A 57671-nucleotide genomic window follows, 5' to 3' on the forward strand; every position below is an offset into this window, starting at 1 on the left:
TCAGGCGGCATCACGCCGGAGGAGCCACGACCAGCACCACGATCAGCGACGGTAGTAGGTACGCGTCGCCAGCTTCGTCATGTTGCCCGCCTTGTCGTACGCGCGGACGACGACCTTCATGGTCTTCTTCTGCTTCGACACCTTGAAGGACAGCTTGTAGCCGGCCTTCGTGTCGGTCGCCACAACCTTGTTGTTCACCAGCAGCTGGACCTTGGCGACCTTGTACTTGTCGCTGGCCTTCGCCGTGATGGTGACCGTGCCCTTCACCTTGGCCTTGTTCTTCGGGGCCTTGGTGATGGACAGCTTGGGCTTGGTGTTGTCCGCCACGATCCAGCGGTGCGGCGCCCAGCTGATGTTGCCGGCCTTGTCCGTGAGCCGCAGCTGCACCTTGATCGGGCCGTTCTTGCCCGCGGTGTTGAGCTTCGGCGCGAACGGGGCCACGTAGTCCCAGCTGTGCCACTTACCGTTGAGGTAGAGGTCGACGTTGCGGATACCGGAGCCACCGGTGTCCTTCAGCCCGACCGGGCTGACGGTCCGGCTGCCACGCACCAGCTGGTTGTGCGACAGGTTGCTGCCGCTCGCGCTCGGCTTCGCGGTGTCGTACCCCTTGCTCAAGGCGGCGTTCGCGTCGACCAGGCCGTACTTCACCCAGCCGCCGATGCCCCGGGCCGAGCTGGTGATCGCGTTGGAGAGGCTCCACCCGATGTACTTCGGGTTCTTGGAGTGCACCAGCGCGGCCACACCGGCGACCAGCGGAGCGGCGAACGAGGTGCCCTGGACCTCGTAGTCGTTGTAGTACCAGTCCCAGCAGGCGGCCGTGTTGCCGTCCCAGCAGTACTGGCCGTTGTTGCGCATGCCCGCGGTGATGCCGGGCGCGGCCACGTCGACCCAGCTGGAGCCGTAGCTGGAGAAGTCCGCCCGGGCGGTGCCGCCGGTCCGGGTGTTGGTGGCGCCGACGGCGAGCACGTCGCCGTACGCCGCCGGGTACTGCCGCTGGCTGCTGCCCTCGTTGCCGGCGGCCGCCACCACCAGGGCGCCGCGGCCGTTGGCGTAGGCCACCGCGTCCTTGAGGACGGGCGAATCGCCCGCGCCGCCCAGCGACAGGTTGATGATCTTCGCGCCCTGCTTGGCCGCGTAGATGATGCCCGCCGCGACGTCGGAGTAGCTGCCCGAGCCCGCGGAGTCGAGCACCTTGACCGGCAGGATCTGGCACTGCGTGCAGACGCCGGCCATGCCCGTCGAGTTGTTCGCCTTCGCCGCGATCAGCGACGCCACGACGGTCCCGTGCGGGAAGTCGCCGTCGTCCGAGGCGTTGTTGTCGTTGTTGACGAAGTCGTACCCGCGCAGCACCTTGCCGGAGAGGTCACCGACTCCCGACACACCGGTGTCGACCACGGCGACCTTGACCGCCTTGCCGGTCGTGGTGCTCCACGCGGTCGGCACCTTGATCTGCTTCAGCTCGGGCTGGTGGCCCTGGGCGTAGACCGGGTCGTTCGGCGCCACGTCGAACGCCTTGGCCTTCGGGTCCACCTGGACGTAGGCGACCGAGGGGTCGAGCCGCAGGGCGGCCATCAGGGCGGTCGCCTTCGCGGCGGGCACGTCGAGCGCCTTGGCGCTCACCTCGGCCAGCGCGGCGCGCAGCGCGTTGCCACCCTTGGACTCGTTGCTGCCGATGCCGAACCGGGACAGAGTGGGCTGCGCGGTGGCGCTGTCCACTCCGGACTTGAAGCCCACGACGAGCCGCACGGGTGCGGCCGCGGCCTGGGCGGGCGTGGCCACGCCGGCCACGCTGAGGCCGGCCGCGAGACTCGCGGCGACGATGCCGACGACGGCACGCCGGCTGGAAGAATTCATGCTTGGAGACCTCCCCGTAGCGAACGCCGGAGTCGGCGAATCGCCGAGCTAGCGTACTGGCGATCATGCATTTCGCAATAGGGGGTTGCATTGAACACGATATGTATAGTCGTTGAGCAGTACAACGATGTCCTCTAGGGTGCCGCTATGCGGAACAGCAAGATCACTTGGGCGGTGGTGGCCGGCGCGATCGTCGCGTTGCTCGCCGGCGTCGGCGTCGCGATCGCGATGAATCGGAGCTCCGGCGACACGGCCGCGCCGACGAGTTCCGCGGGCGCCTCGCGGGCCGTGCCCGCCCCCTCCGGCTCCGGGCCCGCCGACTCGGCCGGCGCCGACATCAAAGGCCCGCTCAACCTGCTGCTGATCGGTGTCGACACCCGGGTCAGCATCCCCGGTTACGAGCCGCACGCCGACACGGTCATGATGCTGCACGTCGACGCCGGGCTGAAGTCCGCATACCTCTACTCCCTGCCCCGCGACCTCCGGGTCGACATGCCGGCCTACGCGAAATCCGGCTTCGGCGGCGGTCGCCACAAACTCACCGAGGCAATGAGCCGCGGCTCGCGAATCCCCGGCGAAAAGACCGAAAAGAGCGTTGAGCAAGGGTACGAACTACTGACCACGGTATTGCGGGAATACACCGGGATCAAGAAGTTCCACGCCGGTGCCGTCCTCAACTTCGGTGGCCTGGAGAAGCTCGTCGACGAGCTCGGCGGCATCGACATGACCATCGACCAGAGGGTGAAGTCACGGCACCGCAAACCGGACGGCTCCGCCCGGCCGCTCGCACCCGGCGGCGGCGACCACGTCGGCCCGCAGGCGATCTACCAGCCCGGCGAGCGGCACCTCGTGGGCTGGCAGGCGATCGACTACGCGCGCCAGCGGTACGGCCTGCCCAACGGCGACTACGACCGGCAGCGGCACCAGCGACAGATGGTCAGCGCGATCCTCACCAAGGCGCTCGCCCAGGACATGCGGGACCCGGCGAAACTGGGCGGCGTGATCGAGGCGCTCGGTGACTCCCTCGTCTACGTCGGCGGGCGTACACCTTTCGAGTACGCGTACGCCCTCCGCGATCTCACCCCGGACAAGATCACCCTGGTCGACCTGCCGGGTGACGGCGTCTCCAGCGGTGGCCGGTACGTCGGTGAGCAGCTCAAGCCCGAGGGTGTCGGCTTCATCGAGGCGGTCGCGAAGAACAAGGTCGCCGACTACCTGGCCGACCATCCGAAACTGGTCAACCGGCCGTAGAACGTAGTCTCGTCGGCATGACGCGACGGGTTATCGGCACGCTCGCCGTGCTGGCGCTCCTGGCCGGCTGCTCGACAGGCCCGGAACCGGACCGACCGGAACCGGGCCCGTCGACGGTGCCGCCCAGCTTCTCCCCCGGTGCCGACGGCGCCGGCGACCCGTACTTCCCGAAGTACGGCAACGGCGGGTACGACGTGGCCGGTTACGACCTGGCCCTGCGCTACGACCCCAAGGCCGGCACCCTGAACGGCACCGCGACGATCACCGCGACCGCCACCCAGGACCTGTCCCGGTTCAACCTGGACCTCGCCCACCTGCGGGCCTCCGAGGTCACCGTCGACGGCGCGGCAGCCACCGGCACCGCAGGCGACGGCAACGAGCTGGTGATCACCCCGGCGGCCGGGATCGTTTCCGGGCGGCAGTTCACCGTCGTCGTCCGGTACGGCGGCACCCCCGGGCTGCTGGAGAACAAGGCCCTCGGCAACGGCGGGTGGATGCGTACCGCCGACGGCGGCGTCGCGCTCGGCCAGCCCGAGTCGGCGAGCACCTGGTTCCCGGTCAACGACCACCCGTCCGACAAGGCGACCCTGAAACTGGCGATGACCGTCCCCGACGGTGTCGAGGTGCTCAGCAACGGCGTACCCGGCGAGCGGACCACCGCGGCCGGCTGGACCACCTGGAACTGGGCGGAGAACTCGCCGATGGCGAGCTACCTGGCGACCGTCGTGATCGGGCAGTACCGGATCACCACCGGGCAGCACCGCGGCCGTCCGATGGTGACGGCGATCCCGGAGTCGTTGCCGGCGAACGGTCCGGCGGCCCGATCCCTGGCCCGGACCGGCGAGATCACCGACTTCCTGGAGACACAGTTCGGGCCGTACCCGTTCCAGGCCAACGGCGGCGTGGTCGTCGACGAGGACAAGATCCAGTACGCGCTGGAGACCCAGGCCCGCCCGGTCTACGGCAACACCTTCTTCACCACCGGCGAGAACCTGAGCGTCGTCGCACACGAACTCGCCCACCAGTGGTTCGGCGACAGCGTCGCCCTCACCCGCTGGCAGGACATCTGGCTCAACGAGGGCTTCGCCACGTACGCGGAATGGCTCTGGTCCGAGCACGCCGGCCAGGACACCGCGCAGGAGATGTTCGAGACCGCCTACAACACCTTCAACTGGGCCGAGATCCCCGGCGACCCCACACCGGCCCGCCTTTTCGGCTCAGCCGTCTACCAGCGAGGCGGCATGACAGTGCACGCCCTGCGCAAAACCATGGGCGACAAGGCCTTCTTCACCTTGGTCAAGTCCTGGACAGCCACCCACAAGGACAGGAACGTGACGACGGCCCAGTTCACCGAGGCAGCCTCCAAGGCCGCCGGCAAAGACCTGACCCCGTTCTTCCAATCCTGGCTGTACGGAACCCAAAAACCCCCCACCCCCTAACCCCCAAACAAAAGCCACCGGTCCAGCCCCAGGCGCGGAGCAGAAGTGCAAAAAGCGTCGATGCACGCACCAACCCATGCCCGCGGCCACCGCGCACTCACCACAGCACCCCGCGTCACACCCGTGCCCCGGTTGCCCGTGCCCAGTTGCCCGTGCCCAGTTGTTGATCTGCTAGCGCCACAAAATCGCTGTGACCATGCCCCCGAAACCGCAATTTCGCATCGCTAGCAGATCAACACCCCAAGCAAGGCAAGGCAAGGCAAGACAACGCAAGGCAAGACCGGGCAGGGCAGGGCAGGTCGAGATCAAGCTAGGCCAGGCCGCGCCACCGTCAGGCCGAGGTCGTCAACGCCAGCGCCAGGCCGAGGTCGTCACGCCAGGGTCAAGGCGGGGATCGTCACGCCAGCGCCAGGCCGGGGTAGCGCCAAGGCCAGCAGCCCAGTCACCGCACCAACAAACCAACTCACTCACAGTGAGCAGGCACCCCCAACAAAACAATTTTCCCCGTTACGGCCTAGCCACTCCAGCCCCCTCACCGGGAACAAGGCGTTTTGCCGCGGAGCGAAGCGAAGCCAGCCAGCACAGCAGCCAGACCCACAAAGCCCACCCACCGGGGGTGTGCCAAGGCGTGAAACCGCAAGGTCCCGGGGGTGGACCAAGACGTGAAGGCAAAAGGTCCCGGGGGGGGCGGGCCAAGACCTGACAAGGCGCAAGCCCCAGCCCTCACCCCACCTCAGCTCCGATCAAGCACCAAAGCAACCTTCTGGAACTCTTTGACATCCCGATACCCACACTTGGCCATAGCCCGCCGCAGCCCCCCGAACAGGTTCAGCTGCCCGTCAGGCCGATCCGCAGGCCCGTACAAAACCTGCTCCAGGGTCCCATCAGGCTCCCCCGCCACGCAGAACCCGCCACGAGGCAGATCCGGGTGGCTCGCAGCCGAATGCCACCAAGCCCCGCCGGCCGGCGCCCCCGCGGCAAGCGACAACGGCTCACCCAGCATCACCGCGTCGGCACCGCAGCCGATGGCCTTGGCGATGTCTCCGGACGTGGCGATCCCCCCGTCGGCGATGAGATGCACATACCGACCACCGGTCTCGTCCAGGTAGTCGCGGCGAGCGGCCGCAGCGTCGGCGATGGCGGTGGCCATCGGCACCCGGATGCCGAGCACGGTGTCCGTGGTGGACCATTCGTCGGCGCCGACGCCGACGATCACGCCGGCCGCGCCGGTGCGCATCAGGTGCAGCGCCGTCTTGTAGTCGGTGCAGCCGCCGACGATGACGGGCAGGTCGAGGTCGGCGATGAATTCTTTGAGGTTCAGCGGTTCGTCGGTGGTGGACACGTGCTCGGCGGAGACCAGGGTGCCCTGGATGACGAGCAGGTCGACGCCGGCGTCCAGGACGACCGGGGCCAGCGCCAGGGTGTGCTGCGGCGAGACCCGGACGGCGGTGGTGACACCGGAGGCGCGGATCTGCCGGACCCGCTCCGTGATCAGCTCCGGCTTGATCGGTTCCGCGTACACCTCTTGGAGGCGCTTGGTGGCGTCCGCGTCCTCGCCGAGGGCGGCGAGCTCCTCAAGGATCTTGGTGGGGTCCTCGTAGCGGGTCCAGAGACCTTCGGCGTTGAGCACGCCGAGGCCGCCGAGGCGGCCCAGGGCGATCGCCGAGTCCGGGCTCATGGTGGCGTCGGACGGGTGCGCGACGCAGGGGATCTTGAAGGGGTACGCGTCGAGCTTCCACTCGGTCGACACGTCGTCCACGTCGCGGGTGCGGCGGCTCGGAACGATCGCGATGTCATCCAGGTGGTACCCGCGCTGGGCGGTCTTGCCGAGGCCGATCTCCACGACGTCACGCATGATGAAGCGCCTTAGTCCTTATCGGGGTGGTTGGGCGGGTCAGCGGGAGTGGTAGTTGGGTGCCTCGACGGTCATCTGGATGTCGTGCGGGTGGCTCTCCTTGAGGCCGGCCGCGGTGATCCGGATGAGCTGTCCCCGGTCCTGCAGGTCGGGGATGGTCTCGGCGCCCACGTAGCCCATGGCCGCCCGCAGACCGCCGATGAGCTGGTGCGCGACCCGGGACAGCGGGCCACGGTAGGGAACCTGGCCCTCGACGCCCTCGGGGACCAGCTTGTCCTCGTTGACGTCCTGCTGGAAGTAGCGGTCCTTGGAGTAGGACTTGGCCTGACCGCGCGACTGCATGGCGCCGAGCGAACCCATGCCGCGGTACGACTTGTACTGCTTGCCGTTCATGAAGATCAGCTCGCCGGGGCTCTCCTCCGAGCCGGCCAGCAGGCTGCCGAGCATCACGGTGCTCGCGCCGGCCACGATCGCCTTGGCGATGTCGCCGCTGTACTGGATGCCGCCGTCGCCGATCACCGGGACACCGGCCGGCCGGCAGGCCCGGGCGGCCTCCATGATGGCGGTTATCTGCGGGACGCCGACGCCCGCGACGATCCGGGTGGTGCAGATCGCGCCGGGGCCGACACCGACCTTCACCGCGTCCGCGCCGGCCTCGACGAGTGCCTTGGCGCCCGCGTAGGTCGCCACGTTGCCGCCCACGATGTCGATCGTGGTGTCCTTCTTCAGCCGCGCCACCATTTCGAGCACGGCACGCTGGTGCCCGTGCGCGGTGTCGACGATCACCACGTCGACGCCGGCGTCGATGAGGGCGCGGGCCCGCTTGTAGGAGTCGTCACCGACACCCACCGCGGCGGCCACCCGGAGCCGGCCCTGCGGGTCCTTCGCGGCGTTCGGGTACTGCTCGGACTTGGTGAAGTCCTTGACGGTGATCAGCCCGCGCAGGCGGCCGGCCTCGTCGACGAGCGGAAGCTTCTCCACCTTGTGCTGCCGCAGCAGCTCCAGCGCCTCGTCCTTGGTCACCCCGACCGGGGCGGTGATCAGCGGCGACTTGGTCATCACGTCGCGCACCTTGGCGCTGTGGTCGCTGACGAACCGCATGTCCCGGTTCGTCACGATGCCGACCAGGACGCCTTCCGCGTCCACCACGGGGGCACCGGAGATCCGGTAGCGCCCGCAGAGCGCGTCCACCTGGTTGAGGGTGTCGTCCGGGCTGCACGTGACCGGGTTGGTGATCATGCCGGATTCGGAGCGCTTCACCAGGTCGACCTGCGCGGCCTGGTCCTCGACCGAGAGATTGCGGTGCAGCACGCCGATGCCGCCCTGACGGGCCATCGCGATCGCCATCCGCGCCTCGGTCACGGTGTCCATGCCCGCGGAGAGCAGCGGGATGGTCAGCTCGACGTTGCGCGTCAGGCGCGTCACGGTGTTGACCCGGCTGGGGACGACATCCGACTCACCGGGCTGCAGCAGCACGTCGTCGAAGGTCAAACCGAGCGGAACAGTGCGGGCGCTGTCAGTTTCCACAAATCATCCCTAGAGAAGAGGCGGAGTCCATCATCCTACCCATCCCAGGTCGGCGACCCGGCCGGCGGACAGAACGTGCGGGCCAGCACACCCCGACGGGAGGTGAGTACGGTAAGGGGGTGCAAGAAGAGCCGATCGACCCGTTCAACGGCGATCCCGCCGACCCGGCAGCCGGGCTCGACGACCTCAACGAGGACGCCGAATCCGAACCGCTGACCGAGGAAGAGCGGCAGGACGTCCTGGAAGACCTCTCCGACCTGGAGATCTATCAGGCGCTGCTGAGCCCGACAGGCATCCGCGGGCTGGTCATCGAGTGCGAGGACTGCCACGAACCGCACTATTTCGACTGGGATCTGCTGCGCGGCAACCTGCGGCACCTGCTGGACAGCGGGCGGCCCCGGGTGCACGAGCCTGCTTATGACCCGGACCCGGATCACTATGTGACTTGGGAGTACGCGCGGGGATATGCGGACGGCGTGCATGACACGTTGAGTGAGGGCTCGGAGGACGAAGGGTCCTCTTGATCTTCAGGTGGTAGGCGAGATGTGGCTGAGGCCAAACCGGCTACGCGTCTACAAACGCAGCTGAGCTGGCTGGCTGCGCTTCGCTCCGCTGCAAAACGCTGAGCTGGCTGGCTGCGCTTCGCTCCGCTGCAAAACGCCTTTTAACCGGTGAGGGGGCGGGTGATTCTCCGCCGTCCGCAAACCCCGCGGACGTCGGAGAATCACTCGCCCCCTCACCGGCGGCGTTTTGCGGGGGGCTGGAGTGGCTGGGTGTAACGGGGAAAATGGGGCCGTTGGTGGGAGCTCGGCCTTGGTGGTTGGTTGTTTTAGGCCACTAGGCCTGCTCTGAAGCCTGCTGCTACTGCGTGGGCTCTGTCTCGGGCGCCCAGTTTTCGGAAGAGGCGCCTGGCGTGGGTTTTGACGGTGTCTTCGGAGACGAAGAGTTCTCGGCCGATCTCGGCGTTCGACTTGCCGTCGGCCATGCCCCGGAGGACCTGCAGTTCTCGCTCGGTGAGCGTGAGCCGCCGGCCGGCCGGTGCGGCCTCGCCCATGCCCACCCCGGCCTCGTTGCCGGGCCAGGCCACCATCGGCCGGCCGGTGGCCGGGTCGATCGGGGCGTCGCCGCGCTGCGCCGGGACCATCGGCGCGTTCGGACCGAGCATGGCCGGCACCGCGGCCGCGTTCGGAACGCCCATGCCCGGACCGTTGTGGTACTGACCCCGCGCACCCGGGGAGTTGGTGTTGCGCACCCCGCCGGCCACCGTGGCCGGTTGAGCGTTGGCGCCGTTGATCGGCATGCCCTGCGGGCGAACCGGCAACAGCAGTAGGAGCAGCGCCTTGGCGACGACGCTGACCAGGTCGTGCTCGACGCCGCGGATGACGCCCCGGGCTCCGGCGGCGACCGCTGCCGCCGCCACCCGCGGATCTTCCGCACCGAAGAGCACTAGTTGCGCCTGTGGGGCGCGGGCCAGCACACGCCGGGTGAAGCCGACGCTGTCCGGCCGGGTTACGGCGGTGTCAGCCAGGACCACTTCCGCCGGCCGTTCCGCCAGTCGGATCATGGCCTCGGTCTCGCTGACCGCGGTCCGGACGACACCGGTCATGCCGAGCCGGGCCGCGGTGGACGCGACGGTCTGGGCCGCCAGCGGGGTTCGGACGCACACGAGGACGGTACGCACAGTGATCCTCCTTCTCTCTCAGAGGAGATCACGCGAGGGCCGCAGCATTACGCGCTTTAGATGGAAAAAACGGGAAAGATAGGTATGACTTGCCACCCCTTTGCCATACCGCTCGCGAAGACATCGACATGGTGCGTGTGAGTCGGCGATCGCTGGGGTACACCCGGCGAAGGCCTGGGCACAGGCCCTCATGACAACGCTCCGCGGTGCCGCGCGGGAGGAGGGTGTTGATGTCGAACGTTCGCAGACTGCCCGGGCCCATTGCCGACCTGTGGGATTGGCAACGGCTCGGAATCTGCCGGGGCCGGGACAGTGCACAGTTCTTCCACCCCGACGGCGAGCGCGGGTCGTCCCGCAACCGCCGCGAGGCCAAGGCCAAGACGATGTGTGGCGCGTGCCCGGTCCGGGCCGAGTGCGCCGCGCACGCCTTGGCAGTGCGCGAGCCGTACGGTGTCTGGGGAGGTTTCAGCGAATCGGAGCGGCTGCGGCTGCTCGCGGTCGGCTGGGAGGACCTGGCGGATCGTCACGGACGAGTCGACCTTGCCCGGCTCGAGGCGCGCCTCGGCCGGCCCCACAAGACGGCGGTGCCGTCGCAACGACAGGCCCCGGCGGCCTGACGCCGCCCGGCGCGCGGCATCACCACACGACTGGTGTCTCGGTCCTTCGCGGAGGACCGGGACGGGTGGTTCAGCGGTTCTCCAACCGCATCGGTGGACATGCAAGCCACCGTATGAGCGACTTGCGTTTCCGAGTCGGACCGAAAGTGCGGCTTCCGGCTACTCGACATCAACCTCCACCTGGTGCCACCCGGTAGCGCCGTCCGGCGCGGGCGGCGCCTGGTTCGCAATCTGTGTCACCCCGTCGGTATCGGTCGCCCGGACGCGCAGGGTGTGCCGGCCCGGCGTCGCCGGCCAGGACAGGCTCCACTGCCGCCAGGTGTCCGCCGACGCGGCCGGGGCGAGCGACGCCGGCTGCCATGCACCGTCGTCGACCTGCACCTCGACCCTGTCGATCCCGCGGTGCTGAGCCCAGGCGACCCCGGCGACGGTGACCGGACCGGCCGGCCGGGAGGACCCGTCGCGCGGTGTGTCGATGCGTGACTGCGTCTTCACCGGCGCCTGCGCCGACCAGCCCCGGGGCACCCAGTAGGCGTCGAAGCCGGCGAACGTCGTCAGCTCGATCTCGGTGATCCACTTGCACGCGGAGACGTAGCCGTACAGTCCGGGAACGATCATCCGGGCCGGGAACCCGTGCGCCACCGGCAGCGGTTCGCCGTTCATCCCGACCGCCAGCAGCGCGTCCCGGCCGTCGCGGAGCACGGCGGTCGGCGCGCCACAGGTCCAGCCGTCCGCCGACCGCTGCACCACCTGATCGGCCCCGGGCAGCGGATCCGCCTCGTCGAGCAGCGCCTTGATCGGCGTACCCAACCAGAGCGCGTTGCCGATCAGATCGCCACCCACCTCGTTGGAGACGCACGCGAGAGTCACGTGGCGTTCCACCATCGGGCGCCGCAGCAACTCGTCCCAGGTGATCTCGATCGGGTTCCGGACCATGCCGTGGATGCGTAAACGCCACGTAGCCGGGTCCACCCGAGGCGTGACGAGAGCGGTATCGATCCGGTAGAAATCCCGGTTCGGCGTCACCCACGGGACGGCCCCGGGCACCTGCACCCCGCCCGGGACCACCGGCGTCGGCTCGATCGGCGCGGGCAGCGCGACGGACTGCCGGGCCACGTCCACCGCGCGGCGCGAGCCGATCATCCGCCCGGTCACACCGGCGCCAGCGGCGGCCAGCGCCACGAACCCCGCATCACGGAGAAATCGCCGCCGGTTCCCCACGGCGTACGAGCTGTCGCGCACCCCGGCCACGTCGGAGGGAGTCGCGTCCCGCAGGCAAAGGCATCGCAAATACCGCAGCACGGCTGCCGCCACGGCCGCACCGAGCACCGACGGGAGAACCGCGGCCGGGCCGGCACCCTCCCGGCTCACGGCGGCCGCGGCGCCGAGCAGGCCGAACAGCGCGATCCCGGCGACTGCCGGCACCCATCGGCGGAGGGCGAGCACGCCCAGCCCGTACGCGTAAAGGCCCAGCAGGACAAGAGTGCCGATGATCAAGGCGGTCTTGTCGTGCACTCCGAAGACCCGGATGCCGAAGTCCTTCACCGCCACCGGCACGTGATCGATCACCACGCCGCCGACCGCGACGAGTGGACCGGACGCCGGCCCGGTGCCGGCCGCGACCAGTTCGGCCGCGCCCAGCGCCGCCCCCGCCGCCACCACTCCGGCGAGGCCGGCCCGCATTGTTGTCCGCACGCCGCAATCCTGCCTCGCCGCGCGGCCGTCCGCCCGTGGCCTGGTCAGCGGCCGCGCAGGCGGTTCACTGCCCAGAAGACGGCCCAGCCGGCGACCCCGGCGATCGCCAGGAAGACCACCGAGATGGTGATCTCCACAGCGACGTCCACGTCGTCGCCGAAGGCATAGACTCCCATGATCAGCCCGAGGCCGCCGAAGAAGAGCAGCAACGGCAGGAAGATCACGAGCATGGCGATCGGGCCGGCCTTGCCACCGGTCGGGCCGGCCGGCTTGGCCGGTTCGCGCGGCGCCGGGATCCGTTCCGGATCACGCGACGGCATGGTGGCGCGCAGCTCCGGCCGCACCCGGGCGTCCAGGGCCGGCACCACCGCGTGCCCGTTCGGGAAGAGGGTGGGCTCGAAGTGCACCTGGATGCCGTCGTGCCCGACGAACCGGCGGGCGCCGTCCGGCCAGGCCAGCAGCACGGCGCACTCGTCGTAGCGGACAGTGGCGGCCGATCCGTCGCTGACCAGGCTGACCCCGCGCTCGCCGGCGACGAAGGCGAGGTCCTCGTCGTCCAGCGAGCGGTACCGGGTGCCGTCGACGGCCGAGTCGGACTCCCGCGGCGCCGGGGTGTACCCGGCCCAGTCGGCGCCGGTCCGGCCCGGTGTCATGAGCAGACCGTCGGCGAAGGCCGCCTTGCCGACCTCGGCCACGCCGTCCCGGGTGACCGCGCGCAACTCGGCGAGCAGTTCCTCGGCGCTCTGCACCGGGCGGCCGGCGAGCAGGTTGAAAGCCTGACCGGGCAGGCGCGTCCCGTTCTCCTCGGCCCGGTTCAGCTCCTCGATCCGCTGGTTCACCACCGCTGTCACGTCGGACTGCTCGACCAGGCCGAGCCGCAGCGAGGCGAGCACGTCGACGAACCCGCCGAGCACGGCGCTCTGCTTCTCCGGCAACGCGTCCGCGAACGCGGTGATCACGGCCCGCCCGCCGGAGCGCGGCTCGTAGCCGGCCTGCACGGTGTAGGAGAGGCCGCTCTCCTGCCGCAGCGAGCGGAACAGGGACCGCTCCAGCACCCCGGAGAAGACGCCGGCGGTGGTGGACCTGTCGACCACCGCGTCCCAGGCGACCACGTTGGACGGACCGGGGAAGAACGCCGGGCGTACCGGCAGGGCCGACGACGGTGCCGGCGCGGGCCGGCGCTCACCGTGCGGCAGTTTGAGGTCGAGGCCGGCCGGGACACCCGGGCCGGCGATCCAGAGCGCGGCGTTCTCCACCGTGAAGTAGCGGGCCACCCACGCGCGCAGGTCGTCCGGGGTGATCCCGCCCAGTCCCCACTCGGGATAGGTGGCGACGCCGTAGTCCCGGGCACCGTGCCGCCACAGCGGCATCGCCTCGGTCGGGCCTTCGCCGCGGGTGCTCTCCTCGGTGCGCAGGATCTCCTTCTCGGTGGGCAGCCGGTGCATCGGCAGGTCACCCAGTGCCGCACAGACGCCGTTGAGGAACGCCACGATGTCGTCCTCGGCGCCCTGCATGTGGAAGAACGTGTACTCCACGCCGGTGGCGCCGTTGTAGTGGTAGTCGGCCACCCCGAACGAGTGCAGCGCCAGATGCTCGACGAGGTGGGTGATGCCGCGCCGGGCGAGCGGTTCGTCCGCGAACCCGACCCGGAAAACCAGACCCGCGTGCATCGGTCCGGTGGTCGGCGCGAGCACCGCCGGCACGCCGCCGACCTCGAGCTGAGTTATCACTGCGCTCCTCCCAGCGCCCAGGCGCGCGCCTGCCGGATCTTGGGCAGCGCGGCCTCCTCCGTGTCCGCCCACGGGTCGGCCGTGGCCAGGTTGCCGAGCAGGCCGAACATCCGCGCGGCGGCGGCCTGATCACGCAGCATGCTGAAGTACGCCGCGTAGCTGCTCACCGCGCGGACCCAGCCGTACTCCCGGTTGAACCGCGGGTGCAGCACGCTGTGCTGGGCGATCTGGTAGAGCTCGGCCCGCAGCTGCGGGTCGTGCAGCAGCCGCTGGCGTTCCGCGTCGTCGCTCGCCGCGCCGAACTGCGCGAAGAACGCCTCCACCGCGAGCAGGCCGTGCGGGGTGCCGGGCGGCGCGGCGAGCGCGCAGTCGCGGGCGAACGTGCGCAGCTCGTCCCAGCTGCCGTACCACTTCGGCTCCAGCGAGTACCCGATCTCCACCTGGCCGGGCAGGTGGTGCGGCACCGCGGTGGCGAGCCGGTCGTAGCGGCGGCGGATCTCGGCGATGCCCAGGGACAGCCCGCGCGCCGACAGCAGCCGCGCGGTCCAGACCGCCGGGTCACCCGGGTTGTACGCGCACGCGTCGATCAGCACCAGTTCCGCCTTGCGCAGGTGCTCGCGGAAACCGGCCCACTGCTCCTCGGTGACGTTCTTGGCCCACGCCGCGGTCCGGATCTCCCAGCCCAGGTAGGTGAGGTGAAAACCGAGCAGCGCGGCGGCGGCGCCGTCCCGCGGGTCACCGCGCAGCACGTACCGCAGGAAGTCCTCGAGGTCCCGCACGTCACCGCAGGTGCGGATCAGCGCGGTCCGATCGGCCGGCGTGACGGTGTCGAGCACGGCACGCGCCGCGACCCAGTCCTTGCGGTCCAGCGCGGCCCGCAGCGCCGGGATTCCCGGGTACGCGGCGGCCGGGTCGAACACCACGTCGGAGGGTTGAGACATGGCGGGCAGCATAGAGGCCGATCATCACCGGCGCGACGGTGATCCCAGCCTCATCCGTTCGGCCGGGCCGGGCCCCACACCTCACGCCAGCCGCGCCGGGGCTGCGGAATCCTCTCCGGGTCGCGGGGCGGCATCTCGATCCGGGTCCCGGGTGGGGTCCGCGCGTCGATGTCGGCGACCGCCGCGGCGCCGTCGCGGTAGAGGGTGGGTTCGACCCGGACCGCGATCGCGTCGTCGCCGATCAACCGGCGGCCGCCGTCCGGCCAGGCGTAGACGGCGGCGCAGGCGTCGTACCGGACGGTCCGGATCGCGTCGCCCTCGACGACGCTCACCCCGTCCGCGCCGTGCACCAGCCGCAGCCCGCGGTTGCCCCGGGCCCGATGGGTACGCCCGGTGACCGCAGCCTCGGAGACCCCGGGCGCCGCGGTCCAGCCGTCCGGTCCGGTCGTGGTGCCGGCCGGAGCCATCAGCAGCCCGGCCCGGTACGCGGCCGCCGACACCTCGGCGACATCGTCCACAGTGACCGCGCGCACCTCGGCGACCGCCTCCTCGACTCCCCGCACGCCTCGGCCGGCGAGCACGTTCACCGCCTGTCCCGGCAGCCGGCCGCCACGCTCGTCGGCCTCCCGCAGACCGGCGCAGGTCAAATCCACCACCGTGGACACGTCGGTGTCGCGGATCCGCCCGGCGCGCATCGCGGACAGCACCCCGGTCAGCCCGGCCAGCAGGGCGGGCCGCCGCTCCGGTGGCGCCTCGGCGATCGCGCTGATCCGGGCGGTACGGGACACCCGGGGCTCGTACTCGGTGCGGATCTCCGGCCGGTCGTCGCTGTCGCCGCCCAGCTCGCGCAGCAGCTGCCGTTCCAGCACGTTGGCGAAGACGGCGGCGCGGGCCTCCCGGCGCACGACGGTGTCCCACGCGACACCGTCGCCGTGCGCGGCGAACCACGCCGGTGTGACGGGCAGGGCCGTGGACGGCATCGGCGCCGGTTGCCGTACCCCTTCCGGCAGGTTCAGCCGCAGGCCCGGCGGCACCTCGTCGCCGGCCACCCAGAGGGCGGCGTTCTCCCGGGTGAAGAACTGCGCCACCCAGCCGTGCAGGTCGTCGCCGGTGAGTCCGGGCAGGCCGCGTTCGCCGAAGCTGGGCATGCCGTAGTCGCGGGCGCCGTGCCGCCACATCGATCTCGGCTCCGGCCGCCGGCCGCCGGCCTCGGCGCGCAGCACGTCCTTCTCGGCGTCGATCCGGCCGGCCGGCAGGTCGCGCAGCGCCGCACAGACGCCGTTGAGGAACGCGGCGATGTGCTCGGCGGTGCCCCGCGCGTGGAAGTAGGTGTGCTCGACCCCGGTCGTGCTGTTGGTGTGCGTGCCCACGCCGGCGCGGCCGTGCACCGCCAGGTGCTCGATCAGGTGCGTGATACCGCGCTTGACCAGCGGCTCGTCCGCGACACCGACCCGGAAGACCAGGCCGGCGTGCATCGGTCCGGTGACCGGGGCCAGCACCGCCGGCACGCCGTCCACCTCGAGCTGCTTGGGCATGGCGGGCAGCATAGATCTTCCGCGATGACGCCCCGGCGGCCGGGTGAACCGGTTTTCACGGCAGCAGCGGGTCGTCCAGGAGATGCTCGAACGCCAGTTCGGCCGCGCCGATCAGGGCGGCGTCGGTGCCGAGTTCGGGGGTGCGCAGCCGGACGTGCTCGCGGCAGACCGGCAGGCCGACCGCGTTGAGCCGGCTGCGGATCTGCGCGGCGGCGCCCAGGTAGACGTCGCGGAGCGTACCGCCGAAGATCACCACCTCCGGATTGAAGATGTTGACCAGGTTGCCGACCCCGAAGCCGAGCCAGTCGCCGACCTGGCGCAACGCGTGCTGGGCCTGGCTGTCACCGCGCATCGCGGCGTCCACCACGGCGAGCACCGCGTCCCGGCCGCTGCGTTCGGCGCGGCCGGCGAGACGGAGCAGCGCGTGTTCCCCGATCTCGGTCTCCCAGCACCCCCGGGAACCGCAGGAGCAGGGCCGCCCGTACGGGTTGACCACCATGTGGCCCACCTCGCCGCTGTAACCGCCGTGCCCGGTGACCCGGTGCCCACCGGCCACGATCCCGGCGCCCACCCCGACATCGCCGTAGAGGTAGATGACGTTGTCGCAGCCCACCGCCGCGCCACGGGCGTGCTCGGCGAGCGCGCAGACGTCGGCGTGGTTGCCGAGGGTGAGCCGGCCGGACTCGCCGAGCTCGGCGCGCAGCGTGTCACCCACCGGTTCCTCGACCCAGCCGATCGTCGGGGCGAGCCGGACCATGCCGTCCGCCCGTCGCACCATGCCGGCCACGGCGAGGCCGCTGCCCACACAGCGGGCGTCGTCCGGCACACCGGCCCGCATCTGCCGGATGAACCGGGCCAGCGGCTGAACGGCGTCGTCCGGGGTCATGCCGGGTGGACGCTCGGTCTCGTACTGCTCCAGGATCCGGCCGCCCAGACCGACCCGTGCCGCACGCAGCCGGTCCACCTCGATGCTCAGCGCGTAGGCGTACACCTTGCCCGACTCGGGCCGGACGACCAACGAGGGTCGTCCGGCCCGGCCGGTCTCGCGTGGCACCGCCTCGCTGACCAGTCCGACGCTGGTCAGCTCGGCGGTGAGGGCCCCGATGGTGCTGCGGTTGAGGCCGAGCCGGTTGGTGAGTTCCGCCCGGGAAGTCGCGCCGTGCACATGCACGTAGCGCAACAGCGTCCCGAGGTTGTGCCGGCGTACCTCTTCCTGGCTGGGGCCGGCTCCCATCAGCTTCCCGTTGCGGAGGCTCTGCGCCGGGCCAGAGCGTCGACGCTCGCTGCGGCCAACAGGATCAGGCCGGTGACGATGAACCGGGTGCCCGACTTGTAGCCCATCAGGCCCATGCCGTTGTCGATCACCGCGATCACCGCGCCACCGATCACCGCGTGGATCACCTTGCCCTTGCCGCCGAAGAGGCTGGTGCCGCCGATGACCGCGGCGCCGACCGAGTAGAGCAGGATGTTGCTGCCGCCGGTGTTCGGGTCGACCGAGCTGGCCCGGCTGACCACGAGGATGCCGCCGATCGCGGCCATGAACGACCCGATCACGAAGACCGAGATACGGATCCGGTCGACCGAGATGCCCGCACGCCGGGCCGCCTCGGCGTTGCCGCCGACCGCGTAGACGTGCCGGCCGTAGGTGGTGCGACCGAGCACGAAGGTCCAGAAGACCAGGAAGACCGCGATGATCGGTACGACGATCGGCACGCCCTTGAGCGAGTTGATCACCGGGTTGATCGACCGTTCCTGGGTGAGGATGTACGTGCCCGCGATCAGCAGCACAGCGAGGCCGATGACCCGCGCCAGCACAATGCCGATCGGGTCGGCGATCAGGCCGCGCTTGATCCGTGAGCGGTACCGGTTGAACTGCGCCAAGGCGTAACCCGCGACGGCGACCAGGGTGACGATCCAGCTCCAGGTCACCGACATGTTCGACTTGTTCAGCGCGAGCACGAACTCGTCGGTGATCGAGATGTTCTTGCCGTCGGAAAGCAGCAGGAGCAGTACACCCTGGAAGGCGAGGAACGCGGCAAGGGTCACCACGAACGACGGGATGCCGAGCTTCGCCACCAGCGAGCCCAGCACCAGGCCGATCACCACGCCGGTCAGCAGCGCGGCCGGGATCGCCACGTACCAGGGCAGACCCTCGTTGGTGAGCAGGATCGCCATGACCGCGCCGCAGACGCCGCTGGCGAAGCCGGCGGAGAGGTCGATCTCGCCCAGCAGCAAGACGAAGACCAGGCCCATCGCGATGAAGACGACCTGCGCGCTCTGGTTGAACAGGTTCGCGAAGTTGAACGCGCTCAAGAACGTGTCGCTTCGGGCGATGCCGAAGATGGCGACGAGGACGAGCAGCCCGAGGACCGCCGGCAGCGAGCCCAGGTCGCCGCCGCGGACCTTGCCCCAGTAATCACGGACGTAGCTGCCGACCGTGGGCTTGACGGCCTGGATGCCACCGGCCGTGGTGGTCGTGGTGGTAGTCACTGTCCGTCTCCCGGCGTGATGTCGATGAACTCCGAAGGCTTCTCCGGCGGAAGGCCGAGGTTGCCGCTGCGCCCACCGGTGATCAGCTCGACGACCTGGGAGTGCGTCACATCGGCCGCCTTCACCTGTGCGGCCATCCGGCCCAGGTAGAGCGCCGCGATGCGGTCCGAGACCGCGAACACGTCGTTCATGTTGTGCGAGATCAGCACGACGCCGAGGCCGTTGTCGGCGAGCCGCCGGACCAGCTCCAGCACCTGCGCGGTCTGCGCGACGCCGAGGGCGGCGGTCGGCTCGTCGAGGATGACGACCCGGCTGTTCCAGAGCACCGCCTTGGCGATCGCCACCGTCTGGCGCTGACCCCCGGAGAGGCTGGCGACGAGCTGGCGCAGCGACTTGACGGTACGCACCGACAGGCTGCGCAGAGTCTCGCCGGCCATCTCCTCCATCGTCGCCTCGTCGAGGATGATGCCGGACTTCTTCTCCCGGCCGAGGAACATGTTCTGGACGATGTCCAGGTTGTCGCAGAGCGCGAGGTCCTGGTAGACGACCTCGATACCGAGCGCGGAGGCCTCACGCGGCGAGTGGATCGAGACCTGCTTGCCCTCGAAGGTCACCGTGCCCGAGTCGATCGTGTAGATACCGCTGATGCATTTGACCAGCGTGGACTTACCGGCGCCGTTGTCGCCCACCAGGGCGGTGACCTCGCCCGGGTAGACGTCCAGGCCGACGTCGTGCAGAACTTGGACAGGACCGAAGCTCTTGTCGATCCCGCGCAGTTCCAGAAGGGGTGTCGCGGCCACTGAGGGTTCTCCTTCGTTCGGTGACCGGTTGCGTCGTGGCTCCGCCACCTCATCGTGGCTCCGCCGACCGCGGGGGGCTGTCGAAAACCGAGTCCGGCGCCGCCCACGTCGCGTGGGCGGCGCCGAGAATCAGGCGTTACGACGGGGTGTCAGCGTCAGCTGATGCCCGCGTCGGTGCAGGCCTTGGCGAAGTCCGCGGTGCAGAGCTCCTCCTTGGTGACGAAGCCGTCAGTCACGACGTCCTTGACGTTCGCCTTGGTGATCGACTGCGGCTTGAGCAGCACAGCCTTGACGTCCTTCTTGGACTCCGGGTCGGTGACGGTGGCGGTCGCCGTGGTCGGCGCCTCCTGCTTCGCCAGCGAGATCGCCAGCGCGGCGGCGGCGTCGGCCTCCTGCTTGATGGCCTTGTAGACCGTCATGCACTGGTCGCCGACGAGCACGTTCTGCAGACCCTGAACGGTGGCGTCCTGGCCGGTGACCGGGACCTGGCCGTTCAGCTTGTTCTTCTTCAGCACCTGGATGGCCGCGTTGCCCAGGCCGTCATTGGCGGCGAGGACACCCTTGATGTCCTTGTTCTGGGTGAGCATCTGCTCGAAGAGCGTGCCGCCCTGAACGTTGTCCCAGTCCGGCACGTCCTGGTCCGGGCCCTTGACGAACTCGTTCGAGTCGAACTTCGGCTTGAGAACCGAGTCGTAGCCCTCCTTGAACAGGGTGGCGTTGTTGTCGGTGGGCGAACCGTTGAGGTACGCGACGACCGGCTTGGTGACCTTCTTCTCGGCCAGGCAGTCGATGAGACCCTGCCCCTGAAGCTTGCCGACCTCGACGTTGTCGAAGGACACGTAGTAGTCCGCGCCACCGTTGAGGGTGAGGCGGTCGTAGTCGATGGTCGCGATGCCGGACGTCTTCGCCTGATCCAGCACGGCCTTGCCGGTGCCGGAGTCCAGGTTGACGATCATCAGAACCTTGACGCCGCTGGAGATCATGCCCTCCGCGATCGTCTGGAACCGGGCCTTGTCGCCCTGCGCGTTCTGGATGTCGGCCTCCACACCGGCCGCCTTGAAGGCGTCGGTGAGGTACTTCAGGTCGGCGGTCGCCCAGCGCGCGGAGCTCTTGGTGTCCGGCAGAATCACGCCGACCTTGCCGGCCGACGAGCTCGTGCCGGTACCGCTGCCGCTGCTGCCGCTGTCGCCGCCGTCTTCGCTGCCGCACGCGGCCATGCTTCCGGTGGCCAGCAAGCTGACCGCGGCAAGGGCGAACAGTCCCTTACGCATTCCTTATGTCCTTTCGGGGGGATAAATCCGGGGCCTTGGTTCGGATTTGTCAGGGCTCGCGCGCGCTGCGAGAGGTGACGCAGCCCCTGTGACACTGATGGATGAAGAACCGATTTGTTGTGCCCGGCAACGTATTCCTCCAGTGGCCGAGAACACAAGCGGCAACGACGGTCTATCTCGTAACCAGGGATAACAATCCGGCAACACAGCGGTGCTACCAGCACTGACCTCGGCACACGAAAAATCGCCCCGGCTAAGTGCCGGGTCACGTTGAGTGATATTGATGCCGGATTTCGCCCCTGACAGGGGAACGGGCGATTCCGGCGTACGCCTAAGATGCGGGCGCTCAGCCCCGGATCGGCGCGATGACGGCCCCGGTCAGCCGGATCAGGTCGGCCGGCGCCACGGACACCTGGAGACCACGGCGACCCGCGGAGACGTACATGAGGTCGAGGGTCTCCGCCGTTTCGTCGATCACCGTACGCAGCCGGCGGCGCTGCCCGAGCGGGCTGATGCCGCCGCGGACGTAGCCGCTGGAGCGCTCGGCTGCGGCCCGGTCGGCGAGGACCGCGCGCTTGCCGCCGGCGGCCTGAGCGAGAGCTTTGAGGTCGAGGTCGCCGGTGACCGGGACGACGCCAACCACGAGCGTGCCGTCCACCTCGGCGATCAGCGTCTTGAACAGCCGCTCCGGCGGCACGCCGAGGAACTCCGCGACCAGGGCGCCGTAGTTCGGGGCGTCGGGCGAGACGTCGTACGGGTGCAGGGTGTATGCCACCCGCTCGGCGGCCAGCAGAACGGTGGCCGGCGTCCCGGCCGCTTTCTTCGCCATGCCCGTAACGCTACCCCTTCCCCTCCCAATCAAGATTCGCGAACACCCCACTCTGAAATGGCAGCTCAACCTCGATATCGAGCAGCCCTCTCCACTGGCGGAGCGATAACGCCTTGACTACAGCAAAGATGGATGATAGAGCGCTTTGATTGCCAAGTTCGATCTAGACACGACCACCTTCGGCGGCTAACGTCCACATCAACCGGATGCCAACCATCATCAATGGCTGACATCAGATCACCGCATTAAGAAGGCAGGGAAGTTTTACGTGAAGAAAAGTTGGATCATACGCGCCGCTGTTGTTACCGCGGCGCTTGTCAGCACTGCACTCGCAGGTCCGACCAGCCCCGCTCAAGCAGGCGAATGCACCACACAGGGCTGCGGCGGTGAGGTCCTGAACAGGACGTCGCGCGTCGTTTACGTCACCAACTGCTGGCTCTCCGGCAACCCGGGTATCTGGTATGGATCCATTCCCTCTTGCGCCACCAATGGCTACAACCTCAATAAATTCAAAGCATATTACGGCCTTGGGCCGAATCAGAATACTAGGAACTTCTCGAAGTACTACGACACCGATGCCATCCGCGTTGACAACGGATGCACTTTGACCTTCTCCGAAGGCGGCCTCAACCATACGCATAGCGCTAGGGGCATTGGGAGCCATCTGTGGGTGAAGATCAATAACCACGTCAAGGCCACGGTGACCAACTACAGCTGCTGACGGCATACGCGGGGCTTGCGGCAGATCTGCCGCAAGCCCCGCGTATCGACGTTACGGAAACTCATCGGCACAGGAGCACGGTCGGCGCGTCGGCCACCCGGGTCAGGACCAGGCCGGCGCCGTGCGGGCCGGACAGGCGCAGCTCCTTGCGCAGCTGGTCGGGGACGAGCGCCGAACCGCGCTTGCGGATCTCCAGCCGGCCGATGCCGCGGTCACGCAACAGAGCCCGGAGCCGCTTCAGGGAGAACGGCAGCACGTCGGTCACCTCCAGCCGGCGCGCGAACGGTGTGTCCACCGGCTCGTCGGTGTAGACGTAGGCGATCTGCGGGTCGCCCAGCCACCCACCCACCGACGCGGCGAACTCGGCCACCAGGTGCGACCGGACCACCGCCGGGTCCGGGTCGTAGAGGTAGGCGCCGACCGGCCCCACCGGCGCGGCGACGAACCCGGAGCCGGTCAGCTCGGCGACACCAGCGCCCGCACCCACCACGCCGGCGCCCGCCACACCCGTGCCCGCACCCGTCGTGCCCGCACCCGTCGCGCCCACGCCCGCCCCACCCGCCGCGGCCCCGGAACCCATCCGTGAGCCGAGCAGGGTGGCCCGGCGCGGCGCCCCGGCCAGCGGGCCGCACCAGAACGCCGCCTCGACCAGGTCACCGCCGACACTCACCCATTCACCTTCGGCGCCCGGCGGCAGCAGCCCGTGGTCGATGCCCGGTGCCAGCTTCAGCACCGTCCGCGGCACCCGGCCGGGCAGTGCGGCCACGAAGTCCCACGGCGGTGAGTAGGACTTCGGGTCGAACACCCGGCCCCGGCCGGCCTGCCGGCGCGCCGGATCGGCGAAGACCGCGTCGTAGCGCTCCACCTCGACCGTGGTGGCGTCCGCGCACTCCACGGTGATCAGCTCGCCGAGCCCGAGCGCTTCGGCGTTCGCGGCGGCGAGCGCGGCCGTCAGCGGGTCGGCGTCGACCGCGTGCACCCGGATGCCCTGCCGGGCCGCGGCGAAGGCGTCGCTGCCCAGCCCGCAGCCGAGGTCGGTGAGTGAGCGCACCCCGGCCGCGGCGAGGCGGGCCGCGCGCCGGTCCGCGACCACGGCGCGGGTCGCCTGTTCGAGGCCGGCCCGGGAGAAGAACATCCGGGCCGCGTCCGGGCCGAACTTGCATGCCGCGCGCCCGCGCAAACTAGCCTGGGTCAAGGCGGCCGCGGAGAGCTCCGCGCCGATGCCCCGGGCACGCACGGCCGAGGCGGCGGCAAGTGGCTCGGCGTCACCTACCTCGGCCGCCACGGCCAGGGCTTCGGCGCCTTCCGGGGTCCGCAACAGCGAGAGCAGCTCAGGGGTCACCCAGGCATTCTCCCTGGCGTGACAGGTTGGCACTCTGGTTGACGGAGTGCTAGTTCCGGAATAGTCTCCGGTTAGCACTCTCAACATGAGGGTGCCAACCGTCCGGCCCTGCCGTGCGGTTAGGCACCAGGCGGACCGGCACCCGCGACGACGGCCCCGCCCGGTGGCATGAGGCATGAGACCGGCCTGGTTCATGGCCGGCGAAACCTGTACCCAGGAGGGTATGCCCGTGACTACCGCGACCAAGGTTGCGATCAAGCCGCTCGAGGACCGCATCGTGGTCCAGGCGAACGAGGCTGAGACCACGACTGCTTCCGGCATCGTGATCCCCGACACCGCCAAGGAGAAGCCGCAGGAGGGCACCGTCCTCGCTGTCGGCCCCGGCCGGATCGACGACAAGGGGAACCGGGTTCCGCTCGACGTCAAGGTCGGCGACGTGGTCCTCTACTCGAAGTACGGCGGCACCGAGGTCAAGTACGCCGGCGAGGAGTACCTGGTGCTCTCCGCCCGCGACGTCCTCGCGGTCATCGAGAAGTAAGACCTAACTGATTGCGCTTGCGCCCTGTTCCGATGTCTCGGGGCAGGGCGCTGGTGCGTGAAGGGACCATTAATGGCGAAGATTCTCAGCTTCTCTGACGACGCCCGGCACCTGCTCGAGCACGGGGTCAACACGCTCGCCGACACGGTCAAGGTCACCCTCGGGCCGCGCGGTCGCAACGTCGTCCTGGACAAGAAGTTCGGTGCTCCCACGATCACCAACGATGGTGTGACCATCGCCAAGGAGATCGAGCTCACCGACCCGTACGAGAACCTTGGCGCGCAGCTCGTCAAGGAGGTGGCGACGAAGACCAACGACGTCGCCGGCGACGGGACCACCACCGCGACCGTGCTCGCGCAGGCGCTGGTCCGTGAGGGCCTGCGCAACGTGACCGCGGGCGCCAACCCGATCGGCCTCAAGCGCGGCATGGACCAGGCCTCCGAGGTCGTGTCCAAGGCGCTGCTGGCCAAGGCCGTCGAGGTCGCCGACCACAAGGCGATCGCGAACGTGGCCACCATCTCGGCCCAGGACGCCACCATCGGCGAGCTGATCGCCGAGGCGATGGACCGGGTCGGCCGCGACGGTGTCATCACCGTCGAGGAGGGCTCGGCCATGCTGACCGAGCTCGACATCACCGAGGGTCTGCAGTTCGACAAGGGCTTCATCTCGCCGAACTTCGTGACCGACGCGGAGTCGCAGGAGGTCGTCCTCGAGGACGCGTTCATCCTGCTGACCACGCAGAAGATCTCCAGCATCGAGGAGCTGCTCCCGCTGCTGGAGAAGGTCCTGCAGGCCGGCAAGCCGCTGCTGATCGTCGCCGAGGACGTCGAGGGCCAGGCGCTCTCCACCCTCGTCGTGAACGCGCTCCGCAAGACCATCAAGGTCGCCGCGGTGAAGGCTCCCGGCTTCGGTGACCGCCGCAAGGCGATCCTCCAGGACCTCGCGATCGCGACCGGCGGCGAGCTCATCGCCCCCGAGCTCGGCTACAAGCTCGACCAGGTCGGCATCGAGTCGCTGGGCAGCGCCCGGCGCGTCGTCGTCGACAAGGAGAACACCACGATCATCGACGGTGGCGGCAACAAGGCCGACGTCGTCGACCGGGTCGCCCAGATCCGCAAGGAGATCGAGGCGTCCGACTCCGACTGGGACCGCGAGAAGCTCCAGGAGCGGCTCGCGAAGCTCTCCGGCGGCATCGCGGTGATCAAGGTCGGCGCGGTCACCGAGGTCGAGATGAAGGAGCGCAAGCACCGCATCGAGGACGCCATCGCGGCGACCAAGGCCGCGGTCGAGGAGGGCACCGTCCCGGGTGGCGGCGCCGCTCTGGCGCAGGTCGCCAAGGAGCTCGACGGCGGCCTCGGCCTGACCGGCGAGGAGGCCATCGGCGTCAGCATCGTCCGCAAGGCGCTGGTGGAGCCGCTGCGCTGGATCGCGCAGAACGCCGGCCACGACGGCTACGTCGTGGTGGGCAAGGTCAACGAGCTGGGCTGGGGCCACGGCCTCAACGCGGCCACCGACGAGTACGTGGACCTCGCCGCGGCCGGCATCATCGACCCGGTGAAGGTGACCCGCAACGCGGTCTCCAACGCCGTCTCGATCGCCGGCCTGCTGCTGACCACCGAGAGCCTCGTGGTCGAGAAGCCGGCCGAGCCGGCTCCGGCCGCCGCCGGCGGTGGGCACGGGCACAGCCACGGTGGCCACGGCCACCAGCACGGCCCGGGCTTCTGATCCACGGATCCGAGCAGTGAGGGGAGGGCGCGCCACACGGCGCGCCCTCTTCGCGTCTCTACGAGACCGGTTTCTCGACCCGGCCCTGCCAGGAGCGCCACAGCGCGGCGTACGCGCCGTCGGCCGCCAGCAGGTCGTCGTGCGGACCGATCTCGGCGATCCGGCCGTCCTCCACCACCGCGACCCGGTCGGCGTCGTGCGCGGAGAAGAGCCGGTGCGCGATCGCCACCACGGTCCGGCCGTGCACCACCGCCGCGAGGCTGCGTTCCAGGTCCCGGGCCGCACCGGGGTCGAGCAGCGCGGTCGCCTCGTCGAGCACCAGGGTGTGCGGGTCGGCCAGGACCAGCCGGGCCAGCGCCACCTGTTGCGCCTGTGCCGGTGCGAGCGGGCACCCACCGGCACCGACCAGCGTGTCCAGTCCGTCCGGCAGGGCGTCGGCCCAGTCCAGGGCGTGCACGGCGGCGAGCGCTGCCCGTACCTCCGGGTCCGGAAGGCCGGGCCGCACCATTGCGACGTTCTCCCGCAGCGTCCCGATGAAGATGTGGTGTTCCTGGGTGACCAGGGCGACCTCGGTGCGCAGCCGCTCCGGCGGCAGCGCCTCCAGCGGCACCCCGCCCACGGTGATCGTCCCGGCGGTCGGCCGGTGCACGCCGGCGAGGAGGCGGCCCAGCGTGGACTTGCCGGCACCGGAGACGCCGACCACGGCGAGCCGCTCCCCCGGTTCCAGGGTGAGGTCGACGCCGTGCAGCACCTCGTGGCCGGGACGGTACCCGAACCGCACCCCTCGCAGCTCGATCCGGCTGCCCACCGGTTGCGGCCCGGTGACCGCGGGTGTCGTCTCCGCGGCCACACCGAGCAGCCGGGCCAGTGACGCGGCACCCACCTGGAGTTCGTCGAGCCAGGCGGAGAGCCGGTCCAGCGGGTCGACCAGCTGCTGCACGTAGATCACGGCCGCGGTGAGCTGGCCGAGGGTCACCACGCCGCGCAGGTGGAGCCAGCCACCGGCGAGCAGGGTCAGCACCACCGGCAGCACGTAACCGGTCTCGATCATCGGCCACCAGACAGTCCGCAGACGCAGGGTGTACCGCTCGGCCCGCCAGGCCCGGCGCAGGTCGTCGTCGGTACGCCGGACCCGCTGCCGCCCCCGCCGCAGCGCCTCGACGGTCCGCGCACCCTCCACGGTCTCGGTGAGCCCTTCGGTCACGTCGGAGTAGGCGGCGTTCTGCTCCAGATATCCGGCCGGCGCCCGCCGCAGGTACCACCGCGTGCCGGCCACCAGGATCGGCACCCCGGCCAGCAGCGGGATCGCGAACAGCGGGCTGACAAGCACCAGCGCGCCGACCACGAGGACCAGCGTGATGAGCGCGATCATGGTCTCCGGCACCGCGAACCGGACACATTTGGAGAGCGCGTCGACGTCCCGGGTGGCCCGGGTCAGCAGGTCCCCGCTGCCGGCCGCCTCCACGGTGGACAGCGGCAGCGTGACGACCCGGCTGACGAACTCCTCGCGGAGCCGGGCCAGCACCCGCTCGCCCAGCCGTGCCGAGGCGAGGTGCGCGAACCGGGTGAGGATGCCTTGGAGCAGCACGAACCCGGCGATCGTGGCGACCAGCCCGTCCAGGTGGGCGACGGGTTCGTGGCGCTCGATCGCCTCCACCAGTTCGCCGAGCAGCCGCGGCCCGGCGAGCGCGGCGAGGGCGGCGGCCACGTTCAGGGCGACCGCGGCCCGGAAGCTGCCGGGATAGCGGCGGACCAGGTCGTGGGCGTACCGGCGGACCTGCGCGGTGCTCGCCACCGGCAGCGGGCGGTTCACTGCGGGTCCTCGCGCAGCACCATCCGGGCGTACCCCGGTGTGGTGCGGAGCAGGACGTGGTGCGGCCCGGCAGCGACCACGTGTCCACTCTCGACGTAGCAGACGTGATCGGCGCGGCTCAGCATCAGCGGACTTGTCGTGCAGACCACTGTCGTACGCCCGGACCGCGCCGCCCGCAGCCGATCGGCGATCCGGGCCTCGGTGTGCGCGTCCACCGCGTTCGTCGGCTCGACCAGGATCAGGATCTCCGGGTCGGCGACGAGCGCGCGGGCCAGTCGCAGCCGCTGCTGCTGGCCGCCGGAGAAGGACCTGCCACGTTCGGCGACCACGGTGTGCGCGCCGTCCGGCAGCCCGTCGACGATGCCGGTGGCGGACGCCGCCTCCAGCGCCTCCGGCAGAGTTCCGGCGCCGTCGGGGTCCAGATCGGACAGCAGCCGGCCGGCGAAGAGGCTGGCGTCGTTGTCGGCCAGCAGGATCCGGGCCCGGACGTCGGCCACTGCCGCGCCGGCCAGCGGGACGCCGCCGAGGACGGCGCCGTCGGCGTACCGGGCGAGCCGGTCGGCGATGCGGGCCGCGTCGGACGGGACGGCGGCGACGACGGCGGTCATCCGGCCAGGCGGCACGCGGACCCCGGACTCGGGGTCGGCGAGTTCCGCAGCCGGCAGGGCGACCGGCTCGGCCGGGTCCGCGAGTTCCGGTTCGACCTGCAGCATCGCCACCACCCGGCGGCCCGAGACGTGCCCCCGCGTGATCTTGTCGACGGCCTCGGTGAGCTGCCGCAGCGGCGCGACCAGGAAAGCGGCGTACGCGTAGAACGAGACGAGCTGCCCCACGGTGATCCGGCCGGCCCAGGCGGACCGGGCGCCCAGCCACGTCAGCAGGACCAGGAAGACCCCGGGCAGCAGCACCTGAGCCGCCTCGAGCAGGGCTTCCACCTTCGCGGTGCGTACCCCCGCCTCGCGCAGCGACTGGGATGCGGCGCGATAGCGCGCCGCCATGACCGGCTCGCCACCCACACCGCGCAGCACCCGCAGCCCGGCGACCAGGTCGGCGGCCTGACCGGTGAGCGTGCCCTGCCGCACCCGGTGCTCGTGCTGGCGCTGATGCAGCGGGCCGATGAGAAGGCCCACGACGAGCATCATCAGCGGTACGCCCACCAGCACCACCAGGCCCAGCGGCACCGACGTGCGCAACAGCACGACCGTGATCGTGACGACGGCGAGCAGCGAGCCGACGCCCCGGGAGATGATGTCGACGGCCCCGCCGATGTGGCTGATGTCGGAGGTGCCGATCGCCACCACCTCGCCGGCGTCCAGCCGCCGCGGCAGCGTGGCGCCGAGCCGGTTGGCGTGCCGCACCACCACCTGCACGGTCCGGAACGCGGCGCCCAGCCAGTTGGTGACCGCGAACCGGTGCCGCATGATCCCGGTGCCGGCCTGCATCGTGCCCACACCGAGTAGCAGCAGCGTCCAGCCGGCGAGGGCGCGGCCGTCACGGTCAGCGGCGGCGTCGACCGCCCGGCCGACCACTGCGGGCGCCAGTGCCTGACATCCCATCCAGAGGATCGCGAGGGCGGCCGCGACGCCGACCGTCAGGCGGGAACGCCTGACCAACCAGAGCAGATAACGGGCAGCGGAGCGGGAGTCGGGCAGGCCGGGATTCGGCACGGGCAAGCTACGCATCAGATCCCGACGGTAAAGCCGGACCGCGCGTGGTGCGACCGATCAGCGATCGACGGGCGTGAAATCCCAGACGTGCGGAGTGCGTGCTACCAGCCGCTCCGGCGGGACCGGCATGCTCTCCGGGGTGTTACGCCATTTGGTGATGACGACGATGCGTTGATCGGTGGACGAATAGACGTCACTCGACACATGTTGTGGCAGCACCTCCAGGGACGGCACCGCCGTGTCGCAGACCCAGGCCAGCAGCTCGTCGAAGCCACTGCGCGAGGCCCGCACCTCCCACATCCGCGCGATCATGATGCTTCCTACCCCGCCACGCTGACCTCGGTCAAACTCATGGACGAATCCGCGGGCAGATCCAGGCGGCTCGGCGCGACGCCGGCGGCGACGAGATGCGAGCCGAGCGCCGCGACCATCGCGCCGTTGTCGGTGCAGAGAGCGGGGCGGGGTACGCGCACCGCGATCCCGTGTTTCGCGGCGCGCTCCTCGGCGAGCACGCGCAGCCGCGAGTTCGCCGCCACCCCGCCGCCGATCACCAGAGTCCGCACCCCGTTGGCCCGGCACGCGTCGATCGCCTTCGCGGTCAGCACGTCGCAGACCGCTTCCTGGAAACTGGCCGACACGTCCGCCACCGGAACCGGCTCACCGGCCCGTTCGCGGCTCTCCACCCAGCGTGCGACGGCCGTCTTCAACCCCGAGAAGGAGAAGTCGAAACGGTGCGCGGCCAGGTCTTTCGGGGCGGTCAGCCCGCGCGGGAAGGCGATCGAGGCCCGGTCGCCCTCGCGGGCCGTGCGGTCGATCACCGGCCCGCCCGGGAAACCGAGCCCGATCAGCCGGGCCACCTTGTCGAACGCCTCGCCGGCCGCGTCGTCGATCGTCGCGCCGAGCGGGGTGACGCCGGCGGTGAGGTCGTCGACGAGCAGCAGCGAGGAGTGCCCGCCGGAGACCAGCATCGCGATCGCGGGCTCGGGCAGCGGGCCGTGCTCCAGGGTGTCCACCGCCACGTGCGCGGCCAGGTGGTTCACCCCGTAGATCGGTTTCTCGGCGGCCAGCGCGTAACCCTTGGCCGCGGCCACCCCGACCAGCAGCGCACCGGCCAGGCCGGGCCCGCTCGTCACCGCGATCGCGTCGACGTCGGCGAGCGTGACGCCGGCCGTGTCGAGCGCCCGCTGCATGGTCGGGACCAGTGCCTCCAGATGGGCCCGGCTGGCCACCTCCGGCACCACGCCGCCGAACCGGGCGTGCTGCTCCACACTGGACGCGAGCGCGTCGGCCAGCAGGGTGTGCCCGCGCACGATGCCGACACCGGTCTCGTCGCAGGAGGTCTCGATCCCGAGGACCAGGGGTTCGTCACGCATCGCGCATCATCACCAGGGCGTCCGTGTTGCTCGGTTGGTAGTAGCCGCGCCGGATCCCGACCGGCTCGAAGTCGTAACTCGCGTAGAGGGTCTGCGCCGGCGCGTTGTCGACGGCCACCTCGAGCAGCGTCTTCTTGACGCCGCGCCGGGCCGCCTCGGCCAGCAGCGCCTCGAGCAGGAGCCGGCCGATGCCGCGGCGTTGCGCGTCCCGGCGCACCGCGATGTTCTGCACCCAGGACTCCTCGGCGTCCACGACGGACAGACCGGCGTAACCGAGCACCGCCCCGTCCTCGGTCGCCACCAGGTAGTGGTGGCCCTGGGCCAGCTCGTTCCAGAACATCGCGGCCGACCACTTCTCGGGGCCGAAGAGATCCTCCTCGACCGGCAGCACCTGACCGATGTGCCACCAGCGGAACCGTTCGACGATCATCAGGTCAGCACCGGCTTGCGCGCGCTCGGCTCCACCGCGTCGGGCCGCCGCAGGTAGAGCGGCGTGAGCTGCTCCCCCGGTGCGGCACCGCGGATCTTCTCCGCGGCGAGCGCGACGAGGGCGGCGCCGGGCGGATACAGGAGATGCTCCTCCACCGGTACGCCGAACACGTCCCCGTACTTCAAGGCGCCCTCCCCCGCGGCCCGATCCACCGTCCCCGCGAGCCAGCCGGTCCCTGCACCGTTCCCGGCCGTCTGCCCCGCGAGCCCGCCCGCCCCGGCACCGGTCGCGGCCGTCTTGCCGGGCGCGGCCGGGTCACCGGCCGCCGCGGCCAGCAGCACCGCCACGTCCGCCGGTTTCGCCACCTCGGGACCAATCACCCGGGCGCCGTCCGCATACGTCGCGAAGTACACCTCGCGGCGCCGCGCGTCCGTTGCGATCAGCACCCGCCCCGGCCCGGCAGCCCGGCCCAGCGCGTCCAGCGAACACACCCCGTAGGCCGGGATGCCCAGCGCCTGGCCCATGCTCGCGGCAGTGGCCAGGCCGACCCGCAGACCGGTGAACGGCCCCGGGCCGAGACCCGCCACGATCGCCGTCAGGTCACGCGGGCGGTAACCCGCCTCGGCCAGCACCGCGGCGATCTCGGGGGCCAGTTTCTCCCCGTGCGCGCGCGGGTCGACCGTGCGGCTTTCCGCGACGCCGAACAGGCCGTCGGCGGTCACCTCGACGAGCGCCGCCATGGAGGCGGGGGTGGCGGTGTCCAGAGCTAGAACGAGCACACCTGACCCTAACCGGCGGCCCGCGGGTCCCAGTCGATGAGTGGCCGGCCGCCGTCGGCGAGAGCCTTGTTCGCCGCGCTGAACGGCCGGCTGCCGAGGAAACCGGCCCGGTTCAGCGGGCTCGGGTGCCCGGCCTCCAGCACCGCGTGGGCCGGGTTGGTGACAAGCGCCGCCTTCTTCTTCGCGTAACCGCCCCAGAGCAGGAACACGACCCGCTCGTCCCGCTCGTTGAGCGCCCTGATGGTGGCGTCCGTGAACGCCTCCCAGCCCTTGTTGGCGTGCGAGCCGGCCTTGCCCGCGCGGACCGTGAGCACCGCGTTGAGCAGCAGCACACCCTGCCGCGCCCAGCCGGTCAGGTCGCCACTCGCCGGCTTCGGGATGTTGACGTCCTCGGCGAGCTCCTTGAACACGTTGCCCAGCGACGGCGGTTTCCGCACGCCGTCACGCACGCTGAAGCTGAGACCGTGCGCCTGACCCGGACCGTGGTAGGGGTCCTGCCCGAGGATCAGCACCCGGGTCTGCGCCGGCAGGCACAGCCGGTACGCCGCGAAGAGGTCCTCGGCCGGCGGGTAGACCGTCTCGCTCGCGTACTCCGCGGCGACGAACTCGCCCAGCTTCGCGGTGGCCGCCGGGTCCAGGAAGGGCGCCAGCTCGCTCCGCCACTCGGCCGGCAACAGCTCGGTCAGGTTCACAGGTTCTCCAGTCGGTGTGCCCAGTCGCCGCCGTGCGGCACCAGGTCGATCACTCGGGTGTCGTCGTCCAGCCGGTCGATGCGGACGTGCAGGTATTCGTCGTTGAGCTGCTCGACCAGGCCGACCCCCCACTCGACGACCGTCACCGCGTCGTCGGCCGAGGCGTCCAGGTCCAGGTCGTCGATCTCGGCGCGCGGGTCGGGCCGGTCGCCCAGCCGGTAGGCGTCCGCGTGCACCAGCGGCAGCGGGCCGCGGTGCACCCGGGCGATCACGAAGGTCGGCGACGTGATCGGGCCGCGCACGCCGAGACCCGCGCCGATGCCCTGCACCAGCGCGGTCTTGCCGGCGCCGAGCGGACCGGTGAGCAGCAGCAGGTCACCGGCGCGCAGGATGCCGGCGAGCCGCCGGCCGAAGTTCTGGGTGTCCTCGACGGTCGCCAGCTTCACGTGATCTTCTCCAGGAACGGGATCAGCGCCGCGTTGACCTGGTCGGCCTTCTCCAGCATCACCACGTGGCCGCTGTTGTCGATCTTCAGCAGCTCGGCCTCGGGCAGGTGCTTGAGGATCTCCTCGGAGTGGGTGACCGGGGTCAGGTAGTCGCGGGTGCCGACGACCACCAGGACCGGCACCCCGCGCAGCGCCGACAGGGCCGGGATCCGGTTGTGGGTGTAGAGAGTGTGCAGGTATTTGGTGAGCGTCTCCACCGACGTCTTCGAGTTCATGCTCTCCACGAACGTGACGAGGGTGGGGCTGGGTTTCGCCTCGCCGAACCCGTACCGCCGGGTGAGCAGCCAGGCCAGGTCGGAGGAGGCCACCCGGGCCCGGTCGATGGTGCCGCCGCCGAGGTGGGCCGCCTTGTCCCAGAGCGGGAAGAAGGGCGCGCTGGCCCGGGCCACCAGGTTCGTCACGCCGAGCTGGGTCTTGTCGAACAGATCCGCCGAGGTGGACATCAGCACCACGCCGGTGACCCGGTTGCCGAACCACTCCGGGTACTGCTCGGCGAAGGCCATGATGGTCATGCCGCCCATCGAATGGCCGACCAGGATGATGTGCCCGTCCGGCACGGTCGCCTCGAGCACCGCGGCGAGCGAGCGGCCCAGCGCGGCGATGTCGTACGTCCCGGACCGCAGCCTGCCGGACCGGCCGTGACCGGGCTGGTCGTAGAAGACCATCCGGTACTCCCCGCGCTCGGCGAGCTCCTTGCGCTGGAAGTAGAACGTGCCCATGTCCAGCGCGAAGCCGTGCACGAAGACGATCGTCGGCTTGCCCGCCGGCTCGGCCGGTTCGACGATCTCGACGTGCAGGTCGGTGCCGTCGGCCGCGGTCACCGTCAGCTCCTGGTCGAACGGCTGGTCGCCGAAGGGCTCCTCGACGAAGGGGTCACCGGGCGCGTTGACCGAGCGCCGCACTAGCACCCGCTCCACGGCGAACGCGGTGGCCAGGCCGGCCGCCGCGACACCGACAACGGCACCGAACACCCCCGCCGTCCGCACCGCCCGCCGCCTCACGGCCGCACCTCCCCGTCGTAACACCGTGGCACCCGGCTGCTGCCGAACCGGGTGACGATCTCGTAGTTGATCGTGCCGGTGGCGGCGGCCCAGTCGTCGGCGGTCGGCTCACCGTCGTCACCCGGGCCGAACAGGGTCGCCACGTCACCGGCCACCACCGGCTCGTCGCCGACGTCGACCACCACCTGGTCCATGCAGACCCGGCCGGCGATGGTCGCCACCGTGCCGCCGATGCGCACCGGTCCCGCGTTCGACGCGTGCCGGGGCACCCCGTCGCCGTAGCCCAGCGGGACGACGGCAAGCGTCGTCTCCCAGGGTGTGGTGTAGGTCAAGCCGTAGGAGACGCCCTGGCCGGCCGGGACCCGCTTGGCGAGGGTGACCCGGGCCCGGGCCGTCATCGCCGGGCGCAGACCGAACGTGTCGCCGGCGATGGGTGACAGCCCGTAGGCCGCGATGCCGACGCGGACCAGGTCGAAGTGCGCGTCCGGCCGGATCAGGGTGGCCGCCGAGTTGGCGATGTGCCGGTAACGCGGGTGGATCCCGTGCCGCCCGGCCAGCTCGAGACCCTCGTGGAACGCGGCCAGCTGCCGGTCGACGGACTCGTGGCCGGGCTCGTCGGCACAGGCGAAATGGCTCCACACGCCGACCACCTCGACGTCGCCGCCGGCCTGGGCCTTGGTCGCGGCCTCGAACAGCTCCGGCCAGTCGGCCCGGGCCGCGCCACCGCGGGCCAGGCCGGTGTCGAGCTTGAGGTGCACCCGGGCCGGCCGACCCGCCTGCCGGGCCGCCGCGGCCAGCTCGTCGAGCAGCTCCGGGGTGGCCGCGCTCAGGTCGACGCCGGCCGCGACACCGTCGTGCAGCGGCAGCCCGGGGCTCAGCAGCCAGGCCAGGACCGGCGCCTCGATGCCGGCCCGGCGCAGGGTGAGCGCCTCGTCCAGGGTGGCGACACCGAGCCAGGTGGCACCGCCGGCGAGCGCCGCCCGGGCCGCCGGAACCATGCCGTGCCCATAACCGTCCGCCTTGACCGCGACCAGCACCTCGGCCGAGGTGCGGGACCGCAACGCCACGACGTTGTCCCGGATCGCGTCCAGATCGACGCGCACTTCCGCCTGCCACATGCCTCTAACCCTACTGAGGCGTACGACAGTTCCGGTCACCCAGGAAGATCGGGCCCACCCGAGGAGGTCGGCGCGGGGCCGGGCGGCTCGCCAGAGGAGGTCGCGCAGGGCGGGCGGCTCACCCGAGGAGGTCGGCGCAGGGGCGGGCGGCTCACCCGAGGAGGTCGCGCAAGGCCGGGCGCAGCGCGGCCGCCACGTCCGGTGCGGTCACCGGGCCGTCCGGTGCGGCGTGCCGCCCGGCCAGGCCGTGCACGAACGCCGCCGCCACCGCCGCACGCACCGGCGGCAGCCCCGCCGCCAGCAGCGAGCCGAGAAGTCCGGCCAGCACGTCGCCGCTGCCCGCGGTGGCCAGCGCCGGGCTGCCGGTCGGGTTGGCCCAGATCTCGCCGGCCGGGGTGGCCACGATCGTCCGGTCGCCCTTGAGCAGCACCACCGCGTTGGTCCAGGCGGCCAGCCGGGCGGCCGCCGCGGCCCGGTCCGCGCCGGGTGCCTCGCCGGCCAGCCGCGTGAACTCGCCGTCGTGCGGGGTAAGCACCACCGGGGCGTCGCGGCGCAGATCGTCCGCGAACTCGCCGCCGACCAGCAGGGTCAAGGCGTCCGCGTCGAGCAGCACCGGCAGCGAGGTGGCCAGGACGCTGCGCAGCTCGGTACGCGCGTGTTCACCGGTGCCCAAGCCGGAACCGCACACCCAGGCCTGTACCCGGCCGGCGTCGGCCATCCGGGACGCCACCACCACGGACGGGTGCGCCCGCACCACCTCGGGGTGTGCGCTGCCCGCGTACCGCACCATGCCGGTCGGCCCGGCCAGCGCACCAGCCGTGGAGAGCAGCGCCGCACCCGGATAACCGGCCGAACCGGTCGCCAGGCCGACCACCCCCCGGCTGTACTTGTCCGACGTCGCGTCCGGCCGGGGCCACCACGCGGCGACGTCGGCGGCCTCGGCCACCCGCACCGCCGGGTCGGTGACGAGCGCCGGGCCCAGACCGATGTCGACCAGCTCCACCTCGCCGCAGCGCAGCGACGCCGGGCCTACGACGTGCGCCGGTTTCAGGCAGCCGAAAGTGACCGTGACATCGGCGTGGACCGCCTCGCCCGGCACGTCGCCGGTGTCCACGGCCACCCCGCTCGGGGTGTCGACGGCCACCACGACGGGCCGGTCACCCGTACGCCCGCGCAGGTCACCAAGCCGGTGCACGACGGCTGCCGCCGGCGGTCGCAGGCCGCCCGCGCCGCCGATCCCGACAATCCCGTCCAGCACCAGGTCGGCCCGGGCGGGCAGCTCGGAGACGGTGAACCCGCCCGCCGCCCGCAGCGCCGCGAGCCCCGCCAGATGCACCCGCTCCGGGGTCAGCAGCAGCGCACGGATTTGCGCGCCGCGCCGGGCCAGCGCGGCACCGGCGTAGAGCGTGTCGCCGCCGTTGTCACCGCTGCCGACCAGCAGCAGCACCCGCGCGCCGTACACCCCGCCGGTCGCCTCCAGCAGCAACGCGCAACGCCGGGCCAGCCCCGCCGCAGCCCGCTGCATCAGCGTGCCCTCCGGCAGGGTCGCCATCAGCGTCTTCTCGGCCGCCCGGACATCCGCCACCCGCCATGCCTGCCGCACCACGCCACTCCTTCACCCGCCGGGACCGGCGACGTCCTCGCCCGCCGGACCGGCGACGTCCTCGCCCGCCCGACCGGCGACATCCTCGCCCGCCCGACCGGCGACATCCTCATCCGCCGGGGCCCGGCGACGTCACTTCCTGCGACTCGGCGACCACCATCGCGGAGGCGATGCCGCCGTCATGCGACAGCGACAGATGCCATCGACTGATGCCGCGTTCGGTTGCCGCGGCGGCGACCGTACCGGAGACCGTCAACCACGGGCGCCCGTCCGGGTCGGAGACGATCTCGCAGTCGTGCCAGCGCAGCCCGGCCGGCGCACCGAGCGCCTTGGCCACGGCCTCCTTGGCCGCGAACCGGGCGGCCAGCGACTCCGCCGACCGCGGATTGCCGGAGCCGGTCAGCCGTTCCGGCTCGGTGAACAGACGGTCCCCGAGCAGCGGAGTCCGCTCCAGCGCGCGGGCGAATCTCTCCACCAGAACGACATCGATACCGACAGCCACGATCACACCAGCCACCCTAATGGTGCGTGCGGCGCCTGTTCCGCGTACGCCGGGCGGGCGCGCACGCCTTTCCCACGCACGCCGCCTCCCAGGCCCACACGACATTCCCGCGCACGCCGCCTCCCAGGCCCACACGACATTCCCGCGCACGCCGCCTCCCAGGCCCACACGACATTCCCGCGCGCGCCGCCTACCGGGCGCGCACGACATTCCCGCGTATGACGCCCGGCGGTCTGGCGTACGCCCGATCGCCCCCTCAGGCAACACCGCCCGCGCATCAACCCCGCGCCCCCTTCCTGGCCCCGATGGCGCGCCGGACACGTCGTCATGGCGAGATGTTGATCTGCTAGCGATGCGAAATCGCGGTTTCAGCCCCATGATCACAGCGATTTCGCATCGCTAGCAGATCAACACCGTCACGGGGACCGACGCAGCGGACCGCGGCGACCGTGAGGGAGCCGAAGGCAAGAAACGCCGCACTCCTGCGTCCTGCCCGCCGCCGCGTCGACATCCCGCCCAGCCCCCGGACCGCCAACCAGCACAAACCGGCGGGAAAGGCCGCACTCGCCGCTTGCAAGACGCATAAAGGACACCCCTCCGGCGGTCTCGCATACGCCCTCCCACGGTTCCGCATACGCCCTCCGACGGTTCCGCATACGCCCTCCGGCGGTCCCGCATACGCCCGACGGCGGTCCCGCATACGCCCGACGGGGGGTCTCGCATACGCCTCCCGAGGAAGAGCGCGCCCGAACACCCGCAGAACCGGCAGAACCGCCCGGATCGCGGCGGCCGGGTTCGCCGGGCCGGCGCACTAACAGCGGCCGCCACTTGTGCGCAACCCCTGTGGACAGCCGCGCACCCGGCCCGGACCCGTCGTCCACAGGCCGGCCCGGCGGGCTCCGGCGGCACCTAGCGTCGGGTCATCCCGTTCCCGCTGCGCCAGGAGGCCGCCGATGAGCTCCGATTTTCACGCCGACACCGAGGACCTGCGCCGGCACGCGGCCGCCGCCGACGCCCTCGCCGCCCGGTTGAGCGGCCTGGACGGTCAGGTGCCGGACGTCGCTCCGCGCTGGGCGGCCGCGGCGGCCGCCACCCTCGCCGCCGACGCCGCCGTTCAGCAGCTCGCGGTGCTCGGCCACGACGTAGCGGTGACGGCCGAGCGGATCCGGGTGGCCGCGGACGCCTACCGGGAGGCCGACGCCCGGGCCGCCGTCCGGTTCCGGCTCGCCGGATGACCGCGCTCCACTCGCTGCTACGGGTGACCGATCCGGGCCGCTGGCGGTCGGCCGCGCTGGCCTGGCGGCGCTGGTCTGCGCTGGCCGGTGCGCTGAGCACCGAGTTCGGCGCGCTCGCGGCGCGGATCCGGGCGTCCTGGTCCGGCCGCGCGGGTTCGGCGGCGGTGGCCGCGCTGGGCGATGCCCGGCACCGGATCGCTCTGTTCCGGGTGTTCTGCTGGCGGGCCGACCAGGCGCTGAGTGAGTTCGCGGCGGCGCTGGCGAGGGCGCGCCAGCTGCTGGACCGGGCGCGGAGCCGGGCGGCGGGCGCCGGCCTGGTGATCGACGATGCGGGTACGGTCCACGGCCGCTCCTCGGAGCTGCCCCGGGTGGCGGCCGACCTGTCCGCCGCACTGGGTCTCGCCGCTGCGGCCGACGCCGAGGCGGCCGACCGGCTGGACGCGCTCTGCGCCACGGCGGCGGGCCAGGTCGGCGCGCCGGGCGGGATCGGCACTCCAGGCGCGACCGGCGGCGCTCCAGGCTGGATCGGCACTCCAGGCGCGACCGGCGGCGCTCCGGGCGCGACCGGCGCACTAGGCCCGGCTGCCGGTCCCGGCCCGGACTGCGCCGCCGGCCCCGCCGAGGTGCGCCGCTGGTGGGCCGCCCTGACACCGGTGCAGCGGGACTGGCTGCTCGCCACCGCTCCGGCCACTCTCGCGGCCCGGGCCGGGATCCCGGCCGCGGACCGCGACGTGGCGAACCGGATGCTGCTGGACGACCGGCGGCTTCCCGGCGAGCGCCCGGTCGCGGGACTGGCCGAGTTGGGTGCGCGGCTCGACGACGAGGCGGGGCTCCGCCCGTACCTCCTGAGCCTGGACGTCTCGAACGACGGCCGTGCCGTCGTCGCCCTGGGTGACCCGGACCGGGCCCGGCACGTTCTCACGCACGTCCCCGGCATGACGAGTGACCTGGACTCGGCCGGCGGCGAGCTGACCCGGGCCGAACGGGTCGCGGTGCGGGCCGGTGAGCTGGCGCCGGACCGGGCGGTGAGCGCGGTGCTGTGGCTGGACTACGACGCGCCGGACTTCGTGCACGAGGCGTTCTCCGACCGGCAGGCCCGGGACGGCGCCGAGGGGCTGCGGCGGTTCCAGGAGTCGTTGCGGGTCACCCACGAGGGGCCGGCGGCGCATCAGACCGTGCTCGGGCACAGTTACGGCTCGCTGGTGGTGGGTGCCGCGGCGGCCGGGCCGTTCGCCGCCGACGAGGTCGTCTTCGTCGGCTCCCCCGGCGTCGGGGTGGACGCGGCGGCCGGCCTCGCCGTCCCGCCGGACCACGTCTGGTCGACGACGTCCCGGACCGATGTGATCCAGTACGCCGCGGTGTCACCCCGTGGCCTGCCGGGCGACCTCGCGCTGGCCGGGGTGCCACTGATCGGGCCGGCGCTCGCCTTCGGCACACCGGAACGGGACCTCTGGTTCGGCCGCAACCCGAGCGACACCGGGTTCGGCGCCCAGGTCTTCGCCAGTCAGGCCGACGCCGGGCACCTCGGTTACTGGGATCCGGGCCGGCCCGCGCTCGACGCGCTGGCCCGGATCACCCTCGATCAGGCGCCGGTCACTCGACGGTGACGGACTTCGCCAGGTTGCGCGGCTGGTCCACGTCGTTACCGCGGGCCGCGGCGATCTCGCAGGCGAGGATCTGCAGCGGCACGGTGGTCATCAGCGGGGCCAGCAGGGTCGGGGTCTGCGGGACCTCGATCAGGTGGTCGGCGAACGCCTTGACGCCGTCGTCGCCCTGCTCGGCGATCACGATGGTCCGGGCGCCGCGGGCCCGCACCTCCTGGATGTTGGAGACCACCTTGTCGCGCATCACGCCGCGGCCGGCTGGCGACGGCACCACGCAGACCACCGGGGTGCCCTCGTCGATCAGCGAGATCGGGCCGTGCTTGAGCTCGCCGGCCGCGAAGCCCTCGGCGTGCATGTAGGCGAGTTCCTTGAGCTTGAGCGCGCCTTCGAGGGCCACCGGGAAACCGACGTGCCGGCCGATGAACAGGATCGTCGAGGCGGTCTTCAGGTCGCGGGCCAGCGCCCGGACGTCCTCCATCCCGTCCAGCAGCGTGCGCAGGCTGTCCGGGGTGGCCTGGAGCTTCTCGACCACGGCGGCGACCTCGTCGGCGTACATCACGCCGCGGATCTGGGCCAGGTGCAGGCCGATCAGGTAGCAGGCGACCAGCTGGGTGAGGAACGCCTTGGTGGAGGCGACAGCGATCTCCGGGCCGCCGTGGGTGTAGAGCACCGCGTCGGACTCGCGCGGGATGGTGGAGCCGTTGGTGTTGCAGATGGCGAGCACCCGGGCCTTCTGCTCCTTGGCGTGCCGCAGCGCCATCAGGGTGTCCATGGTCTCGCCGGACTGGCTGATCACGATCACCAGGGTGGAGCGGTCCAGGATCGGGTCGCGGTAGCGGAACTCGCTGGCGAGCTCCACCTCGCAGGGGATGCGCACCCAGTGCTCGATGGCGTACTTGGCGACCATCCCGGCGTGGTACGACGTACCGCAGGCCACGATGAACACCTTGTCGACGTCCCGCAGGTCCTGGTCGGTGAGGCGCACCTCGTCCAGGATGATCTCGCCGCGCTCGCTCAGCCGGCCGAGCAGAGTGTCCGCGATGGCCTGCGGCTGCTCGGCGATCTCCTTGAGCATGAAGTACTCGTAGCCACCCTTCTCGGCGGCCGACAGGTCCCAGTCGACGTGGTACTCCTTGCCGGTGGCCGGCGCGCCGTCGAAGTCGGTGATCTCGATGCCCGCCGGGGTGATCAGGACGACCTGGTCCTGACCCAGCTCGATCGCCTCACGGGTGTGCTCGATGAACGCGGAGACGTCGCTGGCCAGGAAGTTCTCCCCGTCGCCGCGACCCACCACGAGCGGCGAGTTGCGGCGGGCGGCGACCACCGCGTCGGGCACCTCGACGTCGATAGCGAGGAGCGTGAAGGCGCCCTCCAGCCGGCCCACCGTGCGTCGCATGGCCTCGGCCAGCAGGGCTGGGCCGGTCAGACCCCCGGCCGCCCGCAGCTCGCGCACCTCGGCGGCGAGCAGGTGGGCCGCGCACTCGGTGTCGGTGTCGCTGGTGAACTCGATGCCGGTCGCCTCGAGCTCGGCGCGCAGCTTCGCGAAGTTCTCGATGATGCCGTTGTGGATGACCGCGACCCGCCCGTCGGCGGAGAGGTGCGGGTGGGCGTTGCGGTCGGTGGGACCGCCGTGGGTGGCCCAGCGGGTGTGCCCGATGCCGGTGACGCCTGTCGCGATGCCGTCGGCGGCCCGCTCGGCGAGCGCCTTCTCCAGGTTGGCCAGCTTGCCGGCCCGCTTGCCGGTCCGGACCTCGCCGCCGTCGATGACGGCGACACCGGCCGAGTCATATCCGCGGTACTCCAGGCGGCGGAGCCCATCGAGGACGATGCTCAATGCCGGACGATTGCCAACGTAACCCACGATCCCACACATGCCGGGCAGCCTAGCGGACTTTCGCTCAAACGTCATGAGCAAGAAAGGCACTTTTGAGCACCCGATGTGATCGGAACTGTACGCCATCGGCGCCGCACCTGCGCAAGCGCGGTTCCACGGCCGGTGGGTGAACACCTCGTACGGGTGGGTGACACCACAGGTGCGCCGCTGGCGTACCGTCGGCTACGGCAGCGCCACGGCGTCTCACCGGGAGGAAGCGGATGAGCGACCCCAACGATCCGAGCGAGCCGCGCCAACCACCCCGGCCACCGCAGTTCCTTCCCGGCCAGGCCACTCCGCCGCCGTACCACCCGGGTCAGACCCCGCCGCCGTACCACCCGGGTCAGGCGCCGCCGCCGCCCGAGCCGTCGCCGGACTTCCCGCCTACCGCGTCGTTCCCGCCGGTGGAATATCAGCCGGTCAACTACGCGCCGCCCGGCCATGTCCCGGAGCCCGGCTACGCCCCTGACTACGGGTCGGGCGGCTATCCGCCACCACCCCCGCCAACGCCGGGGTACGGTCCACCCCCGCCCGGCCCGCGCCGCAGCAAGACGCCACTGATCGCCCTGATCGTCGCGATCTCCCTACTGCTCTGCGGCGGCGTCGTCACGGCCGGCGTGCTGATCGTGCGCAGCGTCACCGACAGGGCCAAAGAGGTGGTCGAGCCGATCGCCAACCCGACCCTGCCGGCGCTGCCCACCGAGGTGCCGCAGCTGCCGGGCCTGCCGACCGACCTGCCGGGCCTGCCGACGGACCTGCCGGGCCTGCCGACCGACCTGCCGGCGCTGCCTACCGACCTGCCCGGTCTGCCCGGCGACCAGAACCGGGAGGTCACGGTCACCTACGAGGTCACCGGCGACGGGCCCGCCGAGATTCTTTACGCCGAGCAGCTGGGCACCGCGCCCAAGGTGGTCAGCGGGTCCGAGCTGCCATGGAAGGTGACCACCACCATGAAGGGTGTGGCCCTCGTCTCGGTCTCCGCGCAGCGCCGCGACGGCGGCGACGGCACCATCACGTGCCGGGCCCTGGTCGACGGCAAGGAGGTCGTGAAACAGAGCGGCCAGGGGCCGTACGCGACAACCAGCTGCAACGAGCTCGTCTTCGAATGAGGTGCCGGTGACCCGTACGGATCCCCTGGTCGAACGGATGCGCCCGTTCGGCACGACGATCTTCACCGAGATGTCCGCGCTGGCCGTGCGAACCGGCGCGGTGAACCTCGGGCAGGGCTTCCCGGACACCGACGGCCCGCCGGAGATGCTGGCGGCCGCTGCCGAAGCCCTGGCCGGTGGCGCCAACCAGTACCCGCCGCTCCCCGGCATCCCGGCACTGCGGCACGCGATCACCGCGCACGAGCAGCGGTTCTGGGGGCTGACCCGGGACCCGGACACCGAGGTGGTGGTGACGGCCGGCGCCACCGAGGCGATCGCGGCCGCCATCCTCGCTCTCTGCGAGCCCGGTGACGAGGTGGTGTGCTTCGAGCCGTACTACGACTCGTACGCCGCCTCGATCACCCTGGCCGGGGCGGTCCGCCGGCCGGTCACGCTGCGGCCCGGCCCCGCCGGGCGGTACGAGTTCGACGAGGCGGAGCTGCGGGAGGCGTTCGGCAGGCGGACCCGGCTGGTCCTGCTCAACACCCCGCACAACCCGACCGGCAAGGTCTTCACTGCCGCGGAGCTGGAACTGATCGCCGGGTTGTGCCGCGAGCACGACGTGGTCGCGGTCACCGACGAGGTGTACGAGCATCTGGTCTTCGACGGCCGGCACGTCCCGCTGGCCGGCCTGCCCGGGATGCGCGAGCGCACCCTGCGGATCTCGTCGGCCGGCAAGACGTTCTCCTGCACCGGCTGGAAGATCGGCTGGGCGACCGGCCCGGCATCGCTGGTCTCCGCGCTGCTGCGGGTCAAACAGTTCCTGACCTTCGTCAACGGCGCACCGCTGCAACCCGCCGTCGCGGTCGCGCTGGGCCTGCCCGACAGCTATTTCACCGGGTTCGCGGCGGGCCTGCGTGAGCGCCGGGACGGCCTGGTTGCCGGGCTCGCCGAGGCCGGCCTGGCCGTCCTGCCGGCCGAGGGCACCTACTTCGTGACGGCCGACATCCGGCCGCTGGGCGGTGTCGACGGCATCGAGTTCTGCCGGGAGCTGCCGGCGCGCTGCGGGGTGGTGGCCGTGCCGACCCAGGTCTTCTACGACAACCGGGACGCCGGGCGGCACCTGATCCGGTTCGCCTTCTGCAAGCGCGCCGAAGTGATCGACGAGGCGGTCAGCCGGCTGAAGCGGCTCGCCGCCTGAGCCCCTGGCGGGCGTTCGAGGGTTGAGCCCGTGGTGGGCTCAACCCTCGGTCAGGTCAGGCCGGGCTTGCTGACCGGACCTCGTCGGCGATCCGCTCGGCGACGGCGCGCGCCTTCTCCTCGGTGGCGGCCTCGACCATCACCCGGACCAGCGGTTCGGTGCCGGACGGGCGCAGCAGCACCCGGCCGGTCTCGCCCAGCTCGTTCTCGGCGAGCGCCACGGCGGCCTGCACGGTGGGCGCGGCGGCACCGGCCTCCCGGTCACCGACCCGCACGTTGATCAGCACCTGGGGCAGCGTGTGCACCACGGCGGCCAGGTCGGCGAGGGACTTGCCGCTCGCCGCCACCTGCGCCATCAGGTGCAGGCCGGTCAGCACGCCGTCACCGGTCGTCGCGAACGCCGGCATCACGATGTGGCCGCTCTGCTCGCCGCCCAGCGCGTACCCGCCGCTCTGCAGCTCCTCCAGCACGTACCGGTCGCCGACCTTCGTCTCGACCAGCCGGATCCCGGACTGCTTCATCGCGAGCCGCAGACCCAGGTTGCTCATCACGGTGGCGACGAGCGTGTTGCCGGTGAGCGTGCCGGCCTCGTGCATCGCCACTGCCAGGATCGCCATGATCTGGTCGCCGTCGACGACGTCACCGGCGGCCGTGACGGCCAGGCAGCGGTCGGCGTCGCCGTCGTGCGCCAGGCCCAGGTCGGCGCCCTCGCGCAGCACGGCCTCGCGCACCTGCTCGAGGTGCGTGGAGCCGCAGTTCTCGTTGATGTTCAGGCCGTCCGGGTCGGCGTGGATCGCGATGACCTCGGCGCCGGCCTCCCGGTACGCCACCGGGGCGACCTCGCTGGCCGCGCCGTTCGCGCAGTCCACGACGACCTTGAGGCCTTCCAGCGGGTGCGGGGTCGACTCGACCAGATGCTTGATGTAGTGCTCGGCGCCGTCCAGCAGGTCGTGCACCCGCCCGATGGCTGCGCCGGTGGGCCGCCCGACCAGGCCGTGCCCGTCCGCGACGGCCTTCTCGATCCGCTCCTCGAGCTCGTCCGGCAGCTTGGCGCCACCGGCGGCGAAGAGCTTGATGCCGTTGTCCGCCATCGGGTTGTGCGACGCGGAGAGCATCACTCCGAGGTCGGCGTTCGTCTGCCCGACCAGGTAGGCCACCGCCGGAGTGGGCAGCACGCCGACCCGGACCACGTTGGCGCCGGCGCTGGTGAGACCCGCGACGACCGCGGCCTCCAGCATCTCGCCGCTGGCCCGGGGGTCACGCCCCACTATCGCCAGGGGCTGGTGGCTGCTGTCGGTCTCGACCAGGACCCGTGCGGCCGCGACAGCGACCGAGAGGGCCAGTTCGGGGGTGAGCAGCTCGCCGTTCGCAAGACCGCGAACGCCGTCGGTGCCGAAGAGTCGCCCCATGGCGGCTTCCTTTCGCCGGTGACACGCCGAACCAAGACTGCACCAGGGTGCGCCTGTTCTGGCGTTCACCGGAACGGCTGGTCGGGGAGGGAGTGGAAACACCGACGGCCGAGCACGCCCCTCGTGGAACAGGGGTGCGCTCGGCCGTCGGCGCGGAAATCAGCGCTTCGAGTACTGCGGAGCCTTACGGGCCTTCTTGAGACCGTACTTCTTGCTCTCCTTGACCCGGGCGTCCCGGGTCAGGAAGCCGGCCTTCTTCAGGGCGGGCCGGTCGTCCGGCTCGTTCAGGATGAGAGCGCGGGCGATCGCGAGACGCAGGGCGCCGGCCTGGCCGGTGATGCCGCCACCGCGCAGGTTCGCGATTACGTCGAACTGCTCGCCACGCTCGGTGGTGACGAGCGGCTCACGGATGAGCTGCTGGTTCACCTTGCTGGGGAAGTAGTTCTCCAGCTCGCGGCCGTTGCAGGTGATCTTGCCGGTGCCGGGCACGAGACGCACCCGGACGATGGCCTCCTTGCGGCGGCCCACGGTCTGGAGCGGACGGTCACCGGGACGCGGGGCGCGGACCGAAGCCGGCGCGGGCGTCTCGACGACGACGACCGTCTCAGCGGGCTCTTCGACGGTCTCGACGACCTCGGGCTCGATGATGTCGGACATGCTGCTGCCTTCTCCCGCGCTCACTGCGCGATCTGCTTGATTTCGAACGGCTGCGGCTGCTGAGCGGCGTGCGGGTGCTCGGCGCCCGGGTACACCTTCAGCTTCTTGATGATCTGCCGCGCAAGCTTGTTGTGCGGGAGCATGCCCTTGACGGCCAGCTCGATCGCCTTCTCGGGGCGCTTGGTCAGCAGCTCTTCGTAACCGACCTGCTTGAGGCCGCCCGGGTAACCCGAGTGGCGGTAGGCGACCTTGGTCTGGCGCTTGTTGCCGGTCAGCGCGACCTTGCCGGCGTTGATGATCACCACGAAGTCGCCGGTGTCGACATGCGGGGCGAACGTCGGCTTGTGCTTGCCGCGCAGGAGGGTGGCGGTGTGGGTGGCCAGCCGGCCCAGAACGACGTCAGAAGCGTCGATAATGTGCCACTGACGCTCGATCTCACCCGGCTTCGGGCTGTACGTACGCACAGAATTACCTTGTCTCGTCGTCGGTCTGGGGGCGCGCGCTGGTCGCATCCAGCAGATGCGTCAAGCGACCCCACAGAGGGACCACTCGCAGCTGTCGCACAACAGCAGGCAACAATACCCGGCTGCGCGGCGCGTGGTCAAAACAGGCAGTGTCCAACAGGACAGTGTCCAGGGCACTGACCGTCCGGCGAGCGTTCTGGTTGCAAACACTCAGCCCTAGCGGAACCCCAAACGAAGCAAGCATACTCCGCGCCACGGACACGCCCGAAGCGGGTCACACGACCGGGTCCGCGGGTCTTAGCAGGCTTGAAACAAATGGGACGCTCGTCCGAAATTCACCCCCGGCAGGCTTCGGACATGGCCAACGGTGCGGACCTCCCGAAGAAGCGGCCCGGCATTGGCCGACACCGCCTCCACGGGCGCACCATGGAAGGACCATCGTCAGGGTTGAGGACGGACCTGACGATGTCCGCCGGGCCGGCTCGCCGGTTCGGCGAGGAGAAGTCGCGGCGTGCCCCGGACGGAGGCACGGCGAAGAACGCAGGCGTGACATGGGAGCGGGTCAACGCCGAGGACGGCGGGCTTCGAGCGTGCCCTTCGGTGGACCGTTCGGCCACGCCGCGACTTCTCGCCCCACGAACCGGCGCGAGGCCACGAACCGGCGCGAGGCCACGAACCGGCGCGAGGCCACGAACCGGCCTGGACCTGCGAACTGGCCCGGAGATCGGATGATCGAGCGGACCCCGGCCGCCCGCCGGACGGTGCTGACCGCTGCCGCGCTGGCGGAACCGGCGGCGGCCCTCTCCGGCTACACCATCGGGGTCACCGCGGACGGCCGCAAGGACGAGCTCGCTGCCCTCCTCGAAGCCCGGGGTGCCCGCGTGGTGCTGGCACCGGCCCTGCGCATCGTGCCGATCGCCGACGACGCCGAACTGCGTTCCGCAACCCGCGCCTGCCTCGAGACCCCACCCGACGTCGTGCTCGTCAGCACCGGCATCGGCATGCGGGGCTGGCTGGAGGCGGCGGACGGGTGGGGTCTGGCCGAACCGCTGCGGTCGGTGCTGTCCGCCGCGTACCTCGTCGCCCGTGGCCCGAAGGCCCGCGCCGCGGTCCGGGCCGCCGGTCTGCAGGACCGATGGACACCCGAGGGCGAGGGGTACGAGGAAGTCGTCGACCACCTCACCGCCCGCGGCCTGTCCGGCCGCACCGTGGCACTGCAACTGCACGGCGAGAGCCAGCCCGAATACGCCGAGGCCCTGGAGAACGCCGGCGCCCGCGTCATCGAGGTGCCCGTCCACCGCTGGGCGCCGCCCGTCGACCCGGCGCCGCTGCACCGCCTGGTCGACCTGATCACCGCCCGCCTGGTGGACGCCGTGACGTTCACCTCAGCGGCAGCGGTGCACGCCGTCCTGCGCGCCGCCCCCGGCACCGACGCCCTGCTGGACGCGCTCCGCGCCGACGTGCTCGCCGCCTGCGTCGGCCCGGTCACCGCGGCGCCGTTGCGCCGCCAGGGCATCCCGGTCGTCACCCCTGGGCGGGCCCGGCTCAGCGCCCTGGTCCGTACCATCGTCGAAGATCTGCCCAAACGGGCACTGACCCTGCAGGTCGCCGGGCACACGCTGACGCTGCGGGGCCACGCCGCCGTCGTCGACGGTGAGTTGCGCCCGCTCGCCCCCGCACCGATGGCCGTCCTGCGCGAGCTGGCGCACTCCCCCGGCCGGGTGCTCTCCCGCGCCGCCCTGCTCCAGGCCCTGCCGCGCGGCGCCGACGAGCACGCCGTCGAGATGGCGGTGGCCCGGCTGCGCGCCGGCCTGGCCGTCCCCGGGGTGGTGCAGACCGTGGTGAAGCGCGGCTACCGCCTGCCGGTCTGACCGCGCCCCACCCTGCCTCTCCCCCGGCCTAGCTGACCGTGGCGGCGTGCCCCTCGTGCTCGGCCACCAGGGTCGCCATCGCGTGCTCGACCACCCCGATCAGCACGGCCTTGACCGACTCACGGTGTCGCGCGTCGCACATGAACAGCGGCACCCGGGCCGGTATGGCGAGCGCCTCCCGGACCTCCTCCGGCTCGTAGCGTGGCGCGTTGTCGAAGCAGTTGACCGCGACGAGGTACGGCAGGTGCCGGTTCTCGAAGTAGTCCAGCGGCGCGAACGCGTCGGTGAGCCGGCGGGTGTCGACGAGCACCGCGGCGCCGACGGCACCCCGGATCAGTTCGTCCCACATGAACCAGAACCGGGTCTGCCCTGGCGTGCCGAACAGGTAGAGGATGAGGTCGTCGGCCATCGTGATGCGGCCGAAGTCCATCGCCACCGTGGTCGAGCCCTTGCCCGGCACTTTCGAGGCGTCGTCGATGCCTTCGCCGGCCGAGGTCATCACGGCCTCGGTCGTCAGTGGTTCGATCTCGGAAACCGCGCCCACCAGGGTCGTCTTGCCCACGCCGAAACCACCGGCGACGACGATCTTCGCGGAGGTGATCTCCGTGGGACGCGCTCCGGCCCCCTCAGAGCTTGCGTAGTCCACCCAACACCCTTCCCAGAAGATCCATCCGCTCCGCGAACCCCGTCCGGGGAGCGGCACTGTGCAGCGTCAGAAGCCCGTCGGCGACCATGTCGGCGACGAGCACCCGGGTCACCCCCAGCGGTAACCGGGTGATCGCCGCGAGTTCGGCGAGCGATTGCGCCTTCGGCTCACACAGCACGGCGATGCGGTACTTGTCATGTCCGGCGAACCGCGATTCCTGCACGGCCGCCGCGCTGGCGACCAGAACCGCTTCGATCGGGATGTCCCGGATCGGCTCGGTCCGGCCGCGGGTGACCGCGTACGGCCGCACCAGGTTGCCCCGGGGATCGTGCGGCTCAGTCATGTCGCGGTCACCTCGTCTCCGCCGGGGCGCACGGCCCCGGCGTCTAGTGGCTGACGGCCTCGCGTGGCGTCGGCGACAGTGCCGCACCGACACGCTCCACCAGCAGGGCCATCTCGTAGCCGACCTGACCGACGTCGCAGCTGCGCGCCGCCAGGACAGCCATCGATGAACCGTCGCTGATGGACATCAGGAAAAGATAGCCGCTGTCCATTTCGATGATGGTCTGTTGCACCTTCCCGGCGTTGAACATTCTCGATGCGCCGTCGGTCAGGCTGACCACGCCCGAGGTGATCGCGGCGAGCTGATCCGCGCGGTCCGCCGGCAGATCGCGCGACGAGGCCAGCAGCAGGCCGTCCGCCGAGACGGCGATCACGTGGGCGATGCCGGCGATGCTGTCGGCGAAGTTGCTGAGCAGCCAGCCCATGTCGTGCATGGTGGGGGGCCTGGTCACTGTTCGTTCTCCTTCGGAGCATGTGTAGCCGTGGCGGCGGATTCGGCAACGCCGTCCGTCCGCCCTCGTTGCACTCCTCGGTGGTACGAGGACAACAGTCCTCGTACCTCATCCGGATTGCGACGATGTTGCGTACGCGGTGGGCTCTGCACCCCGCCCGGCACCAGCTGCGCCTGCGGGATCCGCTTGGGGAGGCCCGACCGGGTGGTGCCGGCGTCCTGCGGCGCGGTCGCCGCCATCGCCCGCAGCCAGCCGTCGTCCGCCTTGGTGCGCCAGCGGTCCTCGGCGGCCTCCCGGGGCCTCGGGACGGCACTCACCGGGGCCGGTGGCGCCTTCCGGGTCACCGACGGGGCCTCCTGGGCCGCCGTCGGGGCCTCCTGGGTCGCCGGCGGTGCCGCGATCACCGGAGCCGGCAGCGGTGGGCCTGGCGGGGCGGAGACCGGCGCGGGCGGAGGCGCGTATCCCGCGGTCGGCATCCCGTGCGGCACCGGAGCGCTGTCGGCCTGGTCGAACCAGTCGTGCTGCATCTCCAGCCGGATCGGATCGCCGGCGGCAGGCCCGGGCTCAGCCGGCACGGCCCGGGTCGGCTCGGGCTCCGCTTTCACGGCCCGGGTCGGCAGCGGCGGCCGGTCCGGCGTCGGCTGCAGATCCAGATCGGTCACCGGGCCTTCGAGCGTGATCGGCCGGCGGATCATCGGCTCGGGCGGCATCGGCACCGACCGGACCGGCGGCCGGGGCTCGGCAAGCGCCGGCAACGGACCGGGACGGGTCCAGCTGGCGGCCCGGGACGGCACGGCGACCGGCGCGCCCGGCAGCACCGCCACACCGGCCGGCAGGGTGACCTCGGCGATCGTGCCGCCCTCGCTGCCGGGGCGCAGCTCGACGCTTATCCCGTGCCGGGCGGCGAGCCGGCCGATCACCGCGAACCCCATCAGGCGGAACGCGCTCACGTCCACCTCGGACGGTTCGGTGAGCCGCCGGTTGATCTGCTCCATCTGGTCGTCGGAGATGCCCAGCCCGCGGTCCTCGACCTGGACCACGGCGTGATCACCGGTACGGCTGCCGTGCGCCATCACCAGGGTGCTCGGCGGGGAGAACCGGGTGGCGTTGTCGAGCAGCTCGGCGATCAGGCGGACCACGTCGTTGACGGCCGCGGCGGAGACCAGCACGTCGGTGTCGATCGAGCCGAACTCGATCCGGTGGTAGAGCTCGACCTCGCTCTGGGCGGCCCGCAGCGCGTCGATCAGCAGCGCGTCCTCACGGCGCGGCGCACCGACCTCGGCGCCGGCCAGGACCAGCAGGTTCTCGTCGTTGCGGCGCATCCGGGTGGCGAGGTGGTCGAGTTCGAAGAGGCGGGCCAGCCGCTTCGGGTCCTCCTCGGTCCGCTCGATCTGGTCGAGTTCGCCGATCATCCGGTCGACCAGGGCCTGGCTGCGCCGGGCGAGGCTGAGGAACATCGTCGAGACGCTGGTGCGCAGCGCGGCCTGTTCGGCGGCGACCCGGATGGCCTCCCGGTGCACCATGTTGAAGGCCTCGGCGACCTGGCCGAACTCGTCGTTGTCGTCGACCCGGATCGGGTCACGGGTCTGCGCGACGATCCGGTCGACGCCACCCTCGCCCAGGTTGTCCGCGTCCTGCAGACGGGTCACGGCCTCGGGGAGGTCCCGGTTGGCCACCGCGAGCGCGCCCTCGCGGAGCCGCCGGACGGCGAGATGCATCGACCGCCCGAGATAGACCGCGACCGCCACGGCCCCGATCAGCACCAGCAGGACCAGGACGAACTCGATGGTGGCGCGCCGGGTGCTGTCGGTGCTGCCGTCCTGGGCGTCCGCCACCACCTGTTCGCCGAGCTGGGTGTCCGCGGCACGCAACAGCCCGGTCACCGTGCCGAACCCCTGGACCAGGTCGTTCGGCTGGGTGGCGTCGGGCTGGGCGGAGAGTCCGTCGGCCCGGGCCAGCGCGTCGTCCTGCACGACCGCGTCGACGAGGGCGACCTGGCGTCCGGTGGCGACCGACCGGAGGTCGGTCAGGGCGGCGTCCCGGGTGGCTTGCGCCGCGACGATCGCCCGCTGCCGTTCGTCGGTCAACCCCCCGGCTGTACGGGCGACGAACGTCACCGCCGCCTGCTCCGCCACCGAGGCCTGGACGCGACCGAAGGCGGCCAGCCCGCGCAGTCCGTCGGCCACCGACCCGGGTTCGGCGATCCGGCTCACCGCGGTCTCGTAGCCGGTGAGGACGGCGAGGGCGTCGCCGTACCCCTGTGCGGCTTCCGGCACGCCGGTGGACCGGCCGCTGACGGCGGCCCGGACCGCCGGCAACTCGCGGAGGGCGTCGTCGACCAGGGTGAGGCGGTCGGTGACCGGTCCGGGGATCTCCTCGATCGAGGCCCGACGGGTACGGACGACGTCGGCTCGCGCGTCGACGGCCTTGACCGCCTCCCGGTACCCGGTCTCGGCAGCGCCGGGATCGGCCAGGTACGCCAGGCCGGCCATCCGCTCGTCGTGCAGCAGCCCGGTCAGTCCGGAGAGCTCGGTGCCCAGTCCCGCCAGGTCGGCCACCCGGGTCGCGTCACCGGCGCGCTCGCCCACCTCACCGAGTCGTACGGTGGCGAGCACCAACACGGCCGTCAGCGGCAGGAACAGCAGGGCGGCCAGCTTCGCACGCATGCGCGCGTCCCGGAGCCGCGGAAGGCGACCGCGTCGTGCAGCCTGGGCCGAGGATCCCGTGCTCACGACATCTCCTTCGTGGTCGTCCCCGCTCGGCTCCGACGTGACAGCCGGCGTATCAGAAGCCGCGGTCCGGCCCCGTCCGGTGCTCGCAGCAAAGCCCGCACCGATTTCGGCACGGCGGCGATTTCACCAGAACGCCTGCCCCTTTGGGAAGCGTGGAACCTCCCGGAAAGGCCGCTGGTGTCCGGGTGGTAACTGCGCGCGGGTGCGGCCGGCAGCCATGACGTCCGGTTTGACGTGCGCGAATGTCTCACACGCAACCTTCCGTGAAGCCACCGTCACCCGTCCCGGTCACTGAGATTTTTTTCCCGTGACCCAGCGAGGTCTCACGTTGGCAAGGATTGGCACGAAGCGACGGACTCGTTGTCCGGCGCCCGCAAGTGTCCACTGCGGACTGACCCATGGCAAATGACCCCTACGTCGTCTCACGATGACCCACAGTTACAGTTAATAAAGTGACTATCATCGATTTTGATGATCAGAACTTTAGGCTGCCTTAATAAGCGGGCTCCGGACTGGCGCGCCGCCCGGCGCATTCCGTAACGTGCCCGGCATGGCATTTCGGAGCTGGGTGAAGCTGCTGGCCACCACCACCGCGGCAGCCGCGGTGGTCGGAGCCGGGCAACTCGGCATCGCCTACGGGCTCAGCATGGTCCGGCTCGACCGGGATCTCGACGTCACAGCCAGTGATCAATGGACCGCCCAGCTCGCCTGGGTGGCCTGGATCGCGATGACCGCCGCCGCGGTCGGCGCGATCGTGGCGACCGGCCTGCGCCCCCGCTGGCGCCCCCAGCCGATCGGCACCGGCGGCGCCCTCGGCATCGGCCTGGCCGCCGGCCTCGGCGCCCTCGCGGTCATCCCGCTGACCATGCAGCCGGCCCGCGCCGCGTCCGTCGCCGGCGTCAACCCGGTCTTCGTCATCGGTGTCTGCGCGGGCCTCGGCGCCGCCGCCGGCATCTTCGCCGCATGGGCCGCCGCCGCGAAAGCGGTCGCCCGCTGGAGCCTCGGCACCCTAACCGTCCTGGTCTGGGCCGTCGCCCTCATCTCCATCGCGCCGTCCCTGCTGCCCGGCCGCACCCCCGCCGCCCCGATCCGCCTCGGCGTCCTCGAGGGCAACCTCATCCCGGCCGCGATCACCGAGCACACCCCGTTCGTCACCATGCCGGTGCTCGCCCTGCTCGCCGGCCTGATCTGCGGCCTGGTCGCGCGCGGCCGCCGCCTGTCGACCCTCGCCGTCGCGCTCAGCGGGCTGGCCGGTCCGGCCCTGCTCACGGTGGCCTACCTGATCGCCGGCCCGGGCGAGGGGACCCGCTTCGACCTCAACCCGTACTGGGCCGCCATGATCGCCAGCGGCGCCGGCGTACTCGGCTCGGTCCTGGCCGCCGTCCTGCGCAGCTCGGCCGACCTCTCGTCGTCCGCAGCCACCGCGTCCGCCTCCCCCTCCCCCGCTTCTTCCTCCGCTGCGGCTCGCGACGCCGCAGGCCGCGACTCCGCAGGCCGCGACTCCGCAGGCCGCGACTCCGCAGGCCGCGACTCCGCAGGCCGCGACTCCGCAGGCCGCGACTCCGCGGGCCGGGGAGCGGCTGCCGGCGGCGCGCCGGGCACCGAGTCGGGCCCGTCCCGTGACCGCACCCCCGAGCCCACGCCCCTCCCCCGCCGCGACACCGCAGGCCAGGCCGCACCGAACCCGTCCGCCATCGCCGCCGCGGCAGCCGCCGCCGCGCAGCGCCCGGCCGAGCAACTGCGCCCCTCCGACACCGGTGTCCTGCCCGCCGTCGACCGCCCGCACCCGCTCGCCGACCTCGCGAACCAGTCCCCGGCCACCGCACCCAACTCACCGTTCGCCTCCGGCAGCGGCAGCCCGTTCGGCCAGCCACCGTCGGCGACGCCCGCCTACGGTCAGCAGCACCCCACCGGCCAGTCCTTCAGCCAGCCGCCCGCAGGCGCGCCCTCTGCCGGTCAGCACGCGCATGCGGCGTCCACCGGCCACCAGCCCGCACATGGGCCGTCCACCGGCCGGCAGTCACCGGGTGCGCCGCCCGCCGGTCGGCAGCCCCAGGCCTCGCCGTCCCCCGGCCAGCCCCAGGGTTCGCCGTCCTTCGACCAGCAGTCGTCGGGCGCCGCTCAGCGCTTCTCCGGCCAGCAGGAGCCGAACCCGAGCCCACGCCGTGGCTGGCGGACTCGCCGCTCGGCGCAGGAGAACCCACCCCCACCGGCGGGCAACTCCTTCGACGGCTTCGCCACCGGCAACCCCGGCCCGCGTACCGGCATCGACACCGCCGAACACCCCCGCATCACCGCCGCGATGCCCCGCCCCCCGGCCATCGAACCGACCTCGATCAGTGGCCCCCCGGCCCAGCGTGGCCCGCGCGGCCAGCAGGAATCCGAGTACGTCAACTGGGTCAACGGCCTCGGCGGCTCGTAAGCCCGCGCAGCTCTCCACACACGCATGGCGGTCGTCCCCCGGACGGCCGCCATGCGTCGTTCCGCCCGGTTTCCGGCCGGTCCTTGCCCGGGTGGCGGACGGTCCTGCCGCCCTTTAGCACCCGAACTGCACTCAGGTGAAAAAACCTCGAAAAAGGCCCCGGAAATGTGCCCTCTAACGCTTAGCCGGACCCGGCCCCGACCGAAAAACCTGGCGTAAGCAAATCGAGCATCCGCTCGGCCGATCAGAGCAAACCCGGTGCGAACCGGGGACGCAAAGCCACAGGGCCCACCGGGCCGGCTGGGTTACCGACCAAGGGGAGACCTTCACTATGCGCAACATGATTCAGCTTCTGGGTGGCCTGGCCGTCGCGGGTGTCGTAGCAGCCGGCGGTGCTGCCTTCACGGCCTCCGGCGTCGAGAGCACCGTCGCCACCCCGAGCGCCCTGATCGGCGGGGCGGTCACGCACAACGTCGTGGGCGCGGTGATGAGCGGGATCACCTACGACGTGGCCGGCACATACAAGGAGCAGGTGACCGGCTTCCACGTGTCGCTGGCGGACGGCAACGCCACGGCGATCCCGGCAAACGCCACGGTGGCGGTCGTCGTCACCGGCAACGCCACCAACGCGTCCGGTGCGACGGCCACGTGCACCCGCAACAGCGCCCCGACAACGACGTGGGACTGCGCTCCGACCAGCGGCTACTACACCGCGATCTCGCAGTTGAGCGTCTCCGTCACCCCTGCTTAGTAGGATTCTGTTGATCGACTAGGCATGAACCTGCGGTTCGGCTCAGGGCCACCGCGGTGTCATTCGATTGACGGAGCTGACATCCAGCGATCGACCAAGCACGTCGCCATGGCCGCCATCCTCGTGATGGCGGCCATCGGCCTTTGGGCGGTCCGAACCGGCACCGTCTCGTACCTGGTGACATACGGCGTCAGCATGCAGCCCACCTACTACGCCGGTGACCTGGTTTTAATCATCAAATCCGATTCTTACGAAGTGGGTGAGATCGCCGCATACCATGGTGCAGGCGGACGAGCCGAGGTGCTTCACCGCATCATCGGCGGTGATGGCGCGAACGGCTTCGTCTTCAAGGGAGACAACAACCAGTCAATCGACGCCGACAAACCGACTGCCGATCAACTGATCGGCCGAGCCGTGGTCCACATCCCCAAGGGCGGCGTCTGGCTTCAGCCGCTCTTAAGTCCGACCGGTCTGGGAGTAATCAGCTTTCTCCTCGTCGGCGGTGGTGCGGCGGCGGCCAAGACCCGCAGGGATCTTCCTCGTGGCAGCCGGAAGAAAAGAGTTAAGGGCATGTCAGGCCAAGGCGGCTCTCTGGCTGTCGCGGCGGCCGTTCTCAAGGCGATCAGCCGCCTTCATCCCGCCGTGCGGGCGGTCGCAGTCCTGACAGCGGTGTCCGCTGTTCTCGGAGTCGGACTCGGCGCCCTCGGCTGGATGAAGCCGGCCGTCGAGACCGTCACGCCGAACGCCGGCTCCGGTGAGTCGATGACTTTCGGGTACTCCGCGAAGGTTCCCCGGTCAGCGGCTTACGACGGCACGACGGTCTACTCCCCCGAGCCCGTCTTTCGCAAGGTCGCCAATCTCGTCGACCTGCAGATGACGTATCGAGGCCAACCCGGTCAGATCTCGGTGAGCGCCCGCCTGTCCACGCAGAGCGGCTGGCATTCGACGATGCGGCTGTCCCAAGCACGGCAGTTCACCGCTGACCGGTACACCCACACCGTGCAGCTGGACCTGGACGCTCTGCATGCACGCGCCCAGGCCGCGAGTGAGGCGATCGGCACCGAACTCGGTCAGCTCACGGTCGACGTCACCGCGCCGGTGCGTCATGCCGATGGTTCCACGTTTGAGCCGACGATCACGCTGGCGATAGATCCGCTGCAGATGATCCTTCCCGATGGACCGTCGAGCTTGGTGGTCGACCGTTCCAGCACCGCGTCCGGACCCGTGGTGCAGAACCGGCAGATCAGCGCCCTCGGACACCATCTGTTCACCGCCGCGCAGGCCCGCAAGTACGCCGCCGTCCTGCTCACCGTCGCCGTCACCGCCGCCGTGATCGTCGCGATGCTCGCGCTGCGCAGTGTCCCGCTGCGGACGCGGGCGCAGATCCAGCGCCGCTACCCCCATCTCCTGGTCCCGGTCGAACCGATGCCCAGCCCGCCCGGCAAGCCGGTGGTGATCGTCGACAACTTCCCGGCACTGGTGAAGCTCGCCGAGAAGTACGGCCAGATGATCCTCACCTGGACCCGCCCCGATGGCGCCGACGACTTCGTGGTCCGCGACGACGGGGTGACGTACCGCTACCGGATCGTCCCGCCGGGTG

General features: G+C 71.2%; 49 protein-coding genes and 1 riboswitch (1 of these 50 running past the window's edge). Of the genes, 15 read left to right on the forward strand and 34 right to left on the reverse strand.

Features of this window, described 5'->3' with window-relative positions; translation table 11 throughout:
• Positions 1-42: 42 nt before the first annotated feature.
• Positions 43-1854: a S8 family serine peptidase gene (locus LPA41_RS27965; RefSeq protein ID WP_229073890.1), complete on the reverse strand. Its 1812-nt coding sequence runs from the start codon at positions 1852-1854 to the stop codon at positions 43-45.
• Positions 1855-2001: 147 nt separating this feature from the next.
• Between LPA41_RS27965 and LPA41_RS27970 the strand changes: the two genes are divergently transcribed.
• Both LPA41_RS27970 and LPA41_RS27975 read left to right on the forward strand, forming a co-directional pair.
• The gene (locus LPA41_RS27970) at positions 2002-3105 is read left to right on the forward strand and encodes an LCP family protein (RefSeq protein WP_229073891.1); all 1104 of its coding nucleotides are present in this window, start codon (positions 2002-2004) and stop codon (positions 3103-3105) included.
• 17 nt (positions 3106-3122) lie between these two features.
• Complete coding sequence (locus LPA41_RS27975; protein WP_229073892.1) at positions 3123-4544, forward strand: M1 family metallopeptidase; 1422 nt, start codon at positions 3123-3125, stop codon at positions 4542-4544.
• A gap of 733 nt (positions 4545-5277) precedes the next feature.
• On the opposite strand, the gene LPA41_RS27980 is transcribed toward LPA41_RS27975, so the two are convergent.
• Entirely contained in the window at positions 5278-6399 is a 1122-nt protein-coding gene (locus LPA41_RS27980) for a GuaB3 family IMP dehydrogenase-related protein (protein ID WP_229073893.1), read from the reverse strand.
• Positions 6400-6438: 39 nt separating this feature from the next.
• Positions 6439-7926: an IMP dehydrogenase gene (guaB, locus tag LPA41_RS27985; RefSeq protein ID WP_229073894.1), complete on the reverse strand. Its 1488-nt coding sequence runs from the start codon at positions 7924-7926 to the stop codon at positions 6439-6441.
• A gap of 119 nt (positions 7927-8045) precedes the next feature.
• On the opposite strand from guaB, the gene LPA41_RS27990 reads away from it, so the two are divergent.
• Positions 8046-8450 carry a DUF5319 domain-containing protein gene (locus LPA41_RS27990; RefSeq protein WP_229073895.1) on the forward strand — a complete coding sequence of 135 codons (405 nt, stop codon included), beginning with the start codon at positions 8046-8048 and terminating at the stop codon, positions 8448-8450.
• A 305-nt stretch (positions 8451-8755) separates the two neighbouring features.
• On the opposite strand, the gene LPA41_RS27995 is transcribed toward LPA41_RS27990, so the two are convergent.
• A complete protein-coding gene (locus LPA41_RS27995; RefSeq protein WP_229073896.1) occupies positions 8756-9607 on the reverse strand; it encodes a response regulator transcription factor in 852 nt (283 codons plus the stop codon).
• Positions 9608-9837: 230 nt separating this feature from the next.
• Here LPA41_RS27995 and LPA41_RS28000 point away from each other — a divergent pair, with 230 nt between their 5' ends.
• Positions 9838-10224: a WhiB family transcriptional regulator gene (locus LPA41_RS28000; protein ID WP_229073897.1), complete on the forward strand. Its 387-nt coding sequence runs from the start codon at positions 9838-9840 to the stop codon at positions 10222-10224.
• 159 nt (positions 10225-10383) lie between these two features.
• Here the strand turns inward: LPA41_RS28000 and LPA41_RS28005 are convergent, their stop codons facing one another.
• The 9 genes from LPA41_RS28005 to ybaK all read right to left on the reverse strand — a co-directional run bounded on the left by LPA41_RS28005 (position 10384) and on the right by ybaK (position 21515).
• Positions 10384-11907, reverse strand: coding sequence for a molybdopterin-dependent oxidoreductase (locus LPA41_RS28005; RefSeq protein WP_229074029.1), 1524 nt, complete (start codon positions 11905-11907; stop codon positions 10384-10386).
• Between the two features lie 56 nt (positions 11908-11963).
• Positions 11964-13649 carry an insulinase family protein gene (locus LPA41_RS28010; protein ID WP_229073898.1) on the reverse strand — a complete coding sequence of 562 codons (1686 nt, stop codon included), beginning with the start codon at positions 13647-13649 and terminating at the stop codon, positions 11964-11966.
• The gene (locus tag LPA41_RS28015; RefSeq protein WP_229073899.1) at positions 13646-14590 is read right to left on the reverse strand and encodes a hypothetical protein; all 945 of its coding nucleotides are present in this window, start codon (positions 14588-14590) and stop codon (positions 13646-13648) included. The genes LPA41_RS28010 and LPA41_RS28015 overlap by 4 nt, the downstream gene beginning before the upstream one ends.
• A 50-nt stretch (positions 14591-14640) precedes the next feature.
• Entirely contained in the window at positions 14641-16125 is a 1485-nt protein-coding gene (locus LPA41_RS28020; protein WP_229073900.1) for an insulinase family protein, read from the reverse strand.
• Positions 16126-16180: 55 nt separating this feature from the next.
• Positions 16181-17359 (reverse strand): ROK family protein, encoded by a 1179-nt coding sequence (locus LPA41_RS28025; RefSeq protein WP_229073901.1) that lies wholly within the window; start codon positions 17357-17359, stop codon positions 16181-16183.
• A complete protein-coding gene (locus LPA41_RS28030; RefSeq protein WP_229073902.1) occupies positions 17359-18615 on the reverse strand; it encodes a sugar ABC transporter permease in 1257 nt (418 codons plus the stop codon). The genes LPA41_RS28025 and LPA41_RS28030 overlap by 1 nt, the downstream gene beginning before the upstream one ends.
• Positions 18612-19415: an ATP-binding cassette domain-containing protein gene (locus LPA41_RS28035; RefSeq protein WP_229073903.1), complete on the reverse strand. Its 804-nt coding sequence runs from the start codon at positions 19413-19415 to the stop codon at positions 18612-18614. The genes LPA41_RS28030 and LPA41_RS28035 overlap by 4 nt, the downstream gene beginning before the upstream one ends.
• 155 nt (positions 19416-19570) lie before the next feature.
• A complete protein-coding gene (locus tag LPA41_RS28040) occupies positions 19571-20686 on the reverse strand; it encodes a sugar ABC transporter substrate-binding protein (protein WP_229073904.1) in 1116 nt (371 codons plus the stop codon).
• 346 nt (positions 20687-21032) lie between these two features.
• Complete coding sequence (gene ybaK, locus LPA41_RS28045) at positions 21033-21515, reverse strand: Cys-tRNA(Pro) deacylase (RefSeq protein WP_229073905.1); 483 nt, start codon at positions 21513-21515, stop codon at positions 21033-21035.
• A gap of 268 nt (positions 21516-21783) precedes the next feature.
• Between ybaK and LPA41_RS28050 the strand changes: the two genes are divergently transcribed.
• On the forward strand, positions 21784-22236 hold the full coding sequence (locus LPA41_RS28050; RefSeq protein ID WP_229073906.1) for a hypothetical protein: 453 nt from the start codon (positions 21784-21786) through the stop codon (positions 22234-22236).
• A gap of 61 nt (positions 22237-22297) precedes the next feature.
• Here the strand turns inward: LPA41_RS28050 and LPA41_RS28055 are convergent, their stop codons facing one another.
• Positions 22298-23578: a methyltransferase domain-containing protein gene (locus LPA41_RS28055; RefSeq protein WP_229073907.1), complete on the reverse strand. Its 1281-nt coding sequence runs from the start codon at positions 23576-23578 to the stop codon at positions 22298-22300.
• Between the two features lie 223 nt (positions 23579-23801).
• On the opposite strand from LPA41_RS28055, the gene groES reads away from it, so the two are divergent.
• Positions 23802-24116, forward strand: coding sequence for a co-chaperone GroES (gene groES / locus LPA41_RS28060; RefSeq protein WP_014440794.1), 315 nt, complete (start codon positions 23802-23804; stop codon positions 24114-24116).
• Positions 24117-24188: 72 nt separating this feature from the next.
• Positions 24189-25841 (forward strand): chaperonin GroEL, encoded by a 1653-nt coding sequence (gene groL, locus LPA41_RS28065; RefSeq protein ID WP_229073908.1) that lies wholly within the window; start codon positions 24189-24191, stop codon positions 25839-25841.
• Between the two features lie 58 nt (positions 25842-25899).
• Here groL and LPA41_RS28070 read toward each other — a convergent pair whose 3' ends face one another.
• The 12 genes from LPA41_RS28070 to LPA41_RS28125 all read right to left on the reverse strand — a co-directional run bounded on the left by LPA41_RS28070 (position 25900) and on the right by LPA41_RS28125 (position 37331).
• A complete protein-coding gene (locus LPA41_RS28070; protein ID WP_229073909.1) occupies positions 25900-27654 on the reverse strand; it encodes an ABC transporter ATP-binding protein in 1755 nt (584 codons plus the stop codon).
• A complete protein-coding gene (locus tag LPA41_RS28075) occupies positions 27651-29336 on the reverse strand; it encodes an ABC transporter ATP-binding protein (RefSeq protein ID WP_229073910.1) in 1686 nt (561 codons plus the stop codon). Before LPA41_RS28075 ends, LPA41_RS28070 begins: the two co-directional genes overlap by 4 nt.
• A 42-nt stretch (positions 29337-29378) precedes the next feature.
• Entirely contained in the window at positions 29379-29633 is a 255-nt protein-coding gene (locus LPA41_RS28080) for a hypothetical protein (RefSeq protein ID WP_229073911.1), read from the reverse strand.
• An 8-nt stretch (positions 29634-29641) separates the two neighbouring features.
• Positions 29642-30694, reverse strand: a complete 1053-nt coding sequence (gene tsaD / locus LPA41_RS28085) for a tRNA (adenosine(37)-N6)-threonylcarbamoyltransferase complex transferase subunit TsaD (RefSeq protein WP_229073912.1) — start codon at positions 30692-30694, stop codon at positions 29642-29644.
• Positions 30687-31124 carry a ribosomal protein S18-alanine N-acetyltransferase gene (gene rimI / locus LPA41_RS28090; RefSeq protein ID WP_229073913.1) on the reverse strand — a complete coding sequence of 146 codons (438 nt, stop codon included), beginning with the start codon at positions 31122-31124 and terminating at the stop codon, positions 30687-30689. Before rimI ends, tsaD begins: the two co-directional genes overlap by 8 nt.
• A complete protein-coding gene (gene tsaB / locus LPA41_RS28095; RefSeq protein WP_229073914.1) occupies positions 31124-31903 on the reverse strand; it encodes a tRNA (adenosine(37)-N6)-threonylcarbamoyltransferase complex dimerization subunit type 1 TsaB in 780 nt (259 codons plus the stop codon). Before tsaB ends, rimI begins: the two co-directional genes overlap by 1 nt.
• 8 nt (positions 31904-31911) lie before the next feature.
• On the reverse strand, positions 31912-32595 hold the full coding sequence (gene ung / locus LPA41_RS28100; RefSeq protein ID WP_229073915.1) for a uracil-DNA glycosylase: 684 nt from the start codon (positions 32593-32595) through the stop codon (positions 31912-31914).
• On the reverse strand, positions 32592-33041 hold the full coding sequence (tsaE, locus tag LPA41_RS28105) for a tRNA (adenosine(37)-N6)-threonylcarbamoyltransferase complex ATPase subunit type 1 TsaE (RefSeq protein WP_229073916.1): 450 nt from the start codon (positions 33039-33041) through the stop codon (positions 32592-32594). Before tsaE ends, ung begins: the two co-directional genes overlap by 4 nt.
• On the reverse strand, positions 33038-34102 hold the full coding sequence (locus tag LPA41_RS28110; protein WP_229073917.1) for an alpha/beta fold hydrolase: 1065 nt from the start codon (positions 34100-34102) through the stop codon (positions 33038-33040). The genes tsaE and LPA41_RS28110 overlap by 4 nt, the downstream gene beginning before the upstream one ends.
• Positions 34099-35220: an alanine racemase gene (alr, locus tag LPA41_RS28115; protein ID WP_229073918.1), complete on the reverse strand. Its 1122-nt coding sequence runs from the start codon at positions 35218-35220 to the stop codon at positions 34099-34101. Before alr ends, LPA41_RS28110 begins: the two co-directional genes overlap by 4 nt.
• A 151-nt stretch (positions 35221-35371) precedes the next feature.
• On the reverse strand, positions 35372-36823 hold the full coding sequence (locus LPA41_RS28120; RefSeq protein WP_229073919.1) for an NAD(P)H-hydrate dehydratase: 1452 nt from the start codon (positions 36821-36823) through the stop codon (positions 35372-35374).
• Between the two features lie 109 nt (positions 36824-36932).
• Entirely contained in the window at positions 36933-37331 is a 399-nt protein-coding gene (locus LPA41_RS28125) for a holo-ACP synthase (protein ID WP_229073920.1), read from the reverse strand.
• Positions 37332-38278: 947 nt separating this feature from the next.
• Between LPA41_RS28125 and LPA41_RS28130 the strand changes: the two genes are divergently transcribed.
• The gene (locus LPA41_RS28130; RefSeq protein WP_229073921.1) at positions 38279-38560 is read left to right on the forward strand and encodes a hypothetical protein; all 282 of its coding nucleotides are present in this window, start codon (positions 38279-38281) and stop codon (positions 38558-38560) included.
• Positions 38557-40167, forward strand: coding sequence for an alpha/beta hydrolase (locus LPA41_RS28135; RefSeq protein WP_229073922.1), 1611 nt, complete (start codon positions 38557-38559; stop codon positions 40165-40167). Before LPA41_RS28130 ends, LPA41_RS28135 begins: the two co-directional genes overlap by 4 nt.
• On the opposite strand, the gene glmS is transcribed toward LPA41_RS28135, so the two are convergent.
• Entirely contained in the window at positions 40154-42037 is a 1884-nt protein-coding gene (glmS, locus tag LPA41_RS28140; RefSeq protein WP_306469673.1) for a glutamine--fructose-6-phosphate transaminase (isomerizing), read from the reverse strand. The genes LPA41_RS28135 and glmS overlap by 14 nt on opposite strands.
• A gap of 221 nt (positions 42038-42258) precedes the next feature.
• On the opposite strand from glmS, the gene LPA41_RS28145 reads away from it, so the two are divergent.
• Entirely contained in the window at positions 42259-43146 is an 888-nt protein-coding gene (locus LPA41_RS28145; RefSeq protein WP_229073924.1) for an MmpS family transport accessory protein, read from the forward strand.
• 7 nt (positions 43147-43153) lie between these two features.
• A complete protein-coding gene (locus LPA41_RS28150; RefSeq protein WP_308036624.1) occupies positions 43154-44326 on the forward strand; it encodes a pyridoxal phosphate-dependent aminotransferase in 1173 nt (390 codons plus the stop codon).
• 55 nt (positions 44327-44381) lie between these two features.
• Here LPA41_RS28150 and glmM read toward each other — a convergent pair whose 3' ends face one another.
• From glmM to rplM, 3 genes are all read right to left on the reverse strand, one after another.
• Entirely contained in the window at positions 44382-45734 is a 1353-nt protein-coding gene (gene glmM / locus LPA41_RS28155; protein WP_229073925.1) for a phosphoglucosamine mutase, read from the reverse strand.
• A gap of 159 nt (positions 45735-45893) precedes the next feature.
• Positions 45894-46391, reverse strand: a complete 498-nt coding sequence (gene rpsI / locus LPA41_RS28160) for a 30S ribosomal protein S9 (RefSeq protein ID WP_229073926.1) — start codon at positions 46389-46391, stop codon at positions 45894-45896.
• A gap of 20 nt (positions 46392-46411) precedes the next feature.
• Positions 46412-46855 (reverse strand): 50S ribosomal protein L13, encoded by a 444-nt coding sequence (gene rplM / locus LPA41_RS28165; RefSeq protein WP_109598659.1) that lies wholly within the window; start codon positions 46853-46855, stop codon positions 46412-46414.
• Between the two features lie 728 nt (positions 46856-47583).
• Between rplM and LPA41_RS28170 the strand changes: the two genes are divergently transcribed.
• Positions 47584-48726, forward strand: coding sequence for a uroporphyrinogen-III synthase (locus LPA41_RS28170; protein ID WP_229073927.1), 1143 nt, complete (start codon positions 47584-47586; stop codon positions 48724-48726).
• 28 nt (positions 48727-48754) lie between these two features.
• On the opposite strand, the gene LPA41_RS28175 is transcribed toward LPA41_RS28170, so the two are convergent.
• Genes LPA41_RS28175 through LPA41_RS28190 form a run of 4 tightly spaced genes read right to left on the reverse strand, consistent with a single transcriptional unit; the run spans position 48755 to position 52832 of the window.
• Positions 48755-49372 (reverse strand): ATP/GTP-binding protein, encoded by a 618-nt coding sequence (locus tag LPA41_RS28175; RefSeq protein WP_229073928.1) that lies wholly within the window; start codon positions 49370-49372, stop codon positions 48755-48757.
• Positions 49353-49715: a DUF742 domain-containing protein gene (locus tag LPA41_RS28180; RefSeq protein WP_229073929.1), complete on the reverse strand. Its 363-nt coding sequence runs from the start codon at positions 49713-49715 to the stop codon at positions 49353-49355. Before LPA41_RS28180 ends, LPA41_RS28175 begins: the two co-directional genes overlap by 20 nt.
• Positions 49716-49758: 43 nt before the next feature.
• The gene (locus tag LPA41_RS28185; protein ID WP_229073930.1) at positions 49759-50166 is read right to left on the reverse strand and encodes a roadblock/LC7 domain-containing protein; all 408 of its coding nucleotides are present in this window, start codon (positions 50164-50166) and stop codon (positions 49759-49761) included.
• Complete coding sequence (locus tag LPA41_RS28190) at positions 50163-52832, reverse strand: nitrate- and nitrite sensing domain-containing protein (RefSeq protein ID WP_229073931.1); 2670 nt, start codon at positions 52830-52832, stop codon at positions 50163-50165. The genes LPA41_RS28185 and LPA41_RS28190 overlap by 4 nt, the downstream gene beginning before the upstream one ends.
• A 616-nt stretch (positions 52833-53448) precedes the next feature.
• On the opposite strand from LPA41_RS28190, the gene LPA41_RS28195 reads away from it, so the two are divergent.
• The 3 genes from LPA41_RS28195 to LPA41_RS28205 form a co-directional block, all read left to right on the forward strand.
• The gene (locus tag LPA41_RS28195) at positions 53449-55320 is read left to right on the forward strand and encodes a hypothetical protein (protein ID WP_229073932.1); all 1872 of its coding nucleotides are present in this window, start codon (positions 53449-53451) and stop codon (positions 55318-55320) included.
• Between the two features lie 238 nt (positions 55321-55558).
• Positions 55559-55633, forward strand: a riboswitch (cyclic di-GMP riboswitch).
• Positions 55634-55660: 27 nt separating this feature from the next.
• On the forward strand, positions 55661-56071 hold the full coding sequence (locus tag LPA41_RS28200) for a hypothetical protein (RefSeq protein ID WP_229073933.1): 411 nt from the start codon (positions 55661-55663) through the stop codon (positions 56069-56071).
• A gap of 108 nt (positions 56072-56179) precedes the next feature.
• Positions 56180-57671 carry the 5' portion of a DUF5305 family protein gene (locus LPA41_RS28205; protein ID WP_229073934.1) on the forward strand. 1166 nt of this gene lie beyond the right edge of the window, so 1492 of the gene's 2658 nt are visible here — the first part of the coding sequence; the start codon lies at positions 56180-56182; the stop codon falls past the right edge of the window.

The organism is Actinoplanes sp. DH11, from assembly GCF_020873875.1.
Lineage (GTDB): Bacteria > Actinomycetota > Actinomycetes > Mycobacteriales > Micromonosporaceae > Actinoplanes.

What these genes read in the sequence shown, in the direction of transcription:
- groES (WP_014440794.1), top strand. Translation starts at nt 23,802, where the DNA reads ATGCCCGTGACTACCGCGACCAAGGTTGCGATCAAGCCGCTCGAGGAC.
- LPA41_RS27965 (WP_229073890.1), bottom strand. Translation starts at nt 1,854, where the DNA reads ATGAATTCTTCCAGCCGGCGTGCCGTCGTCGGCATCGTCGCCGCGAGT.
- LPA41_RS28190 (WP_229073931.1), bottom strand. Translation starts at nt 52,832, where the DNA reads ATGCGTGCGAAGCTGGCCGCCCTGCTGTTCCTGCCGCTGACGGCCGTG.
- LPA41_RS28195 (WP_229073932.1), top strand. Translation starts at nt 53,449, where the DNA reads ATGGCATTTCGGAGCTGGGTGAAGCTGCTGGCCACCACCACCGCGGCA.
- glmS (WP_306469673.1), bottom strand. Translation starts at nt 42,037, where the DNA reads ATGTGTGGGATCGTGGGTTACGTTGGCAATCGTCCGGCATTGAGCATC.
- LPA41_RS28075 (WP_229073910.1), bottom strand. Translation starts at nt 29,336, where the DNA reads ATGCGTAGCTTGCCCGTGCCGAATCCCGGCCTGCCCGACTCCCGCTCC.
- LPA41_RS28000 (WP_229073897.1), top strand. Translation starts at nt 9,838, where the DNA reads ATGTCGAACGTTCGCAGACTGCCCGGGCCCATTGCCGACCTGTGGGAT.
- LPA41_RS28170 (WP_229073927.1), top strand. Translation starts at nt 47,584, where the DNA reads ATGATCGAGCGGACCCCGGCCGCCCGCCGGACGGTGCTGACCGCTGCC.
- rimI (WP_229073913.1), bottom strand. Translation starts at nt 31,124, where the DNA reads ATGATCGTCGAACGGTTCCGCTGGTGGCACATCGGTCAGGTGCTGCCG.
- LPA41_RS28015 (WP_229073899.1), bottom strand. Translation starts at nt 14,590, where the DNA reads ATGTCTCAACCCTCCGACGTGGTGTTCGACCCGGCCGCCGCGTACCCG.
- LPA41_RS28145 (WP_229073924.1), top strand. Translation starts at nt 42,259, where the DNA reads ATGAGCGACCCCAACGATCCGAGCGAGCCGCGCCAACCACCCCGGCCA.
- groL (WP_229073908.1), top strand. Translation starts at nt 24,189, where the DNA reads ATGGCGAAGATTCTCAGCTTCTCTGACGACGCCCGGCACCTGCTCGAG.
- LPA41_RS28040 (WP_229073904.1), bottom strand. Translation starts at nt 20,686, where the DNA reads ATGCGTAAGGGACTGTTCGCCCTTGCCGCGGTCAGCTTGCTGGCCACC.
- LPA41_RS28200 (WP_229073933.1), top strand. Translation starts at nt 55,661, where the DNA reads ATGATTCAGCTTCTGGGTGGCCTGGCCGTCGCGGGTGTCGTAGCAGCC.
- LPA41_RS28025 (WP_229073901.1), bottom strand. Translation starts at nt 17,359, where the DNA reads ATGGGAGCCGGCCCCAGCCAGGAAGAGGTACGCCGGCACAACCTCGGG.
- LPA41_RS28080 (WP_229073911.1), bottom strand. Translation starts at nt 29,633, where the DNA reads ATGATCGCGCGGATGTGGGAGGTGCGGGCCTCGCGCAGTGGCTTCGAC.
- LPA41_RS27975 (WP_229073892.1), top strand. Translation starts at nt 3,123, where the DNA reads ATGACGCGACGGGTTATCGGCACGCTCGCCGTGCTGGCGCTCCTGGCC.
- glmM (WP_229073925.1), bottom strand. Translation starts at nt 45,734, where the DNA reads ATGGGGCGACTCTTCGGCACCGACGGCGTTCGCGGTCTTGCGAACGGC.
- LPA41_RS27970 (WP_229073891.1), top strand. Translation starts at nt 2,002, where the DNA reads ATGCGGAACAGCAAGATCACTTGGGCGGTGGTGGCCGGCGCGATCGTC.
- LPA41_RS28180 (WP_229073929.1), bottom strand. Translation starts at nt 49,715, where the DNA reads ATGACTGAGCCGCACGATCCCCGGGGCAACCTGGTGCGGCCGTACGCG.
- tsaD (WP_229073912.1), bottom strand. Translation starts at nt 30,694, where the DNA reads ATGCGTGACGAACCCCTGGTCCTCGGGATCGAGACCTCCTGCGACGAG.
- LPA41_RS28005 (WP_229074029.1), bottom strand. Translation starts at nt 11,907, where the DNA reads ATGCGGGCCGGCCTCGCCGGAGTGGTGGCGGCGGGGGCGGCGCTGGGC.
- LPA41_RS28020 (WP_229073900.1), bottom strand. Translation starts at nt 16,125, where the DNA reads ATGCCCAAGCAGCTCGAGGTGGACGGCGTGCCGGCGGTGCTGGCCCCG.
- LPA41_RS28135 (WP_229073922.1), top strand. Translation starts at nt 38,557, where the DNA reads ATGACCGCGCTCCACTCGCTGCTACGGGTGACCGATCCGGGCCGCTGG.
- LPA41_RS27980 (WP_229073893.1), bottom strand. Translation starts at nt 6,399, where the DNA reads ATGCGTGACGTCGTGGAGATCGGCCTCGGCAAGACCGCCCAGCGCGGG.
- alr (WP_229073918.1), bottom strand. Translation starts at nt 35,220, where the DNA reads ATGTGGCAGGCGGAAGTGCGCGTCGATCTGGACGCGATCCGGGACAAC.
- rpsI (WP_229073926.1), bottom strand. Translation starts at nt 46,391, where the DNA reads ATGTCCGACATCATCGAGCCCGAGGTCGTCGAGACCGTCGAAGAGCCC.
- ybaK (WP_229073905.1), bottom strand. Translation starts at nt 21,515, where the DNA reads ATGGCGAAGAAAGCGGCCGGGACGCCGGCCACCGTTCTGCTGGCCGCC.
- LPA41_RS28130 (WP_229073921.1), top strand. Translation starts at nt 38,279, where the DNA reads ATGAGCTCCGATTTTCACGCCGACACCGAGGACCTGCGCCGGCACGCG.